This is a genomic window from Cupriavidus sp. IDO (genome assembly GCF_000812465.1).
In the GTDB taxonomy this organism is placed as follows: domain Bacteria; phylum Pseudomonadota; class Gammaproteobacteria; order Burkholderiales; family Burkholderiaceae; genus Cupriavidus.
Window position 1 is genome coordinate 1 of the sequence record NZ_JWMA01000069.1, and the last position, 55,123, is coordinate 55,123.

The 55,123-nt window shown below is 67.1% G+C and carries 57 protein-coding genes; 37 read left to right on the plus strand and 20 right to left on the minus strand.

Annotated features, from left to right (window positions below; genetic code table 11):
- Positions 1-95: 95 nt before the first annotated feature.
- The 3 genes from RM96_RS20380 to gatC form a co-directional block, all read right to left on the minus strand.
- The gene (locus RM96_RS20380; protein ID WP_039013226.1) at positions 96-566 is read right to left on the minus strand and encodes a hypothetical protein; all 471 of its coding nucleotides are present in this window, start codon (positions 564-566) and stop codon (positions 96-98) included.
- Complete coding sequence (gatA, locus tag RM96_RS20385) at positions 563-2,074, minus strand: Asp-tRNA(Asn)/Glu-tRNA(Gln) amidotransferase subunit GatA (RefSeq protein ID WP_039013227.1); 1,512 nt, start codon at positions 2,072-2,074, stop codon at positions 563-565. The genes RM96_RS20380 and gatA overlap by 4 nt, the downstream gene beginning before the upstream one ends.
- A 78-nt stretch (positions 2,075-2,152) precedes the next feature.
- The gene (gene gatC / locus RM96_RS20390) at positions 2,153-2,452 is read right to left on the minus strand and encodes an Asp-tRNA(Asn)/Glu-tRNA(Gln) amidotransferase subunit GatC (RefSeq protein WP_039013228.1); all 300 of its coding nucleotides are present in this window, start codon (positions 2,450-2,452) and stop codon (positions 2,153-2,155) included.
- 639 nt (positions 2,453-3,091) lie between these two features.
- Here gatC and RM96_RS20395 point away from each other — a divergent pair.
- The 7 genes from RM96_RS20395 to RM96_RS20425 all read left to right on the plus strand — a co-directional run bounded on the left by RM96_RS20395 (position 3,092) and on the right by RM96_RS20425 (position 11,151).
- Positions 3,092-4,135 carry a rod shape-determining protein gene (locus RM96_RS20395; protein WP_039013229.1) on the plus strand — a complete coding sequence of 348 codons (1,044 nt, stop codon included), beginning with the start codon at positions 3,092-3,094 and terminating at the stop codon, positions 4,133-4,135.
- Between the two features lie 175 nt (positions 4,136-4,310).
- The gene (gene mreC, locus RM96_RS20400) at positions 4,311-5,276 is read left to right on the plus strand and encodes a rod shape-determining protein MreC (RefSeq protein ID WP_039013230.1); all 966 of its coding nucleotides are present in this window, start codon (positions 4,311-4,313) and stop codon (positions 5,274-5,276) included.
- Positions 5,273-5,785 (plus strand): rod shape-determining protein MreD, encoded by a 513-nt coding sequence (mreD, locus tag RM96_RS20405; RefSeq protein WP_039013231.1) that lies wholly within the window; start codon positions 5,273-5,275, stop codon positions 5,783-5,785. Before mreC ends, mreD begins: the two co-directional genes overlap by 4 nt.
- Before the next feature lie 60 nt (positions 5,786-5,845).
- On the plus strand, positions 5,846-8,185 hold the full coding sequence (mrdA, locus tag RM96_RS20410; protein WP_039013232.1) for a penicillin-binding protein 2: 2,340 nt from the start codon (positions 5,846-5,848) through the stop codon (positions 8,183-8,185).
- Between the two features lie 11 nt (positions 8,186-8,196).
- Positions 8,197-9,339 (plus strand): rod shape-determining protein RodA, encoded by a 1,143-nt coding sequence (rodA, locus tag RM96_RS20415; RefSeq protein WP_039013233.1) that lies wholly within the window; start codon positions 8,197-8,199, stop codon positions 9,337-9,339.
- A 65-nt stretch (positions 9,340-9,404) separates the two neighbouring features.
- Positions 9,405-10,076 carry a DUF484 family protein gene (locus RM96_RS20420; protein ID WP_039013235.1) on the plus strand — a complete coding sequence of 224 codons (672 nt, stop codon included), beginning with the start codon at positions 9,405-9,407 and terminating at the stop codon, positions 10,074-10,076.
- A gap of 28 nt (positions 10,077-10,104) precedes the next feature.
- Positions 10,105-11,151 (plus strand): tyrosine recombinase XerC, encoded by a 1,047-nt coding sequence (locus tag RM96_RS20425; RefSeq protein WP_052279612.1) that lies wholly within the window; start codon positions 10,105-10,107, stop codon positions 11,149-11,151.
- On the opposite strand, the gene RM96_RS20430 is transcribed toward RM96_RS20425, so the two are convergent.
- Complete coding sequence (locus tag RM96_RS20430; RefSeq protein ID WP_052279613.1) at positions 11,148-12,107, minus strand: transcriptional regulator GcvA; 960 nt, start codon at positions 12,105-12,107, stop codon at positions 11,148-11,150. The genes RM96_RS20425 and RM96_RS20430 overlap by 4 nt on opposite strands.
- A gap of 202 nt (positions 12,108-12,309) precedes the next feature.
- On the opposite strand from RM96_RS20430, the gene RM96_RS20435 reads away from it, so the two are divergent.
- From RM96_RS20435 to pcp, 9 genes are all read left to right on the plus strand, one after another.
- Entirely contained in the window at positions 12,310-12,678 is a 369-nt protein-coding gene (locus tag RM96_RS20435; RefSeq protein ID WP_039013237.1) for a DUF2917 domain-containing protein, read from the plus strand.
- 153 nt (positions 12,679-12,831) lie between these two features.
- A complete protein-coding gene (lipB, locus tag RM96_RS20440; RefSeq protein WP_039013239.1) occupies positions 12,832-13,587 on the plus strand; it encodes a lipoyl(octanoyl) transferase LipB in 756 nt (251 codons plus the stop codon).
- Between the two features lie 40 nt (positions 13,588-13,627).
- On the plus strand, positions 13,628-14,623 hold the full coding sequence (gene lipA / locus RM96_RS20445; RefSeq protein WP_039013240.1) for a lipoyl synthase: 996 nt from the start codon (positions 13,628-13,630) through the stop codon (positions 14,621-14,623).
- A 354-nt stretch (positions 14,624-14,977) separates the two neighbouring features.
- Positions 14,978-15,628, plus strand: a complete 651-nt coding sequence (pxpB, locus tag RM96_RS20450) for a 5-oxoprolinase subunit PxpB (RefSeq protein ID WP_039013313.1) — start codon at positions 14,978-14,980, stop codon at positions 15,626-15,628.
- Positions 15,625-16,644 (plus strand): biotin-dependent carboxyltransferase family protein, encoded by a 1,020-nt coding sequence (locus tag RM96_RS20455; RefSeq protein ID WP_039013242.1) that lies wholly within the window; start codon positions 15,625-15,627, stop codon positions 16,642-16,644. Before pxpB ends, RM96_RS20455 begins: the two co-directional genes overlap by 4 nt.
- A 57-nt stretch (positions 16,645-16,701) precedes the next feature.
- Positions 16,702-17,442, plus strand: a complete 741-nt coding sequence (pxpA, locus tag RM96_RS20460) for a 5-oxoprolinase subunit PxpA (protein WP_039013243.1) — start codon at positions 16,702-16,704, stop codon at positions 17,440-17,442.
- Positions 17,443-17,537: 95 nt separating this feature from the next.
- The gene (locus tag RM96_RS20465; RefSeq protein ID WP_039013244.1) at positions 17,538-18,266 is read left to right on the plus strand and encodes a DUF969 domain-containing protein; all 729 of its coding nucleotides are present in this window, start codon (positions 17,538-17,540) and stop codon (positions 18,264-18,266) included.
- Positions 18,267-18,276: 10 nt separating this feature from the next.
- Complete coding sequence (locus tag RM96_RS20470) at positions 18,277-19,227, plus strand: DUF979 domain-containing protein (protein ID WP_039013245.1); 951 nt, start codon at positions 18,277-18,279, stop codon at positions 19,225-19,227.
- 15 nt (positions 19,228-19,242) lie between these two features.
- On the plus strand, positions 19,243-19,893 hold the full coding sequence (gene pcp / locus RM96_RS20475) for a pyroglutamyl-peptidase I (protein WP_039013246.1): 651 nt from the start codon (positions 19,243-19,245) through the stop codon (positions 19,891-19,893).
- Positions 19,894-19,904: 11 nt separating this feature from the next.
- Here the strand turns inward: pcp and RM96_RS20480 are convergent, their stop codons facing one another.
- From RM96_RS20480 to RM96_RS20500, 5 genes are read right to left on the minus strand one after another with little or no spacing between them, the layout of a single operon-like run.
- Positions 19,905-21,170: a VanZ family protein gene (locus RM96_RS20480; RefSeq protein ID WP_039013248.1), complete on the minus strand. Its 1,266-nt coding sequence runs from the start codon at positions 21,168-21,170 to the stop codon at positions 19,905-19,907.
- Between the two features lie 18 nt (positions 21,171-21,188).
- A complete protein-coding gene (locus RM96_RS20485; RefSeq protein WP_193752492.1) occupies positions 21,189-21,833 on the minus strand; it encodes an ABC-type transport auxiliary lipoprotein family protein in 645 nt (214 codons plus the stop codon).
- 56 nt (positions 21,834-21,889) lie between these two features.
- A complete protein-coding gene (locus RM96_RS20490) occupies positions 21,890-22,831 on the minus strand; it encodes an MlaD family protein (RefSeq protein ID WP_039013250.1) in 942 nt (313 codons plus the stop codon).
- The gene (locus RM96_RS20495; RefSeq protein WP_039013251.1) at positions 22,828-23,658 is read right to left on the minus strand and encodes an ABC transporter ATP-binding protein; all 831 of its coding nucleotides are present in this window, start codon (positions 23,656-23,658) and stop codon (positions 22,828-22,830) included. The genes RM96_RS20490 and RM96_RS20495 overlap by 4 nt, the downstream gene beginning before the upstream one ends.
- Positions 23,655-24,674, minus strand: coding sequence for an MlaE family ABC transporter permease (locus RM96_RS20500; RefSeq protein ID WP_238587342.1), 1,020 nt, complete (start codon positions 24,672-24,674; stop codon positions 23,655-23,657). The genes RM96_RS20495 and RM96_RS20500 overlap by 4 nt, the downstream gene beginning before the upstream one ends.
- A 268-nt stretch (positions 24,675-24,942) precedes the next feature.
- Between RM96_RS20500 and RM96_RS20505 the strand changes: the two genes are divergently transcribed.
- The 3 genes from RM96_RS20505 to RM96_RS20515 all read left to right on the plus strand — a co-directional run bounded on the left by RM96_RS20505 (position 24,943) and on the right by RM96_RS20515 (position 27,464).
- A complete protein-coding gene (locus RM96_RS20505; protein WP_039013252.1) occupies positions 24,943-25,815 on the plus strand; it encodes a biotin--[acetyl-CoA-carboxylase] ligase in 873 nt (290 codons plus the stop codon).
- The gene (locus tag RM96_RS20510; protein ID WP_039013254.1) at positions 25,812-26,642 is read left to right on the plus strand and encodes a type III pantothenate kinase; all 831 of its coding nucleotides are present in this window, start codon (positions 25,812-25,814) and stop codon (positions 26,640-26,642) included. The genes RM96_RS20505 and RM96_RS20510 overlap by 4 nt, the downstream gene beginning before the upstream one ends.
- A gap of 111 nt (positions 26,643-26,753) precedes the next feature.
- Entirely contained in the window at positions 26,754-27,464 is a 711-nt protein-coding gene (locus RM96_RS20515) for an SPOR domain-containing protein (RefSeq protein WP_338011425.1), read from the plus strand.
- Between the two features lie 26 nt (positions 27,465-27,490).
- On the opposite strand, the gene rfaE2 is transcribed toward RM96_RS20515, so the two are convergent.
- The 7 genes from rfaE2 to RM96_RS20550 all read right to left on the minus strand — a co-directional run bounded on the left by rfaE2 (position 27,491) and on the right by RM96_RS20550 (position 34,636).
- Positions 27,491-27,985 carry a D-glycero-beta-D-manno-heptose 1-phosphate adenylyltransferase gene (rfaE2, locus tag RM96_RS20520; protein WP_039013256.1) on the minus strand — a complete coding sequence of 165 codons (495 nt, stop codon included), beginning with the start codon at positions 27,983-27,985 and terminating at the stop codon, positions 27,491-27,493.
- Positions 27,986-28,447: 462 nt separating this feature from the next.
- A complete protein-coding gene (locus tag RM96_RS20525; RefSeq protein ID WP_039013257.1) occupies positions 28,448-29,308 on the minus strand; it encodes a ferritin in 861 nt (286 codons plus the stop codon).
- Positions 29,309-29,482: 174 nt separating this feature from the next.
- A complete protein-coding gene (locus RM96_RS20530) occupies positions 29,483-30,670 on the minus strand; it encodes a patatin-like phospholipase family protein (RefSeq protein ID WP_039013319.1) in 1,188 nt (395 codons plus the stop codon).
- A gap of 92 nt (positions 30,671-30,762) precedes the next feature.
- The gene (locus tag RM96_RS20535) at positions 30,763-31,557 is read right to left on the minus strand and encodes a PhaM family polyhydroxyalkanoate granule multifunctional regulatory protein (protein WP_039013258.1); all 795 of its coding nucleotides are present in this window, start codon (positions 31,555-31,557) and stop codon (positions 30,763-30,765) included.
- Between the two features lie 63 nt (positions 31,558-31,620).
- On the minus strand, positions 31,621-32,451 hold the full coding sequence (locus RM96_RS20540) for an enoyl-CoA hydratase/isomerase family protein (RefSeq protein WP_039013259.1): 831 nt from the start codon (positions 32,449-32,451) through the stop codon (positions 31,621-31,623).
- A gap of 128 nt (positions 32,452-32,579) precedes the next feature.
- The gene (locus RM96_RS20545) at positions 32,580-33,560 is read right to left on the minus strand and encodes a fumarylacetoacetate hydrolase family protein (RefSeq protein ID WP_039013260.1); all 981 of its coding nucleotides are present in this window, start codon (positions 33,558-33,560) and stop codon (positions 32,580-32,582) included.
- A gap of 59 nt (positions 33,561-33,619) precedes the next feature.
- Positions 33,620-34,636, minus strand: a complete 1,017-nt coding sequence (locus RM96_RS20550) for a Bug family tripartite tricarboxylate transporter substrate binding protein (RefSeq protein WP_052279616.1) — start codon at positions 34,634-34,636, stop codon at positions 33,620-33,622.
- Between the two features lie 219 nt (positions 34,637-34,855).
- Here RM96_RS20550 and RM96_RS20555 point away from each other — a divergent pair, with 219 nt between their 5' ends.
- The 4 genes from RM96_RS20555 to RM96_RS20570 all read left to right on the plus strand — a co-directional run bounded on the left by RM96_RS20555 (position 34,856) and on the right by RM96_RS20570 (position 38,135).
- Positions 34,856-35,689, plus strand: coding sequence for an IclR family transcriptional regulator (locus RM96_RS20555; protein ID WP_039013263.1), 834 nt, complete (start codon positions 34,856-34,858; stop codon positions 35,687-35,689).
- Between the two features lie 112 nt (positions 35,690-35,801).
- Positions 35,802-36,755 (plus strand): DUF3108 domain-containing protein, encoded by a 954-nt coding sequence (locus RM96_RS20560; RefSeq protein ID WP_052279618.1) that lies wholly within the window; start codon positions 35,802-35,804, stop codon positions 36,753-36,755.
- A gap of 91 nt (positions 36,756-36,846) precedes the next feature.
- Positions 36,847-37,662 (plus strand): 3-oxoadipate enol-lactonase, encoded by an 816-nt coding sequence (gene pcaD, locus RM96_RS20565; RefSeq protein ID WP_039013264.1) that lies wholly within the window; start codon positions 36,847-36,849, stop codon positions 37,660-37,662.
- Between the two features lie 215 nt (positions 37,663-37,877).
- Complete coding sequence (locus tag RM96_RS20570; protein ID WP_039013266.1) at positions 37,878-38,135, plus strand: BTH_I0359 family protein; 258 nt, start codon at positions 37,878-37,880, stop codon at positions 38,133-38,135.
- 63 nt (positions 38,136-38,198) lie between these two features.
- On the opposite strand, the gene RM96_RS20575 is transcribed toward RM96_RS20570, so the two are convergent.
- Complete coding sequence (locus RM96_RS20575) at positions 38,199-38,591, minus strand: rhodanese-like domain-containing protein (protein WP_039013268.1); 393 nt, start codon at positions 38,589-38,591, stop codon at positions 38,199-38,201.
- A 165-nt stretch (positions 38,592-38,756) separates the two neighbouring features.
- On the opposite strand from RM96_RS20575, the gene RM96_RS38760 reads away from it, so the two are divergent.
- The 5 genes from RM96_RS38760 to RM96_RS20600 all read left to right on the plus strand — a co-directional run bounded on the left by RM96_RS38760 (position 38,757) and on the right by RM96_RS20600 (position 44,612).
- Positions 38,757-39,824, plus strand: coding sequence for a homocysteine S-methyltransferase family protein (locus RM96_RS38760; RefSeq protein ID WP_039013270.1), 1,068 nt, complete (start codon positions 38,757-38,759; stop codon positions 39,822-39,824).
- 17 nt (positions 39,825-39,841) lie between these two features.
- Positions 39,842-42,589: a methionine synthase gene (metH, locus tag RM96_RS20585; protein ID WP_039013272.1), complete on the plus strand. Its 2,748-nt coding sequence runs from the start codon at positions 39,842-39,844 to the stop codon at positions 42,587-42,589.
- A 264-nt stretch (positions 42,590-42,853) separates the two neighbouring features.
- Positions 42,854-43,225 carry a hypothetical protein gene (locus tag RM96_RS20590; protein ID WP_039013274.1) on the plus strand — a complete coding sequence of 124 codons (372 nt, stop codon included), beginning with the start codon at positions 42,854-42,856 and terminating at the stop codon, positions 43,223-43,225.
- A gap of 277 nt (positions 43,226-43,502) precedes the next feature.
- Positions 43,503-44,135 (plus strand): response regulator, encoded by a 633-nt coding sequence (locus RM96_RS20595; RefSeq protein WP_039013276.1) that lies wholly within the window; start codon positions 43,503-43,505, stop codon positions 44,133-44,135.
- Positions 44,136-44,207: 72 nt separating this feature from the next.
- Positions 44,208-44,612, plus strand: coding sequence for a response regulator (locus RM96_RS20600; RefSeq protein ID WP_039013278.1), 405 nt, complete (start codon positions 44,208-44,210; stop codon positions 44,610-44,612).
- A gap of 10 nt (positions 44,613-44,622) precedes the next feature.
- On the opposite strand, the gene RM96_RS20605 is transcribed toward RM96_RS20600, so the two are convergent.
- On the minus strand, positions 44,623-46,014 hold the full coding sequence (locus RM96_RS20605) for a sensor histidine kinase (protein ID WP_039013280.1): 1,392 nt from the start codon (positions 46,012-46,014) through the stop codon (positions 44,623-44,625).
- Positions 46,015-46,289: 275 nt separating this feature from the next.
- On the opposite strand from RM96_RS20605, the gene RM96_RS37340 reads away from it, so the two are divergent.
- Both RM96_RS37340 and RM96_RS20615 read left to right on the plus strand, forming a co-directional pair.
- Entirely contained in the window at positions 46,290-46,454 is a 165-nt protein-coding gene (locus tag RM96_RS37340) for a DUF1328 domain-containing protein (RefSeq protein WP_039013281.1), read from the plus strand.
- Between the two features lie 69 nt (positions 46,455-46,523).
- Complete coding sequence (locus RM96_RS20615; RefSeq protein ID WP_039013282.1) at positions 46,524-46,946, plus strand: glycine zipper domain-containing protein; 423 nt, start codon at positions 46,524-46,526, stop codon at positions 46,944-46,946.
- Positions 46,947-47,093: 147 nt separating this feature from the next.
- Here the strand turns inward: RM96_RS20615 and RM96_RS20620 are convergent, their stop codons facing one another.
- Positions 47,094-47,417: a DUF1840 domain-containing protein gene (locus RM96_RS20620; protein WP_039013284.1), complete on the minus strand. Its 324-nt coding sequence runs from the start codon at positions 47,415-47,417 to the stop codon at positions 47,094-47,096.
- A 226-nt stretch (positions 47,418-47,643) separates the two neighbouring features.
- Between RM96_RS20620 and argS the strand changes: the two genes are divergently transcribed.
- The 5 genes from argS to RM96_RS20645 all read left to right on the plus strand — a co-directional run bounded on the left by argS (position 47,644) and on the right by RM96_RS20645 (position 52,744).
- A complete protein-coding gene (gene argS, locus RM96_RS20625; protein ID WP_039013285.1) occupies positions 47,644-49,431 on the plus strand; it encodes an arginine--tRNA ligase in 1,788 nt (595 codons plus the stop codon).
- Between the two features lie 104 nt (positions 49,432-49,535).
- The gene (locus tag RM96_RS20630; protein ID WP_039013286.1) at positions 49,536-50,291 is read left to right on the plus strand and encodes an SPOR domain-containing protein; all 756 of its coding nucleotides are present in this window, start codon (positions 49,536-49,538) and stop codon (positions 50,289-50,291) included.
- Between the two features lie 111 nt (positions 50,292-50,402).
- A complete protein-coding gene (locus tag RM96_RS20635) occupies positions 50,403-51,038 on the plus strand; it encodes a thiol:disulfide interchange protein DsbA/DsbL (protein WP_039013288.1) in 636 nt (211 codons plus the stop codon).
- 69 nt (positions 51,039-51,107) lie between these two features.
- Positions 51,108-51,908: an SDR family oxidoreductase gene (locus RM96_RS20640; protein WP_039013289.1), complete on the plus strand. Its 801-nt coding sequence runs from the start codon at positions 51,108-51,110 to the stop codon at positions 51,906-51,908.
- Positions 51,909-51,910: 2 nt separating this feature from the next.
- Positions 51,911-52,744, plus strand: a complete 834-nt coding sequence (locus tag RM96_RS20645) for a helical backbone metal receptor (RefSeq protein WP_039013291.1) — start codon at positions 51,911-51,913, stop codon at positions 52,742-52,744.
- 5 nt (positions 52,745-52,749) lie between these two features.
- Here RM96_RS20645 and RM96_RS20650 read toward each other — a convergent pair whose 3' ends face one another.
- Complete coding sequence (locus RM96_RS20650) at positions 52,750-53,826, minus strand: MBL fold metallo-hydrolase (RefSeq protein WP_039013292.1); 1,077 nt, start codon at positions 53,824-53,826, stop codon at positions 52,750-52,752.
- Positions 53,827-54,032: 206 nt separating this feature from the next.
- Between RM96_RS20650 and RM96_RS20655 the strand changes: the two genes are divergently transcribed.
- Both RM96_RS20655 and RM96_RS20660 read left to right on the plus strand, forming a co-directional pair.
- Entirely contained in the window at positions 54,033-54,476 is a 444-nt protein-coding gene (locus RM96_RS20655; protein ID WP_039013294.1) for a MerR family transcriptional regulator, read from the plus strand.
- 122 nt (positions 54,477-54,598) lie between these two features.
- Complete coding sequence (locus RM96_RS20660; RefSeq protein ID WP_082016626.1) at positions 54,599-55,078, plus strand: PaaI family thioesterase; 480 nt, start codon at positions 54,599-54,601, stop codon at positions 55,076-55,078.
- The last annotated feature ends 45 nt before the right edge of the window (positions 55,079-55,123 follow it).

The following is a 55,123-nucleotide window of genomic DNA, read 5'->3' on the forward strand; positions in this document are numbered from 1 at the left end:
GCCCGCCACGGCGTCGCGCAGCAGCCGGCCAGCCGCGCGGGCGCGGCGGGTGGCGGTGCGGGACGAGGCTTGCGCGGGCGTCATCATCCAATCCCTCAGCGGGTCTGGGCGCAGGCACCGCTGCCCGGTTCGAACATCACCGGCCAGGCTTGCTCGTAGATGCCCGGCGTGCAGCGCTGCTGGCAGTTGGCGTGCGCCAGCGTGATGCGGCGCGGGTCCTGCCAGACCATCAGCTTGCAGCCGCTGCCGTCATTGGCGCGCAGCTCGATACTCGGCTTTTTCTGGACCTGCCGGAAGTCCGCCAGGTTGAAGCTGCACGAGCCGCGCTTGCCGACCCACAGCTTCCACGACAGCTGCTGCACGCTGTTGTCCGACACGCGCAGCTGGGCATCTTCGCGGAAGCCGTCTTCCTCGGTGCGGCGGCAGTCGCCGACCAGGTCGATGTCGCGGCTGGCGATCGGCGTGGGGCGGCCGCCAAGGCCACCGGGCAGCGGGATGCAGCCGGCCAGCGCCGCAGCGAGCGCGGCTGCAGCCACCAGGCGGAAGGTGAGCGGGAGGCGGTTCATTTTGCCGGGCGGCGCAGGTGCCAGTCGGTCGCCTGCTGGAACGCGTGGGCGGTCTGCAGCAGGCGCGCTTCGTCGAAGTAGTTGCCGATCAGCTGCAGGCCCACCGGCATGTTGCCCTCGCCAAAGCCGCAGGGCACGCTCATGCCGGGCAGTCCGGCGAGGCTGGTCGACAGCGTGAAGATATCGGCCAGGTACATCTGCAGCGGGTCGGAGGTCTTCTCGCCCAGTTTCCACGCGACCGTCGGCGCCACTGGGCCCATGATCACGTCGCATTGCGCGAAGGCGCGCTGGAAGTCGTCGGCGATGATGCGGCGGATCTTCTGCGCCTGCAGGTAGTAGGCGTCGTAATAGCCGTGCGACAGCACGTACGTGCCCACCAGGATGCGGCGCTTGACCTCGGGGCCGAAGCCTTCGGCGCGGCTCTTCTTGTACATGTCGAGCAGGTCGCGGTACTCGGCCGCGCGGTGGCCGTAGCGCACGCCGTCAAAGCGCGACAGGTTGGACGAGGCCTCGGCGGGGGCGATCACGTAGTACACCGGGATCGACAGCTCGGTCTTGGGCAGCGACACCTCGACCAGCCTGGCGCCGAGCTTTTCATATTCGCCCAGCGCGGTGCGCACGGCCTGCTCGACGTCCGTCGACAGCCCGGCGCCGAAGTACTCGCGCGGCAGGCCGATGCGCAGGCCGGCCAGCGGCCTTTGTGCGCTGGCGCCACTGGTGCCGGCAAGCGGCTGGCCCAGGTAGCGGGTGAAATCCTCGTCCACCCCGCCTTGCGCGGGCGTGATGCTGGTGGAATCGCGCTCGTCGAAGCCGGCCATGGCGTTGAGCAGCAGTGCGCAGTCTTCGGCGGTGTGGGCCATCGGGCCGGCCTGGTCCAGCGACGAGGCGAAGGCGATCATGCCGTAGCGCGACACGCGGCCGTAGGTCGGCTTGATGCCGGTGATGCCCGAGAACGACGACGGCTGGCGGATCGAGCCGCCGGTGTCGGTGCCGGTGGCGGCCGGCGCCAGGCCGGCGGCCACGGCCGCGGCCGAGCCGCCCGACGAGCCGCCGGGCACGCGCGTGGTGTCCCACGGGTTCTGCACCGGGCCGAAGTGCGAGTTCTCGTTGGACGAGCCCATCGCGAATTCGTCCATATTGGTCTTGCCCAGCGTGACCATGCCGGCCGCGCCCATGCGCTCGACCACGGTGGCGTCGAACGGGCTTTCATAGTTGGCGAGCATCTTCGAGCCGGCCGTGGAGCGCCAGCCGCGCGTGACGAAAACGTCCTTGTGTGCGATGGGCACGCCGGTCAGCAGCGTGGCTTCGCCGCGGGCGCGGCGCTCGTCGGCGGCGCGGGCCTGAGCGAGCGAGCGGTCGGCGTCGACGTGGACGAAGGCGTTCAGGGCACCGGCCCGCCCGATGCGGGCGAGATACTCGCGCGCGAGTTCCTCGGCGGAAACGGAGCGCGCCGCCAGGGCATCGGCGAGCTGGCGCAGGGAAGTCACGGAATCAGCGGAAAAGGGCATGACAGTCGGAAGGCATCAGGGTGGCGTGCGTCGGTGCGGACCCGGCGGCAGTGGCGGCAGCGGGGGCGATGGCGGTCATTACTCGATGACCTTGGGCACGAGGTAGAGGCCGTTCTCGGTGGACGGGGCGGGGCGCTGGTAGTCCTCGCGCCGGTCGGATTCGGTCACGACGTCGTCGCGCAGGCGCTGGGCCATGTCGCGCACGGCCGACAGCGGGTGCGCCAGCGGCGTGATGCCGGTGGTGTCTACCGCTTGCATCTGCTCGACCAGCGAGAAGAAATTGTTGAGCTGCGCGAGCGTCTGCGCGGCCTCGGCATCGCTGGTTTCGATGCGGGCCAGGTGCGCGATGCGCTTGACGTCGGAAAGGTCGAGGGCCATGGCTTGGGTTCGGGTGCGTTCTGGTGCGAAAAGTGCGCGCTTGCGGCAGCCGCCGCCGGCTCATGCGGCGGGTGCGTCGCGCGTGCCGGGCGGGCGCCGGAGGAGCGCCCCGGGGTCATCGGAATTGCAGGTTTTTTCAGGCTCAATACGCCGGAATCAGCGGGAATTATAAGGTATCATTGCGTGCTCCCGACCGTTGGCAACGTCTTCGCCACATGGGCGCCTGACCACTTTGTCCAGGCGTCCGCTCGGTGAAGTTGTCGTCACTACGGCGGTTGCCGTCCCAGTTTGCCCGGCAGGGCAGCGGGATGTGTGCAAGCAGGAATCGCCTGGGTCCTCTGATTAGACCTCCCGCGGCATTGCCGGACATGTCCCGTCATGTCCCGTACATGTCCGATAAGCAACTTTCTCGCGAACTTTTCCGCGAGGTCTAATCAAAGGTTCCCGTAGGGCCGGTGCGCACGTCGCGCCGGTTGCGGCTGGCCGACCCCCATCCCCGGGCCAGGGCGATGGGCGGAGGGCCGCCGAGCGCCCCGGGAAACCGTGAACCATTACCCACACAAACGCATTTCGTGGCCGGGCCGCCCGCGGCGCCGGCCGCTTCGCATACTCGCGAACCAACAGAAAACAGGATTCCTGATGTTCGGATTTCTCCGCAGCTACTTCTCCAACGACCTCGCGATCGACCTGGGCACCGCCAACACCCTGATCTATATGCGCGACAAGGGCATCGTCCTGGACGAGCCTTCGGTGGTGGCGATTCGCCAGGAAGGCGGTCCCAACGCCAAGAAGACCATCCAGGCGGTGGGCAAGGAAGCCAAGCAGATGCTGGGCAAGGTGCCCGGGAATATAGAAGCCATTCGTCCGATGAAGGACGGCGTGATCGCCGACTTCACCGTGACCGAGCAGATGCTCAAGCAATTCATCAAGATGGTGCACGACACGAAGCTGCTGCGTCCGAGCCCGCGCATCATCATCTGCGTGCCGTGCGGCTCGACCCAGGTCGAGCGCCGCGCCATCCGCGAATCGGCGCTGGGCGCCGGCGCCAGCCAGGTGTACCTGATCGAGGAGCCGATGTCGGCCGCGATCGGCGCCGGCCTGCCGGTCTCGGAGCCGTCGGGCTCGATGGTGGTGGACATCGGCGGCGGCACCACCGAGGTGGGCATCATCTCGCTGGGCGGCATGGTCTACAAGGGGTCGGTGCGCGTCGGCGGCGACAAGTTCGACGAAGCCATCGTCAACTACATCCGCCGCAACTACGGCATGCTGATCGGCGAGCAGACCGCCGAAGCCATCAAGAAGGAAATCGGCTCGGCCTTCCCGGGTTCCGAAGTCCGTGAAATGGAAGTCAAGGGCCGCAACCTGTCCGAGGGCATTCCGCGTGCCTTCACGGTGTCGTCCAACGAAATCCTCGAAGCCCTGACCGATCCGCTCAACCAGATCGTGTCGGCGGTGAAGATCGCGCTGGAACAGACCCCGCCGGAACTGGGCGCGGACATCGCCGAGCGCGGCATGATGCTGACCGGCGGCGGTGCGCTGCTGCGCGACCTGGACCGCCTGCTGGCCGAGGAAACCGGCCTGCCGGTGCTGGTCGCCGAAGACCCGCTGACCTGCGTGGTGCGCGGCTCCGGCATGGCGCTGGAACGCATGGACAAGCTCGGCAGCATCTTCTCTTACGAGTAAAGCAGAAGGACTGCACGTGGCAATGCGCGGCCAGCCGGATCGAGCGATCAGGGCGGGGGCGCATCGCTCCAACCGTGGGGGGCTTCCCCCCATCCCACTCGCCGCCCTGACGTGTCGCACGCCCCGCGCATGCATCACACGGGGCGGCGGGCTGTTTCCGCCTGCGCCCGGGTAAATGGATTACTCCCCACCGCCGCTCTTCAAGCAAGGGACTTCGGCTGTCGCTCGCCTGGTCATGTATGTGGCCGTTGCGCTGGCGCTGCTGATCGTCGACGCCCGTTTCGATGCGCTGCGCACGGTGCGGCAGGTTGCCGCCACGGTGCTGATGCCGGTCGAACGCGTCGTGCTGGTGCCGCGCGACGCCGTGCGCACCCTGTTCGACTACGCGCAGTCGTCGGCCATGCTCGCCACCGAGAACCGCGACCTGCGCCGCGGCGCGGTGCAGCAGGCCGAAGCCTCGGTGCGCCAGGCGCAGCTCGAGGCCGAGAACAACCAGCTGCGCAAGCTGCTGGGCCTGGTGCAGCAATCGGCCACGCCGGTGACGACCGCCGAGATCCTGTATGACGCCCGCGACCCGTACAGCCAGCGCATCGTGATCGACAAGGGCAGCCAGCAAGGGCTGCGCGCCGGCTATCCGGTGATCGACGAGCGTGGCGTGGTGGGCCAGGTGACGCGCGTGTCGCCGTTCCAGTCCGAAGTGACGCTGCTGACCGACAAGGACCAGGCGATTCCCGTGCAGGTGGTGCGCAACGGCCTGCGCAGCGTGGCCTTCGGCGGCGCGCGCGCCGGCCAGCTCGACCTGCGCTTCATGGCCGCCGCGGCCGACCTGCAGCAGGGTGACCTGCTGGTGACGTCGGGCCTCGACGGCACCTATCCGCCGGGCCTGCCGGTGGCAAAGATCGTGCAGATCGACCGCAAGGCCGATACGGCGTTCTCGCGCGTCTACTGCGAGCCCGTGGCGGGCGTGCGCTCGCACCGGCAGTTGCTGGTGGTGCGCTATGACGCCGCTATGCCGGCCCGCATGCCGGTCGACGAGAAGGCCGAGGCGCCGGTCAGGGGTGCCAGGTCGGCCGCTGCCCGGGCCGCCGCGGCGAGTGCGGCCGCGGCCAAGGCCCCTGCCGCCAAGGAGGCGCAAGAGTGACCAATCCCCAATACCTGCTGCGGCCGGTCAATCCTGCCTTTATCGCGCTCAGCTTCGTGCTGGCCTTCCTGTTCAACCTGATGCCCTGGGGCACCACGCTGTGGGTGCCCGACATGGTGGCACTGGTGCTGGTGTTCTGGAACATCCACCAGCCGCGCAAGGTGGGCATGGGCGTGGCGTTTGCGCTGGGCCTGCTGATGGACGTGCACGATGCGCGCCTGCTGGGCGAGCATGCCATGGCCTACACGCTGCTGGCCTACTTTGCCATCACCATCCATCGCCGCGTGCTGTGGTTCACGGTCTACACGCAGGCGCTGCACGTGCTGCCGCTGCTGTTCGTGGCGCACGCGGTGCCGGTGGTGATCCGCCTGGCCATGGGCGCGCCGCTGCCAGGCTGGCCGCTGCTGCTGGCGCCGGGCATCGAAGCGCTGCTGTGGCCGATGGCGACCAGCCTGCTGCTGGCGCCGCAACGCCGTTCGGTCGATGTGGACGAGACCCGTCCCATCTGACGCCGCCGAGCGCCTCCCTTTGCTTCCCTTGTTGCATACCTGTCCGGGCCCCGCAGTACCATGACCGAAATCCGCAACGTCGAACTGGAAATCGGCCGCTTCCGCATCCGCGTGGCGGCTGCGGCGCTGTTTACGGTGATCTGCTTCGGCCTGCTGTTCTCGCGCTTCCTGTGGCTGCAGTGGTACAAGCATGACCAGTACTCGGCCAAGGCCGAGGACAACCGCATCTCGGTGGCGCCGATCGAGCCCAACCGCGGCATCATCATGGACCGCAACGGGATCGTGCTGGCGCGCAACTATTCGGCCTACACGCTGGAAATCACGCCGTCCAAGCTGACCGATACGCTCGACAACACCATCGAGGGCCTGGCCGCGCTGGTGGATATCCAGCCGCGCGACCGCCGCCGCTTCAAGCGCCTGCTGGAGGAGTCGCGCAGCTTCGAGAGCCTGCCGATACGCAGCCAGCTCACCGACGAAGAGGTGGCGCGGTTCTCTGCGCAGCGGTTCCGCTTCCCCGGCGTGGACGTGCGTGCGCGCCTGTTCCGGCAATACCCGATGGGCGAGTCGGCCTCGCACGTGATCGGCTACCTGGGCCGCATCTCGCAGCGCGACCAGGAGCGCATCGAGGCCATGGACGAGGCCAACGATGCCGAAGGCGTCAAGTACGATCCGCGCAAGGACGCCGACAACTACAAGGGCACCAACTACATCGGCAAGATCGGCCTGGAGCAGAGCTACGAGGCCGAGCTGCACGGCCTGACCGGCTTCGAGGAAGTGGAGGTGAGCGCGGGCGGGCGGCCCATCCGCACGCTGTCGACCTCGCCCGCCACGCCCGGCAACAACCTGATCCTGTCGCTCGACATCCGCCTGCAGCAGCTGGCCGAGGAACTGTTCGGCGACCGCCGCGGCGCGCTGGTGGCGATCGAGCCGGCCACGGGCGACATCCTGGCCTTCGTCTCCAAGCCGACCTTCGACCCGAACCTGTTCGTCGAAGGCATCGACTCCAACACCTGGGGCGAGCTCAACAACTCGCCCGACAAGCCGCTGCTGAACCGTCCGCTGCGCGGCACCTACCCGCCGGGGTCGACCTACAAGCCGTTCATGGCGCTGGCGGCGCTCACCACCGGCAAGCGCACCGCGGCCTGGGGCATGCACGATCCGGGCTTCTTCACGCTCGGCAACCACACCTTCCGCGACGACAAGCCGGGTGGCCACGGATGGGTCGACATGCAGGCGTCGATCGTGCAGTCGTGCGACACGTACTACTACTCGCTGGCGCGCGACATGGGCGTCAACGCCATTCACGACTTCATGAAGCCGCTGGGCTTCGGCCAGATCACCGGTATCGATATCGAGGGCGAAAGCCGCGGCATCCTGCCGTCGACCGAATGGAAGCGCAAGACCTACCGCAAGCCCGAGCAGCAGAAGTGGTATGACGGCGAAACCATCTCGCTGGGCATCGGCCAGGGCTACAACAGCTTCACCATCCTGCAGCTCGCCAACGCCATCTCGATCATTGTCAACAACGGCGCGGCGATGAAGCCTCACCTGGTGAAGGCCGTCGAGGACTCGGTCAGCCGCAAGCGCGCGCTGACCGTGCCCAAGGAAAGCTATCGCATCCCGCTCAAGCAGGCCGATATCGACGTGATCAAGCGTGCCATGGTGGCAGTGACGCACTCCGGCACCGCCGCGCGCGCGTTCGCCGGCGCCGCCTACGAGTCGGCCGGCAAGACCGGTACGGCGCAGACCTACACGATGGGCAAGAACGAGAAGTACAACCACCATGCGCTGGACGAGCGCAAGCGCGACCACTCGCTCTACACCGCATTCGCGCCGGCGGACAATCCCAAGATCGCGCTGGCGCTGATCGTCGAGAACGCCGGCTTTGGCGCCGCAGTGGCGGCGCCGATCGCGCGCAAGGTGATGGATTACTACCTGCTGGGCAAGTGGCCGGCGGAGCTGGAGGCATCGGCACCGCCCGAGTCCGAGCGCGTTGCCGGCCGCGCGCCGGTGGATACGCCGAGCGTCTTCACCACCGGCCAGACCGCGAGCATCGCCAGTGCAACGGTGATGTCGAGCGGCGGAGCGCCGGCCGGTGCCAGCGCCGTGGCCGCCAGCGCCGTTGCCGCCAGCGCGGCGGCGGTGAGCGCCGTGCCTGCGTCGGCGGCTCATGCGGCAGCCTCCGATGCGAAGGCGCCCGCGCTTGATCCCGCCGCCATCGCGCCGGCATCCGCCGTGCAGACGCTGGACGAGCGCATGCTGCAGGCGCTGGGCCACAGCAAGCCGCTGGCGCCCGCACCTGCGCCGGCCTCCGCACCGGCGGCCAAGGCGCCCGCGCCCAAACCACGCGTCAAGCCCGTCGCCGCCAGTCCGGCGGCCGGTGCCGACGTCACACGCTGAAGGAGACGCGCATGGATCGACGTCGCGTCCTGTCACTGATCAAGATGGCGTTCACCGGTTTCGACAAGCCGCTGGCCCTGATTGTCTTCCTGCTGTTCGCCACCGGCATCGTGGCACTGTACTCGGCCGCCATCGACATGCCCGGCCGGGTCGAAGACCAGTTGCGCAACATCCTGCTCTCGTACGTGGTGATGCTGGTGATCGCCTACCTGCCCTCGCAGACGCTGATGCGGGTGGCGGTGCCAATGTATACGGTGGGCGTCGCGCTGCTGATTGCGGTGGCGATGTTCGGCCTGATCCGCAAGGGCGCGCGGCGCTGGCTCTACGTGGGCATGGTGATCCAGCCGTCGGAGATCATGAAGATCTCGATGCCGCTGATGCTGGCCTGGTACTTCCAGAAGCGCGAAGGCGTGGTCAAGTGGTTCGACTTTGTCGTCGCGCTGGCGCTGCTGCTGGTGCCGATCGGCCTGATTGCCAAGCAGCCTGACCTGGGTACCGCGCTGCTGGTGATGGCGGCGGGCGTCTATGTGATCTATTTCGCCGGGCTGTCGTGGAAGATCATCCTGCCGCTGCTGGGCATGCTGGTGGTGGCGGTCACGCTGCTGGTGACATTCCAGAACGATATCTGCGCGCCGGGCGTGAGCTGGCCGGTCCTGCACGACTACCAGCAGCACCGCGTGTGCACGCTGCTCGACCCGACCACCGATCCGCTCGGCAAGGGTTTCCACACCATCCAGTCGATCATCGCGATCGGCTCGGGCGGGGTGGAAGGCAAGGGCTGGCTCAAGGGCACGCAGACGCACCTGGAATTCATCCCGGAAAAGCACACCGACTTCATCTTTGCGGTGTTTTCGGAGGAGTTCGGCCTGATCGGCAACGCCGTGCTGCTGGTGCTGTACCTGCTGCTGATCTTCCGGGGGCTGTTCATCGCCGCCAATGCGCCGACGCTGTTCTCGCGCTTGCTGGCAGGGTCCATTACGCTGATCTTCTTTACCTATGCCTTCGTCAACATGGGCATGGTGAGCGGCATCCTGCCGGTGGTGGGGGTGCCGCTGCCGCTGATGAGCTACGGCGGGACGGCGCTGGTGACGCTGGGGGCGGGGATCGGGATCCTGATGAGTATTTCCCGACAGAAGCGCTTGATCCAGACGTAATAGGGTAGAGGGGCGGCGACGCCCCTTTTGCTAAACTGCCATCCAAATTTCTCCGGTTGAAGCCAATGAACGCCCAAGAAGTCGCCGCCTACCTGCAGAGCAATCCAGAGTTCTTCGAAGACCACGCTGAATTGCTGGCCACCGTGCAGCTGACCAGCCCGCACAGCCACCGCGCGGTCTCGCTGCAGGAGCGCCAGATGGAAATCCTGCGCGAGAAGAACAAGGGGCTCGAATTGCGGCTGGCCGACCTGGTGCGCCACGGGCACGACAACGACCGCACCCAGCAGCGCATGCATGCCTGGCAGCTGCGCCTGCTGGCTGAAGCCGATTCGCACGCGCTGCCCTACGCCGTGCAGGACGGCCTGCAGCAGGTGTTCGACGTGCCCGCCGTGGCGCTGAAGCTGTGGGATGTGGCGGAGCAGTATGCACACATGGAAGTGGCCCAGGGCGCCAGCGAAGACCTACGCCTGTTTGCCGAAGGCCTGCGCGCGCCATACTGCGGCACCAACAGCGGCTTCGAGGCCGCCGGCCTGCTGGAGCACGACGATATTGCCTCGCTGGCGATGGTGACGCTGCGCGTGCCCGTGCGTGACGGCTCGGATGCGCTTGGCGCGGCCTTCGGCCTGCTGGTGCTGGGTTCGCCCGACGCCCGCCGCTTCCACGACGGCATGGGCACCGCCTACCTGGCGCAGATTGGCGAAGTTGCTGGCGCAGCGCTCAACCGCCTGCGCGACTGAGCGCAGACCTCCACCCGCCGGCCGCGCCATGACAACCCGCCAGCCGGATGCCACCGCGGACGAAGCTCCGCCGCCACGCGACCCGCTGGTCGCGTGCTACCTCGACTGGCTGGCCGGCAGCCGCAAGCTGGCCGACCATACCCTCACCAGCTACGGCCGGGACCTCACCGTGCTGCAGGCCCAGGCGGCACGCCACGCCCCGGGCATCGGCCTGCTGGCCTTGCAGACCCACCATATCCGCGCCTTTGCCGCGCGCCTGCACGGCGCGGGGCTGGCCGGCACCAGCATTGCACGCACGCTGTCGGCATGGCGGGGCTTCTACCTGTGGGCTGCACGGCACGGGCACGGCGTGACCGCCAATCCGGTCGATGGCGTGCGCGCGCCGAAGTCGGGCAAGCCGCTGCCCAAGGCGTTGTCGGTCGAACATGCGGTCGCGCTGGTATCGCGCCCTGCCGGCAGCGATGCCGCCGGCCTGTGCGACCAGGCTGTCTACGAGCTGTTCTATTCCTGCGGGCTGCGGCTGTCGGAGCTGGTGCAGCTCGACCTGCGCTATGTCGAAGAAGGCGGCTACCGCTCCATCGGCTGGCTCGATATCGCGGGCGCAGAGGTCACGGTGACCGGCAAGGGCTCGCGCCGGCGCACGGTGCCGGTGGGCAGCAAGGCTGTCGAAGCATTGCGGGCGTGGATCGCGGTGCGCGACACGCTCCTGAAACCGGGCGCCGCGCCCGAAGACGCCAACGCCCTGTTCCTTGGCCCGCGCGGGCGCCGCCTTGCCATGCGCACGGTCCAGTTGCGCCTGAAGGCGCAGGCGCTGCGCGCGGGGGTGCCGGCCGACGTGCATCCGCACATGCTGCGGCATTCCTTCGCCACCCATGTGCTGCAATCTTCCGGCGACCTGCGGGCGGTGCAGGAGATGCTTGGACACGCCAGCGTGTCGACCACGCAGATCTATACGGCGTTGGATTTCCAGCATCTTGCAAAGGTCTACGACAAGGCGCATCCGCGCGCCGGGCGGGCCAGGCCGGCGCCCAAGCCAACGGAAGCCGACCCGGCTGACGAAAGCGAAAGCGACTAATCAGCCCACTGCGCCAGCACGTCGCGGAAGCGCTCCATCTCCGGCAGCAGCCACGCGCGGAAGGCCTGCACCTTAGGCAGCTGCAGCGTGCCCGGCGCACACACGAAATACAGCAGCCACGGACACGGGATGCTGACATCGAACAGCCGCACCACGCGGCCTGACAGCAGGTCGTTATAGGCCAGCGACGAGCGGATCAGCGCAATGCCCTGGCCTTCTGCCGCGGCCTGCAGCAGCAGCGACGAATCCTCCAGCAACAGGCCCTTGCGCGGCTCCGGCCAGTCCAGTCCGGCCGCTTCGAACCACGGTTTCCACGGATCGCCCTCGCCGCGCAGCATCGACAGGCTGGCCATGTCCCGCGGACGCTCGGGCAGGCGCCCGCCGTTGTAGTTCGGGCTGCACACCGGGAAGAACACGTCGTCGAGCAGCTTCTCCACGTACAGGCCCGGATAGTCGCCGGTGCCCATGCGCAGGGCGATGTCGACTTCTTCATGGCTGAAGTTGACCAGCGTATTCGAAGAGAGCAACTCGACGTCCAGCTCCGGATGCCGTTCGATGAAGCTGCCAATGCGCGGCGTCAGCCAGCGTGCGGCGAACGACGGCATGGTGCTGATGGTGAGCCGCTTGTCGCGGTTGCCGGCCTGCAGCACGCGCGTGGCATCGGCAATCTGCAGCAGCGCGTCGCGCACGCGTTCCGCGTAGACGCGCCCCGCAGGCGTGAGGGCAACACGCTTTCCATGGCGCTCGAACAGCGGCTGGCCCAACTCCTCCTCGAGCGCACGGACCTGGTGGCTCACCGCCCCATGCGTGACGAACAACTCGGTCGCAGCCCGGGAGAAGCTCTCGTGCCGGGCCGCGGCTTCAAAGGCGCGCAGTGCGGTCAGCGCCGGCAGGCGGGGCAACTCGCGATGCCAGCCGCGCGGCATGTCCTTTTCCCATGCCCCTTTCCAAGCCATGATGGCCTCCGCTTTGTGAGTTTCTCTAACAAGAACAAGGAAAATATATCGTTTTGATAGTGCGTGGGCAATCACTAGAATTGATTTCACCGGCGCCCCACCGTCGCTGTCCTCAACTGGCCTGGTAAGCGAACCGGGCCAGTTTCGGGAAAACAGGATGGTTCGGCGAAGCCCGCCGAGGCCGGCAAAAGGAGATCCCACCATGAAAACTCTGCTCACAACGACAGTGTTCACCCTGAATCCTGGCGAAGTCACCGCGCTGTCTGTACACGCGGCCCAGCGCCTGCACGTGGAAGACGCCGCAGGCTCCGACCTGTGGATCACCCGCGAAAACGATTCCGAGGACTACTGGATGCGCTGTGGCGGGAGCCTCCTGCTGCGCCGCGGAGACGAGGTGGTCCTGAGCATCGATCCGCGCGCCAGGCGTGCGGTCAGGCTGGCACTGATTGCCGAGGCACGCCGTCCGGCATTCACGGCCGCCGATGTGCCGCACCTGGTGTATCGCATCGTGCGCCGTCTGGTTCGAGGCACGGAATGGACGCCCAACCAAGACCAGGTCACCGCCTCCTGACGAGGGCGGGGCATCGTCCGCATCACACCGGGCACGCGCGCACCTGCGCCTGGTGTGGTCACGTGACGCACCGGGCGATTCCCACGATCCAACCACCTGAGTAGCACAGGCAGGGGGCCGGCGAAAGCCGGCCCTTTTCGTTACACTCTCGCCATGCATCCGATTCAAATCATCGAGCGGGGCCGGGAGGACTACCAGCCCTGCTTCGACGCGATGCGCGCCTTCACCGCCGCGCGCACGCCCGAGACGCCCGACCAGGTCTGGCTGGTCGAGCATCCGCCGGTCTACACGCTGGGCCAGGCGGGCGATCCCGCGCACCTGCTGGCGCCGGACGACAGCATTCCCGTGGTGCAGATCGACCGTGGCGGCCAGATCACTTATCACGGTCCCGGCCAGGTCGTGGCCTACCTGCTGCTCGATTTGCGCCGCCGGCACCTGATGGTGCGCGAGCTGGTCCACGCGATCGAGCAGGCGGTGCTCGACACGCTCGCGGCGTATAATCTCGCAGCCGAACGCAAGCCCGGCGCCCCCGGCATCTACCTGTCCGACGGGCCGCACCAGGGCGCCAAGATTGCTGCGCTCGGCCTCAAGATCCGCAACGGCTGCAGCTACCACGGCGTCAGCCTCAACGTGCAGATGGACCTGTCGCCGTTCCTGCGCATCAACCCCTGCGGCTATGCCGGGCTGGAAACAGTCGACATGGCGACCGCGGGCGCCACCTTCGCGGTGGCGGATGCAAGCGACGCGATGCTGCCCGTGACCGCGGCACAACAACCCGAAATCGCACAGCGCCTGGCGGCTGCATTGTGCGAGGTGCTGGCAGCGCACGAAGCACGCGCGCCGGCGGCCAAAGAAGTTGCCGCCCCGGCTGAAACGAAGCAGCCGGGTGAAACGGCCCTGGCCTCCTAGTCAAAAGCGAAATGCACGCTGAGCGCGTGCGGAGAAATGTATGAGCGACGCCCTGATCGCCACTTCCAGCGAAGCCCCGCAATCCCCCGCGGAGCAGTACGACCCGACCCGCAAGCAGAAGTCGGCCGACAAGACCGCACGCATCCCCATCAAGATCGTGCAGGCCGAAAAGCTCAAGAAGCCGGACTGGATCCGCGTGAAGGCCGCCACCGGCAACTCGCGTTTCTATGAGATCAAGGACATCCTGCGCGCCAACAACCTGGTGACGGTGTGCGAGGAAGCGAGTTGCCCGAACATCGGTGAATGCTTCGGCAAGGGCACCGCCACCTTCATGATCATGGGCGACAAGTGCACGCGCCGCTGCCCGTTCTGCGACGTCGGCCACGGCCGCCCCGATCCGCTGGACGTGAACGAGCCGGGCAACCTCGCCCGCACCATCGCCCAGCTCAAGCTGAACTACGTGGTGATCACCAGCGTCGACCGCGACGACCTGCGCGACGGCGGCGCCCAGCACTATGTCGACTGCATCTCGCAGACGCGCGAGCTCTCGCCCGGCACCCGCATCGAAGTGCTGGTGCCCGATTTCCGTGGCCGCCTGGACAAGGCGCTGGACATCCTGCAGGCCTGCCCGCCGGACGTGATGAACCACAACATGGAAACCGTGCCGCGCCTGTACAAGCAGGCCCGCCCTGGCGCGGACTACGCGCACTCGCTCACGCTGCTGCAGGAATTCAAGCGCCGCAACCCCAACGTGCCGACCAAGTCGGGCCTGATGGTGGGCCTGGGCGAGACCGACGAGGAAATCCTCGAAGTCATGCGCGACATGCGCGCCCACGACATCGACATGCTGACCATCGGCCAGTACCTCGCGCCGTCGAACCACCACCTGCCGGTGCTGCGCTACGTGCATCCCGACACCTTCAAGATGTTCGAGGAAGAGGCCTACAAGATGGGCTTCACGCATGCAGCGGTGGGGGCGATGGTGCGGAGTTCGTACCACGCTGACCAGCAGGCGCATCAGGCAGGGTTTGCCTGAGGCATTGCTCTGATGGAAACAAAACCGGCCGGGATCACCCGGCCGGTTTTGTTTTGGGCGATGCGTATTCGCGTCGTCAGCCTCAGGGGTTTGGTCAGCGGAGGGTGACACGTCTATAGCCGATTCCTGATCTCCGGGCTGGGATGCCTTCAGGGCGCAGCGACGGCCCCACGTTCTCAGGGCGCCCATCGCCGGTGCATGCCCCATTTTCGGTCTAAGGTGAATCCCTACTGCCTGGGCCTCCTCAGTGTCGTTATGATGAATTCATCGATAAATTATCGATGAATTGCTAACGAGTCACATCGGGCACATCGTCCGCCTAAACTGTTAGCAGCACGTCTCCCGATGCTGCCCATGAACCCCTGCACCATCCATCGTCTCGCCGAGCAGGCCTTGCTCTACAGCGTGGCGCCGCCGGCGTCGCTCGATGTCCAGCGCCGCATCTGGGCCATGGCCGCGCGTGCGGCGGACTGGCGGGGCGTGGTCGATGTGGTGCCGGGCATGAACAACCTCACCGTGATCTTCGATGGCAGCGCCGATGTCGAGGCGCTGGAGCGCAACCTGAAGCTCGCCTGGGCTTCGGGCGAGACGCGCAATGCCACCGGCAAGGTGGTGGAGATCCCGGTGCGCTACGGCGGCGAGGACGGCCCGGACCTGGCGGACGTGGCGGCGCATACCGGTCTCAGCCCGCAGGAAGTGGTGCGCCGCCACGCGGGCGGGGAGTACGTCGTCTACTTCCTCGGTTTCCAGCCCGGCTTCGCCTACATGGGCGGGCTTGAGCCCGCGCTGGCCACGCCGCGCCGCCGTGAGCCGCGCCTGGCGGTGCCGGCCGGTTCGGTCGGCATCGGCGGCGAGCAGACCGGCATCTATCCGGCTGTCCTGCCGGGCGGCTGGCAGCTGATCGGGCGCACCGACGCCGAGCTCTTCGTGGCGGACCGCGATCCGCCTTCCCTGTTTGCGCCGGGCGACACCGTGCGCTTTGTCGCCGAGGAAATCGTCGCGTGATTGAAATCATCCGCCCCGGTGCACTGGCTTCGGTCCAGGATCTCGGCCGCACCGGCTTTCGCCGCTTCGGCGTCGGCCGTTCCGGCGCGATGGACCCGCTGGCCGTGACGATCGGCAACCGGTTGCTCGGCAACGCGCCGGGCTGCGCGGCCATCGAATTCACCCTTGGCCGCGCGGCGGTGCGATTTCACGTTGACATGCGCGTCGCGCTGGCCGGCGCCGAGTGCGGCGCCAACCTGGACGGCGTGCCGGTGTGGTCCTGGCATGCCTTCGACGTGCATCGCGGCGAGACGCTCACGTTGCCCTCGGCCAGGGGCGGCACGCGCACTTATCTCTGCGTGGCAGGCGGCATCGACGTCGAGCCGGTCATGGGTTCGCGCAGTACCGACCTGAAGTCTGGCTTCGGCGGATTTGCCGGCCGCGCGCTGCAGGAAGGCGACCGGCTGGGCGCGGCGCATCCCGGACTGGCGGCCGAAGGCGACTGGCTTGGCGTGCAGGCGCCGGTGTGGGCGATGCCCGCCGGCGTGCCCGGCAGTGCCTGCCCGATCCGCATGCTGCCGGGTCCGGAGTACGACGATTTCGACGCTGACTCGCAGGCCGCATTCTGGGAAGCCGACTGGACCGTCACCCCCAACAGCAACCGCATGGGGCTGCGCCTGAATGGCCCGGCGCTCAGGCGCGCGCCGGAACGCAGCGCAGACCTGCTCTCGCACGGCGTGGTGCCGGGCGTGATCCAGGTACCGCCGGCCGGCCAGCCGATCGCGCTGATGGCCGACGCGCAGACCACCGGCGGCTATCCGAAGATCGGCGTGGTCATTGCCGCCGACCTGTGGCGGCTGGCGCAGGTACCGCTGGGCGCGCCGGTGCGCTTCGTGAAGGTGACACTGGCGGAGGCGGCCAGCGCGCAGGCGGCGCTCGACCGCTACCTGCGCCAGATCGACCTGGCACTGCAATGGCAGGGCGATGGCATGACCATCGCCGCGCGCCGGCGCACGCGCACACGCGCAGCGGCGTAGGACACATCGCTAACCAGACAGATGGCGGGGCGCGAGGCACCGCACAGGAGAACGGCAATGCAAATCGACCTGAACGCCGACCTCGGCGAAGGCTGCGGCAACGATGAAGCGCTGCTCGCGCTGATCAGCTCCGCCAACGTGGCATGCGGCTGGCACGCGGGCGACGCGGCCACCATGCTGCAGACCGTGAAGTGGGCGATGGCTCACGGCGTAGCGATCGGCGCGCACCCGAGTTTTCCTGACCGCGAGAACTTCGGCCGTACCGAAATGCAGCGCGACCCGGAGGCGGTCTACGCCGACGTGCTGTACCAGATCGGCGCGCTCGCTGCGATCGTACGCGCGCAGGGCGGCCAGCTTCATCACGTGAAGCCGCATGGCGCGCTCTACAACCAGGCTGCGCGGGATTCCGCGCTGGCCGAGGCCATCGTGCGCGCCGTGCGCGACTTCGATTCCGACCTGATCTTCTTCGGTCTCGCCGGCAGCCTGATGATCAGGGTGGCGCGCGACGCCGGCCTGCGCGTCAAGGAGGAAGTCTTCGCCGACCGCGGCTACAAGCCGGACGGCTCGCTGGTCAGGCGCGGCACGCCTGGAGCGCTGCACGAGGACGAGGAAGTTGCCCTGAACCAGACGCTGACCATGGTGCGCGAGCAGCGCGTGCGCGCCATCGACGGCAGCTGGGTCCCCATTCGCGCCGAAACCGTGTGTCTGCACGGCGACGGCGCCCACGCGCTTGCCTTTGCGCGCCGCATCCGGGAACGGCTCGGCGCAGAGGGTATCGCGGTCCGCGCCGGCGCCTAGCCTTACGCGACGCCGGCATTTAACGCGGCCAGCCCCGTCGTGCTGCAAGACGGCTACGGGCCGCACGCCTCCATCACACTTCTCTGGTGTCTCTTATGGAACAGGCAGTCAACCTATGGCCCCTTATCGGGGTCGGCGTCATCATCATCGGCTTCGTGCTGCGCTTCAATCCCATGCTGGTGGTGGTGCTTGCCGCCATCGCCACGGGGCTGGCGGCACCGATGCCGGTCATGCAGATCCTCTCCGCGATCGGCACCGCGTTCGTCAAGGCGCGCAACCTGCCGCTGATTATCCTGCTGCCGCTGGCGGTCATCGGCCTGCTGGAGCGGCACGGCCTGCGCGAACATGCACAGGCGTGGATCGCGCGCATCGCGTCGGCCACGGTCGGCCGCCTGCTGATCGTGTACCTGGGCGTGCGCGAGCTGACCGCCGCGGTTGGCCTGACCAGCCTCGGCGGCCATCCGCAGATGGTGCGTCCGTTGCTGGCCCCGATGGCCGAAGGCGCGGCCGAGAACCGCTTCGGACACCTGCCCGAGCCGATCCGCCAGCGCGTCCTGGCGTTCTGCGCCGCCACCGACAACGTCGGCCTGTTCTTCGGAGAGGACATCTTCGTGGCGTTCGGCGCCATCGCGCTGATGCATACCTTCCTGCTGTCGTCGAATATCGACGTGGAACCGCTGCACATCGCCGTCTGGGGGATTCCCACCGCGATTTGCGCGTTCCTGATCCATGCCGTGCGGCTGAGGCGGCTGGACGGCTGGCTCGAGCGCGAGCTGGGCGGCAAGGCCGCCGCCGCCAACGTGGCCGCCAAGAGCGGGGAATAAGGAGCCAGCCATGATCATTTCCATCGAGTATCTCTACTGGCTGGCCGGTCTGGTGCTGGCGATCACGGCGCTGATGACCTTCGCCGACCGCGAGCATCCGCGCCGCCTGAGCTCCGGCCTGTTCTGGCTGCTGTACGCCATCGTGTTCCTGGCCGGCGACAAGCTGCCGCCGGCGGCGGTGGGCATCGGCGCCGTGGTGATGGCGCTGATTGCTGGCTTCGGCGGCGTCGCCCACGGCAAGCATGAGAGCCTGCCGGAAGAAGAGCGCCGCGCCAGCGCGCGCCGCCTCGGCAACAAGCTGTTCGTGCCGGCCCTGCTGATTCCGCTGGTGACCGTGATCGGCACCGTGCTGTTCAAGGACGTCAAGATCGCCGGCGTGCCGCTGCTCGATCCCAAGAATGTGACCTTCGTCTCGCTCGGCATCGGCTGCCTGATCTCGCTGGGCGTGGTGTGCTGGCTCACGCGCGACACCGTTGCGCAGGGCATTCGCGAATCACGCCGCCTCACCGATTCGCTCGGCTGGGCGCTGGTGCTGCCGCAGATGCTGGCGATGCTGGGCCTGGTGTTCGCCGATGCCGGCGTGGGCAAGGCCGTGGCGCACCTGACCACGGCCTACATCAACATGGACTACAGGCTGGTTGCGGTGGTGGTCTACTGCGTGGGCATGGCACTGTTCACGGTCATCATGGGCAACGGCTTCGCGGCCTTCCCGGTGATGACCGGCGGGGTGGGCGTGCCCATCCTGGTCGGCATGTTCCACGGCAACCCGGCGGTGATGGCGGCGATCGGCATGTTCTCGGGCTATTGCGGTACGCTGATGACGCCGATGGCGGCCAACTTCAACATCGTGCCGGCCGCGCTGCTCGAGCTGGACGACAAGAACGCCGTGATCCGTGCCCAGGTGCCGACGGCGCTGTGCATTCTGGTGGCCAATATTGCGCTGCTTTACTTCCTGATGTAACTGATGAGTCCTGCCATGCGTACCGTCCTGCTCACCGGCTTCGAGCCGTTCGAGAACGAACCGATCAATCCGTCGTGGGAGGCGGTACGCGCGCTGGACGGCGAACGCGTGGGCGATGCCGTCATCGTCGCGCGCCAGCTGCCGTGCGTGTTCGGCGCTGCCATCGAGGCGATGGGCGCGCTGGTCGGCGAACTGAAGCCTGAACTGGTGATCGCGGTGGGGCAGGCCGGCGGACGTGCCGAGATGTCGGTGGAGCGGGTGGCGATCAACGTCGACGACGCCCGCATTGCCGACAACGCGGGCGAGCAGCCCATCGACACGGCCATCGTCAGCGGCGCCCCCGCGGCGTATTTCTCGTCATTGCCGATCAAGGCCATCGTGCGCGACATGCGCGAGGCGGGCGTGCCGGCCTCGGTATCGCAGACGGCCGGCACCTTCGTCTGCAACCACGTGTTCTACGGCCTGATGCACCTGCTCGCCGCGCACGGCAGAAGCGGCGTGCGCGGCGGCTTCATTCATATCCCCTACCTGCCCGAGCAGGCGGCGCGCCATCCGGGCCAGCCGAGCCTGTCGCAGGACACCATGGTGAAGGGCATCCGGCAGGCTGTTGCGACGGCGTTGTCCACCGATGCCGATATACGCGAGCAGGGCGGCCAGCTCCACTGAGTTCCCGCCGGTTACTCCTGCGTTCCTGCCGTCGCGGCAGCCCGTCTCCGTGCGGCCGCAGCCTTCCTTCGCGCCCTGCGCCCCAGGCTGACCTGTTCGAGGCGCCAGATCACGTAGCTGAACGCCATGAACGGCCATAGCCAGCCCAGCCACTGCGCCAGGCTGTTGAAATGCACGAAGCGGCCCATGCGCCAGCCCTGCTCGGAAATCCATGCATACGGGTTGGAGGGCAGCACATTGGTCAGCACCACCAGCACCACCAGCGCCACCATTGCCAGCACCGCACGCAGCCAGCGCGGCACGTACAGCAGCAGTGCCAGCACCAGCGAACTGGTCAGCAGCGCGAAGCGCCCACCCTCCGACAGCCAGTTGAAGGCGACGCCGTCCGGAAACTGGATCTCTGCCACCGCGGCCTTGATCAGCAGGGCCGCCGCCAGCAAGCCCGCCAGGATGCGCAGCATCGGCGCATGGCGGCGCATGGCGATCGACGCGAACAGCCCGGTGCCCAGCCAGCTGCATGCGGTCACCAGCGTCTCCAGCATCTGCTGGCTTTGCATGTCTTCTGGGCGCAGGCCGATATTGTCCTGCCAGGTCTCCAGCGAGGGCAGCAGGGCCTGCAGCACCTGCATCGGCCATGAGTCCGGGTCGGTCAGCCATTCACGCACGATGCCGCCCATGCCGAACAGGTGCTCCTGCGGGAAGATCTGCGCGAACGGCCACAGCAGCAACAGGATGATCGCGAAGCTCGCGTGCGGCTCGAACCAGGCGGTGCGCAGCCGGGTCAGTGTGCCGCGGTCGATTAGTGCGGCCGTGAAGGGCGCCACCACGGCGCCGCCCAGCAGCGCGCCGAGCGCGTTGGTGATCAGGTCGATATTCGACGAGATGCGGCTCGGCAGCCAGGTCTGGAAGGCCTCCATGCAAGCCGACAGCAATGCGCCGGCCACCAGCGCGATCAGCGTGGCGCGCGCGCCTGAAACGCGCGGATGCAGCGCCAGCACCACCAGCGCGCCGAAGGGGCAGTAGCCCAGCACATTGGTCAGCAGGTCGAATTCGGTGATGTAGCGCGGCTTGGGCGCGCTCAGGAAGGCAAACGGCGAAATGCCGTTGTCGGTCCAGCCCGAGAACGGATAGAGGCTGGCATACACGATCAGCAGCGTGAAGCACAGCAGCCCCACACGCGCCAGCGGCGAGTGGCGCGGCTCGGGGGGCTCGTTCAGCTCCGGCAGCTCAGGTGGCGGCCGCGGTGTCTCGGAGGGCGGCGGGGTGGCCGGCTCCATGGCGTTTCTCCTTGGATGTCAGGGCTTCGTGTCAGTCTTGAGGGGCAGGGTTGCGAGCCAGTCGAGCATCGAGCCGATCACCGCATCGCTGCCGTCGGCGAGCGCCTTGACGCCGCCGGCGCCATCCGCGCTCGGGGCGGGCTGGCGGGCCTCGAAGGTTTGCTGGCCGATCATGCCACGCAGGTACACCGTGGCCCGCACGCGCACCACGCCGTGGCTGGTAGTGGCGCTGTCGAAGACCTGCTCGAACTCCAGCATTTCAACCTTCAGCGCCGGCACGCTGGTATCGCCGAACCACGTCAGCGCGCCGCGCGCGGCGACGGCTTCGCGCAGGCGGTCGTCGAAGAGCCGCGTGGGCGACATCACCCAGCGTTGCGTGGCATACGGCTGCAGGCGCTGGGCTTGCGCGTACTGGAGCCGGTAATAGAGCGAATTGCCGTCCATCCACGTCGGGCCGTCGGTCTGCGCGATGCGTATGCTCGGCAGCTTCTGCTGTGCCTGTGAGGATGGCGCACCGGCGTTCGGGGCCGGCAGGGCGGCCGCTGGTCCCAGATCATAGGTGACCGTCTGCGGTGCGGACCGGGTCAGCGCGCAGCCGGAGAGAGCGGCCGCCGTGACGATGGCGGCCAGCGAGGCCAGTACAGGACTGCGGGAGGATTCCATGGCGGGGTTCTCGGCTCGATCTCTGCGTGTCATGGCGGAAGGCTTCCCGGCTCGGCTCAGGGCGCGCTGAAACCCGGCTCGCCCGGGCCCGGCGTGGGCGGGGGCGGGCCGAACAGCACGCTGCTGGGGCTGTCGTTGAACTGCCCGGCGGCGCGCTCGAAGGTGCGCGCGGTCTGCCGTGCATCGCGGGCAAGGCCGTTGAGCTGCGGCAGTGTCTCCTCGCTGAAATTGCCGGCTGCGGACTGGACCGAGGCGGCAGCGCCCTGCAGGTTATGGCCGACGTTGTCCACGGTGCGCATGACCGTGCCGTTGGGGTTCGCCAGCTCCTGCGTCATGCGGCGCGTCGACTCCAGCGTGGCGTTCATGTTCTCCGTGACCCTGGGCAGCTTCGCGGCGGCGGGCGCCAGCGAGGCGGACAGATGCGAATAGTCCTCGGCAGTCTTGTGGATCGAGCCGATCGCCGCCATCAGCGCGGCGCGGTTGCCGGTCTGGAACATGTCGTTGATCGAAGTGAACAGCGTCTCGACCTGTGTCAGCAGCGAGTCGCCGCGCTTTTCCAGTTCCTCGAAAAAGCCCGGGCGCATCGCGATGCGCGCGACGGCCTTGGGCGACGAGTGCAGCGGCGGCGAGCCACCGGTGCCTTCCTCCGCCGCGGTATCGTCAAGCTGCACATAGGCGATGCCGGTCACGCCCTGGAAGCCCAGCGTGGCATACGTCGTGCGCGTGATCGGCGTGTCCTGGTTGACGTTGACGCGCACGATGATCTGGCCCGGCACCTGCGGATCGAAGCGGATCGACACCACCTTGCCGACGTCCAGCCCGCGGTACTTCACGTCGGCCTGCGGGCCGAGGCCGTTGACGGTGGAACGGGTGACGAGGTCGTAGGGCACGCGCACCGCATGGTCGCTGCTGAACCAGAAGAGCGCGAACAGCACCAGCACGGCAAGGCCGATGGTGAACACGCCCGCGAGGAATGCGTGTGACTTGTTTTCCATCATGCTTCTCCAGGTTGCGTGGCGGGCCTGCCCACCTGCTGGTCCTGCTGCAGGGCCTGCAACGCACGCTGGGCCCGCTCGCCCAGGAAATATTCGCGGATGAACGGATGGTCGACCTTCACCAGTTCGGGAAGCGGCAGGGCCGCCACCAGCTTGTGGTCGGCCAGCACCGCCACGCGGTCGGACAGCGCCACCAGCGTATCCAGGTCGTGCGTGATCATCACCACCGTCAGCCCCAGTTCGCGGCGCAGCTCGCGGATGAGCGCCACGTAGTCGTCGGACGCCATCGGATCGAGGCCGGCGGTGGGTTCGTCCAGGAACACCAGCTCCGGTTCCAGCGACAGCGCGCGTGCCAGCGCCACCCGCTTGACCATGCCGCCAGACAGGTCCGACGGCATCTTGTCGGCATCGCGGGCCGACAGCCCCACCATCTGTAGCTTGAGCAGGGCCGCCTGACAGATCAGATTGTCCGGCAGCGCCCGAAGTTCGCGCAGCGGCAGCGCGATGTTGTCGATCACCGACAGCGCCGAGAACAGCGCGCCTTGCTGGAACTGCAGGCCCCAGCGGTTGCGCAGCGCCTGCAGCTGCGCTGGCTTCAGGCGCCTGGGCTCTTCGCCGAAGATGCGGATGGTGCCCGAGGTCGGCCGGTCCAGCCCGACAATCTGCCGCAGCAGCACGGTCTTGCCGCTGCCCGAACCGCCCACGATGGATAGCACCTCGCCGCGGTAGACGTCCAGGTTCACGCCGTCGTGCACCACGGCTTTGCCGAAGCGCTTGACCAGGTCGCGCACTTCGATGATCGGCGTGGGGGAGGAGCGGGCCTCGTTCATACTCGCAGGCCTACGTCCTTGAACAGGATGGCGAAGATGGCGTCGGCCAGGATCACGATGGTGATGGAAGTCACCACCGAAGCGGTCGTGCCTTCGCCAAGGCTTTGCGTGTTGGGTTTGATGCGCAGGCCGAAATGACATGCGGTCAGCGCGATCAGGATGCCGAACACTACGCCCTTGCCGAGCCCCAGCCACAGGTTGGCGACCGGTACCGCATCGGGCAGCGCACGCAGGAAATAGGCTGCGCTGATGCCCAGTTGCATGCGCGCGGCCAGCATGCCGCCGCCGAGTGCCATCACGTCGGTCCACGCCACCAGCAGCGGCATGGAGATCGCCAGCGCGATGACGCGCGGCATGATCAGCCGGAAGCCGTGCGAAATGCCCATCACGCGCATCGCATCGAGTTCCTCGGTGACGCGCATCACACCGATCTGCGCGGTGATGGCCGAGCCCGAGCGCCCGGCGATCAGGATCGCGGCCAGCACGGGACCCAGTTCGCGGATCACCGCCATGCCCAGAATGTTCACGATGAAGGTGCTGGCGCCGAAGGTGCGCAACTGGTTGGCCGACAGGTAGGACAGCACGATGCCGATCAGGAAGCCGACCAGCGCCGTGATGCCAAGCGCCTTGTACCCCACGTTGTAGATATTGGCCGAGATCTCCCGCCACGGGCCGCGCTGCGGCACGCGCGCAAAGCGCAGCAGGTCGAAGGCGAGCTGGCCCAGCATGGTGACGCCGGTGCCCAGCTGGGCGCCGAAGGACAAGACGCCGGCGCCGAACAGCGTGACCGGATTGAAGCGGTCGACGATATGCTTCTTCCAGCCCTCGGCATGCAGATCCGCAATGCGATCGAATACGCGTTGCTGGCCTTCGCTGGCGTCGAGATGGGCGGGCAGCTTGCCGTTCCACGCCTGCCACAGCAGTTGTCCGCCAATGTGATCCAGGCGTTCCACGTCTGCCAGCGACCAGTGCGCGTCTTCGGGGGCCTGCGCGAGTTCGTGCAGCCGGCTGCGCATGCTGCGCGCCTGATGGCAGCCGGCCAGGCCGAGCGCCGTCCAGTCGCCAACCAGCTGAACGCTGACGGTTCCGTCCTGGCGCGTGATATTGAAGGCTGGCGTCGTCTGGCGTTCCAAGGGCGCGGCAATGTGATGGCTTAGTCCCGATTCTAAGCTACGCGCGGGGCTGGCGCGACCCGGGTGTGTGCGCGGCTACAATGCGGGCTGAATCCGCCGCCCGCGGCGCCCGTGTATCGCACGTTTCCTGCCCAAGCTCCTGCTGCCTCGCATGTCCGACGCCCCCGCCTCGCCATCCCCGTCCGCCCGATCCTGGCGCATCGATGCTGCCGGCCTGCGCGCAGCGCTGTCCGACACCATGCAGGACTGGACCCTCGATCTGGTAGAGGAGACCGGCTCCACCAACGCCGACCTGACCCGAACCTGCCGGCAGGCACCGTGGTCGGATGCCGGCACGCTGCGCCTGGCCTATCGCCAGACTGCGGGGCGCGGCCGGCAGGGCCGCGCGTGGCAGGGCCAGGCGGGGCTGACCTTCTCGGTGGCATTGCCGCTGGCGCTGGCGCCGGCGCAACTGAGCGGCCTGAGCCTGGCGGTGGGCCTGGCGCTGGCCGAGGCGCTGGGCGATGTCGATTCGCGCCTGGGCGCGCGGGTCGGGCTGAAGTGGCCCAACGACCTGCAGATCGACGGGCGCAAGCTGTCCGGGATCCTGATCGAATCGGTGCCGGCGGGGCCGCAGCGCGTATGGGCCGTGGTCGGCATCGGCCTGAACCTGTTCCGCGACGCGCAGATGGAAGCAGCACTCGGGCGCGAACTTGCCGGCGTGGCCGAGGCGCTGCCGGGGTTTGATGCGCAGCGCGACGCCACCCGCCTGCTGGCCGCGGTGCTCAACCGGCTGGCCGCGATGCGCGAGCGTTTCCTTGCGCATGGATTCGCGCCGATGGCGGCCCGCTGGTCCGCGCGCGACGCCTACCGCGACCAGCCCGTGCGCCTGCTGCATGACGGCCAGGTGCTGGCCGAGGGCATGGCCCGCGGCGTGGACGAGGAAGGCCACCTGCTGCTCGAAACGCCAGCTGGCCTCGAGCGCATTGCCAGCGGCGAGCTGTCGCTGCGCCCGGCCGACGGTTCGCATGGAGCGACCGCATGAGCGCAGCCGCCACACCGCTGCTGCTGATCGATATCGGCAATACGCGCCTGAAATGGGCGTGGTGCGATGCCGCTGCGGACGCCCCGGCAGTCGGCAAGCTGCCGACGCCGTGGCGGGAAAGCGGCGCCGTGGCACACGCCGCGGAGGGCGCGCTGAAGTCGCTGGCCGGCACGCTGCGCAACTTGCGTGGCTCGGGCCCGATGCCGGCGGTGTGGGTCACCAATGTGGCGGGGCCGGTGATTGCCGCCGCGGTGGACGGCACGCTGGCCGATGCCTTCGGCGCCTGCCCCCCAGTGCAATGGGTACGCGCGGCGGCGTCGCATGGCGATCTCGCCAACGGTTATCGGGAACCCACGCAACTGGGCGTGGACCGCTGGGTCGGCAGCATCGGCGCGCACCACTACCTGCCGCATGACACGCTGCTGATCGTGACCGCGGGCACGGCCACGACGCTCGATATCGTCACGGTGGCATCCGATGGCCGCGCGCGCTTCGAGGGCGGGCTGATCCTGCCGGGCCTGGCCCTGATGCTGGGCACGCTCGCGCGCAACACCGCGCAGCTCCCGGCGGTGGAAGTCGAAGACACCGGCCACGCCACGCCCCGGCCCTGGGCCGACAACACCCATGACGCCATCGCCGCCGGCTGCCTGGCGGCGCAGGCGGGCGCGGTCGAGCGGACCTGGCGCGCGCTGGGCGAGCGCGGGCCGACGCGCTGCCTGCTGTCCGGCGGGGCCCGGCACGCGCTGGCCGGTGCGCTCGCCGTGCCATTCGAGATGCACGATAATCTTGTGCTGCTGGGGCTGCACGCGATGGCCGCCGCGGCCTGAGCGCCCGCCTGCCGGCATTTGCCCACCACAACGACCCTGGTCTATTTCCATCCGCGCGCCTGACCCATGCTCCGCACCGGCCTGCCCGACCCGACGCGACCGCAGCTGTATTTGCTACTTGCGCTCCTGCTTGTGAACGCCGTGCTGCTGGCCGCGGTGCTCGGGCTGTTCGGCGCGGATCCGCTGTCAGGCTGGTTTGAAACGCCGCGCGAGCCGCAGCGCCTGCAGCAACAGGTGCGTGCTGAACGCATGCAGCTTCAGGCACCGGGCTCGGCCCCGCGCAGCGCATTGCCGGCCAGCGCGGTCGTGGTGGCCTCCCTGCATTCCGCGCGTGCGGGCAGCGCCGACGAGAGCCCTTGCGTCGAGATTGGCGGCTTCAGCGCGCAGGCCGCCCGCCGCGCCGCCGACGAGCTTGCCGGCGGCACGCTGCGTGTGGAGCAGTTCGAGCGTCAGGAGCAGGTACGCTGGTGGATTCACCTGCCGGCGCAACCTACGCGCGAGAACGTCGAGCGCAAGCTGTCCGAGCTGCGCCGGCGCAATGTGACCGACTATTCGGTGGTGACCACGGGTGCGGCGGAGTCGGAAGCGTTCATCGTATCGCTTGGCCGGTTCCGCGATCGTGAGCGTGCCGAGCGCTATCTGGAAACACTGCGCGGCCATGGCGTGCGCACGGCCGTGCTGGCCGATGCGCCGCGCCTGCTGGCGCGCCCGTGGCTGCGCGTGCGTGGCGTCGACGATGCGGTACGCACGCGTCTGGAGGAAATGCGCGAGCACTACGGCGCCGAAGACCTTCAGAGCTGCAGCAACGCCCAGGCAGGTTAAGAACCCATTTCGCTATGAAACGGATTCTATCGCTGCTCGCGCACCTTGGTCAGCAGCTTGGTGGTGGAGCGGTCGTGCAGGAAGGGGATCGCATAGGCGTGGCCGCCCCAGCTGCGCACCAGGCGGGTTTCTTCCAGCGTGTCGATATCGTAGTCGCCGCCTTTCACGTAGATGTCCGGGCGCACCTGGCGGATCAGCTCCACCGGGGTCTGCTCGCGGAACATCGCGACCAGGTCCACGCAGGCCAGCGCGGCGAGCAGCGCCATGCGGTCGGTTTCGTGGTTCAGCGGGCGGTCGTCTCCCTTGCCGAGCATCTTCACCGAGGTATCGCTGTTGACGCCGACGACGAGGCTTGCGCCCATCTCCCTGGCTTGCGCCAGGTACGTGGCGTGGCCACGGTGGAGGATGTCGAAGACCCCGTTGGTGAAGACCAGCGGGCGCGGCAGGGCGGCAATCCGCTCGGCCAGCGCGGCGCGGTTGTCGGGAGGGATCAGCTTGGACTCGAAAGCGGGTGCGGACATGGTTGGCGGTGAGTGTTTGGCTGCCAAGCTTACTGCAAAGACTGGCGGAGCGGTCCGGAATCGGGGTCTCCGCAGTATGTCCGTAGCCGGCCAGGTTTTCTCGTAGGCTTCAGCCGATTTTGAAGCAATATGAGTGAATATTCTCACGCATGAAAAAGAGGTTCTTCTGCCGGATTGCGGGTCTGGGTTCTTGGAGGCGGTGCTGTTTCGCCGGCGTAGCCGGCGACTTCCTTTTTGACGGCGCCTTTTGCCTACTTTTGGGCGCCGGCCAAAAGTAGGTCGCCCCTTCAGGGGCGAAACCTGAGGCCGTCGACCCTCGACCGCGGCCAGCCGCAGCCACTAACCTCAGGCGCACCAGCAGCGGCCCCTTCAAAGACCCCAGCCCCACAATTCGGCGAAGATCCAATAAAAAGCCCCATCATACGGATGGGGCTTTTTGCTGGCCGCGCCGAGGTGTGAACTTTAGGCCTGCGCCGGCTGCGCACCGCCCCCTTGCAGGCTGGCATTCAGCTCCTTGCGATAGCGGTTCAGGTCCTGCACGGTATCGAAGGTGCGCTCGAACAGCAGCGACATATTGTGCAGGATCCGTTCGATGACCTTCTTCTCCCAGCCTTCGTCGAAGCGGATCTGCTCGTCCAGCCAGTGCTCGAGCCAGTCCGGGTCGGGCAGGCGCGACTGCACGGTGTCGTTCGGGAACAGGGCCTTGTTCACGTGCAGGTTGGTCGGGTGCAGCGGCTTTTCCGTGCGGCGGGCCGATGCCATCAGCACGCCGATCTTGGCGAACGCGGCGCGGGCGGAGTCGCCGAACTGGGCCAGGTACTTCTTCATGTAGCGCAGGTAGGCGCCGCCGTGGCGGGCTTCGTCCTGCGACAGCGTGCGGTAGATATGCTTGATCACCGGTTCGGTGTGCCATTCGGCGGCACGGCGGTACCAGTGGTTCAGGCGGATCTCGCCGCAGAAATGCAGCATCAGCGTTTCCAGCGGCGGGGCCGGATCGAACTCGAAGCGCACGGCGTGCAGCTCTTCCTCGGTCGGCACCAGGTCTGGGCGGAAGCGGCGCAGGTACTCCATCAGCACCAGCGAGTGCTTCTGTTCCTCGAAGAACCAGATGCTCATGAACGCCGAAAAGTCAGAATCGTGGCGGTTGTCGCGCAGGAACATCTCGGTCGCCGGCAGCGCCGACCATTCCGTGATGGCGTTCATGCGGATGGTCTTGGCCTGGTCGTCCGTCAGCATGCCGGCATCAAAGGTATCCCAGGGGATGTCCTTGTCCATGTGCCAGCGGACGGCTTCCAACGATTTGAACAGTTCGGGGTAGAGCATGGTAAGCCTTTGAAATTACGGGCAGATTCTATCAGATGCGAATTATTCTCTATTCCCTTTTTTAGGGCGGATCGGGGCAAATGCAACGCCTTTTACATGATATTTGGCGAAGTCAGCGGCATTTTCCGGGCGATAGCCGGAGCCGGGGCGGCCAGAAGTGCCAGTGGCGGCGCTTCAGGGTGTCAAAAGCGTCTGGGCGGCTGCAAGTGCCGGCGCGGTGCCGGGAATGACGCCATAGAGGAAGGCGGCGAGCTCGTCGGCCTGTGCCGCGGCGTCGCGCTCGCCCAGGGCGATCAGCGCCTGCGTGAACTCCGGTTCGAACAGCAGATAGCTGGCAAAGGCCGCGCCGCGCGCCTCGGTGCCGCCCAGCGGTGCCAGCAGGGCGCGCACGGTGCGCGGCAGCTGTTGCAGGTGGTCAGCGGCAATTGCCTCGATCGGCTCGCTGGGGGAAATCGTCATGACCTGCACCGGCCGCCAGCCCTCGGCATCGCCGGCCAGTTCCGGCATGCGCGCGAGCAGCCGGTTGATATGGAGCAGCCGTTCCAGGTCGGCGGAAAGGCCGTCGAGGAAGATGCTGGCCAGCGCCTGCCCGCCCACCTGCGCCAGCGACGGGTAGCCGCCTGCCGGCACGGTGTCGAACCAGCCGGGACGCTGGCGTGAAGCCGCGCCGATCGCCAGGATGCGCGATGCGCCCAGGTGGATCGCCGGCGACAGCGGTGACATCTGCCGCATGGTGCCGTCGCCGAACCACTCGTGGTGGCCTTCGATCTCCAGCGGCATGGCGGGAAACAGGAACGGGATCGAGGCCGAGGCGAGCAAGTGGTCGACCGTGATATGCGTGGGCACCGCCACACGCTGGCTGCGGCTCCAGGGATGGATGCGCCGGTGCGACTGGTAGAAGGTCACATGCCGGCCGGTGCTGTAGGACAGCGCCGTCACCGCGAACGCCTGCAGCGCGCCGCTGTTGAGGCTGGCCTGCACGCGCTCCGGATCGAACAGTTCGCCCAGCATGCTGCCTAGCGGGGCGCTGTCGAGCAGTGCGCGCGGCGCGCGGCGCTGCGTGGCCCAGCCGAATGCCAGCGCCGACAGCCAGCGTGCGCCCGAAACGCCCATGCGCAGCACGTCGGTGCGGTAGACGTCGTCGGCGTGGATGCTGTGCCATAGCGCGGCCAGGATGTCCGCGCCGGTCTGGAAATCGGCCGCGTGGATGGCCAGCCCGGCGCCATTGATGGCGCCAGCCGAGGTGCCGGCGACGATGCCGAACGGAATCTCGCGGTGGCCCTTGCCGTAGCGCGCGGCGATGCGCGCCAGCCCGCTCAGCACGCCCGCCTGGTACGCGGCGCGCGCGCCGCCGCCCATCATGATCAGAGCCGTGGAATGCGTGTTCAAGCCGACGTTCCGTCCGGAAAATGAGATCTCGTTGCCGTCAGGGTTGCCGCGATACATCGGCCAGCCTATTGCGCGTCGTCGTCAGGCTTGGCCGGCGTCGGGGCGGCAGGTGGCGCCTTCGGGGCACTGGCCGGCTTCTTGCGCGGTGCGCTCTTGCGCTTGGGCGCTGCCTTGGCGCCGGCCTTGGCCGCGGCGCCGCCGGCCGCCTTGCGTGCCGGCTTCCCAGCGGACTTGGCGGCGGGCTTGGCAGCGGGTTTGGCAGCGGTCTTGGCTGCTGCGGCGGACGATGCCGCGGCCGTACCGCCGTTGCCGAAGCCGCCCACGCCGAACGGCGCCATGCTGGCCGCCGCGGCGCTGCTGGCGATCTGGTTGAACTGCTGCTGCAGCAGGTCCCACCACAGCCCGGCGTTTGGCGGCACGGCGGTGGACGGATCCGCGCCGGCCGCGGCGTGGCCCTCGGGCAGTGGCGGCGGCTCCGGGGTTTCAGCGGCAGTAGCGGCCTGCGCGGCCGGTTCGGCGCGATGCGGCGGCGCTGCACTAGGGGTGTTGGCGGCGCGCGCCACGTTCTCCATCGCGCTTTGCATCGCATCGGGCGACAGCGCATTGCCGAAAGTCTGCAGCGCAACCAGCGTGGCGCGCTGCACTTCCAGGCCCTGGATGGTGGTGCGCAGCAGGTTGGTGTTGAGCTGCAGCCAGCCTTCCACGGCTTTCAGGTCGTGAATGCGCTTGTCGAGGTCTTCGAGGTCCATCGGCGGCGTCATCGCCTGCAAGCCCGGCATCAGGCCGCCGCCCGCGCCGCTGCCCCACAGCTTGCGCATGAACTCGAAGCCGTTGGTGAAATCGGGAATCTGTCCGAACATGGTCGCGTGCTCCGTGTGGGGGCAGCCGGGCAGCAAGTCCGCGCCGTCGGCTGTCTCCGTTCCTTACTTGAACTCAGGCGGCCGCTTCTGGCGCAGGCTCGCCATGCCTTCGTGCACGTCGGGGCCGGCAAAGCCCATAAATTCGAGCGCCAGCGAAGTATCGAAAGCGGGCCCGGCCATGCGCAGCCAGTTGTTGAGGGCGTACTTGGTCCAGCGGATCGCCGTCTGCGACCCGGCCGCCAGCCTGTTGGCGACCTCGAAGGCGCGCGCCACCAGTTCATCCTCATCCACCGCCAGCGAGACCAGGCCGATCCGCTCGGCTTCTTCGCCGCTGACCGACTCGCACAGCATCAGATAGTACTTGGCCTTGGCCATTCCGCACAGCAGCGGCCACACGATCGCGGCATGGTCGCCCGCCGCCACGCCCAGGCGGGTATGCCCGTCGACGATGCGCGCGGTCTTTGCCGCGATGGAGATATCGGCCAGCAGCCCGGCCACCAGCCCGGCACCGACCGCGGGGCCGTGCATCGCGGACACCACCGGCTTGTCGCAGTTGATGACGTTGTAGACCAGGTCGCGCGCCTCGTGCCACACGCGGGTGCGGGTGGCGAAGTCATTGGCCATGTCTTCCACCAGCGCCAGGTCGCCACCGGCCGAGAAGCCCTTGCCCTCGCCACGGATCAGCGCCACGCGCACGTCGGGATCGGCGGACACGTCGCGCCAGATCTCGGCCAGCTCGCGGTGCATGTTGGCATCGGCCGTGGCCAGCTTCTGGTTGGCCGACTGGGCGGCGCCCATGATGATTTCCAGGATGGGGCCGTGCTGGCGCAGGGTGAGCGCCTGATAGCGTTCGTAGCGGGGAGAAAGCGGCGTGGAGGAGGCGGGGGCGGTCATGGGTGGCCTGTGGGGTAGGAGTTAGCGGGGCGCGCCGGGTGCATTGCACATTTACCAACCGGTCGGTCGGTTAATTATATGCAAATCCGGCGCGGCGCCGTGCTACTCCTTCAGGCCGGTGGCGGCGCTCAGGCGGCGACCACCAGCTGGTCGATCGCGCCGAAGACCGAATGGCCCTGCGCATCGAACATCTCGATCTTCACCGCGTCGCCGAACTTCATGAATTCGGTGACCGGCTTGCCTTCGTCGATGGTTTCCAGCATGCGCTTTTCGGCGATGCAGCAGTAGCCCTTCTTGCGGTCGACATTGGAGATCGTGCCCGAACCGACGATGCTGCCGGCGCGCACATTGCGCGTCTTGCAGATATGGGCGATCAGCTGGCCGAAGTCGAACACCATGTCGGTGCCGCAATCCGGCGCGCCGACCTTCTTGCTGTTCCAGTGCACCGTCATCGGCAGGTGTACCTTGCGCTCGCGCCAGGCCTCGCCGAGCTCGTCGGGTGTTAGGGCGACCGGCGAAAACGCCGTGGCCGGCTTGCTCTGGAAGAAGCCGAAGCCCTTGCCGAGCTCGGCCGGGATCAGGTTGCGCAGCGAGATATCGTTGACAAGCGCCAGCAGGCGGATGGCGTCGCCGGCCTGCTCGGGCGTGGCGCCCATCTTCACGTCGCTGGTGATGACGGCGACTTCGGCCTCGAAGTCGATGCCGAAGGCTTCGCTGGCGCAGACGATGTCGTCCTGCGGGCCGAGGAAATCGTCGGAGCCGCCCTGGTACATCAGCGGATCGGTCCAGAACTCGGGCGGCATCTCGGCGCCGCGCGCCTTGCGCACCAGCTCGACGTGGTTGACATAGGCGGAGCCGTCGGCCCACTGGTAGGCGCGCGGCAGCGGCGCCATGCAGTCCTTGGGATCGAACGGGAACGGGTGGCGAGCGCGGCCGGCGTTGAGCGAGTCGTACAGGTCCTGCAGTTGCGGCGCGTAGAAGTGCCAGTCGTCCAGCACGGTCTGCAGCTTGCCGGCAATGTCGGTGGCGAAGTGGGCGGTCTTCAGGTCGCGCGACACGACTACGAGCTGGCCGTCGCGCGATCCGTCCTTCAGGGTTGCGAGTTTCATGAATGCGGTGCGGTAGTGAACGAAGGCGTCCGCCGGCTCACCGTGCGCGGCGGACGCAGCTAGTCTACCGTGATGCCCTTGGCTTTGATCAGCTTGCCCCAGCGCTCGGCTTCCGCATGGGCATAGCTGGCGAACTCCTCGGGCGAGCTGGAAACGGCTTCCACGCCCACGCCTTCGAGGCGCTTCTGCACGTCAGGGCTCTTTAGTGCCTTGACCAGTTCCGCATTCAGGCGCGTCACGATCGGCTTCGGTGTGCCGGCGGGCGCGACCACGCCCTGCCAGGCATAGGCCTCGAACCCGGGCACCCCCGCCTCGGACACGGTTGGCACGTTTGGCAGCGCAGTCAGCCGCCTGGGCGTAGCCACGCCAAGCGCGCGCAGCTTGCCGGCGGCGACGTTCTGCTGGCCGGCCGCCAAGTCCAGGAACATCAGCTCGACCTGGCCGGCCAGCAGGTCCTGCACCGCTGGCGCGGCGCCCTTGTAGGGCACGTGGGTCATCTTGATCCTGGTCTGGTCCATGAACAGCTCCATGGCCAGGTGGTGCGGGCTGCCAGCGCCGGGGGAGGCAAAGTTGACCTTGCCCGGATTCTTCTGCGCGTATTCGATCGCCTCCTTGAGCGTGCGCGCCGGGAAGTTCGGCGTCGCTACCAGGATCAGCGGAAAGCGCGCCACCATGCCGACGTGAACGAAGTCCTTGTCGGCGTTGTAGGGCAGCTTCTTGTACAGCGACGGGTTGGCGGCCAGCGTAGCGGTGTCGGCCGTCAGTACGGTGTAGCCGTCAGGCTTGGCATGTGCCACCGCATCCGCGCCGACGATGGTGGCGGCGCCCGGGCGGTTGTCGATCACGATCTGCTGGCCCAGCGCGGGCGAAATGGCCTGGCCGAGCGTGCGCGCGACCACGTCGGTGCCGCCGCCGGCGGGATAGGGCACCACCCAGCGGATCGGCTGCGCGGGCCAGTCGGCGGCGCTGGCCGGGGTGGATGCTGCAATCATGGCGGTGAACAGCGTACCGGCCGCTGCGAGTGCGGCAAGCGCGCGAGGCAGGGCAGAACGCGAGACGGGGCGAAGGCGGCGCATTGAGTTGTCTCCGTGAAGAAGGGGCCGGCTCGTGCGGCGCTTGGAAGAAGCGCCGCGGCGGGTCTGTTAGCGAACAAAGTCTACCGACGGTTTAAAAATTGGTAAATCGATTTCGCTATAGTAAATTTGCATGAGAAGTTGCCCCTGCCGAGTGACGAACGGGCGCTTTCCCCCTCTGTTCCCTGTCGATTTAATCACTTTTTCCGTCAACCATCGCGCATGACCGAACCCGAAGACGACGACGCCAAGCTGCGTTCCGGAATCCAATCCATCGAGGTGGGATTCAAGCTGTTGCAGGCACTGGCGGCGTCGCCGCGCGCGATGATGTTGCGCGATCTGGCTGCTGCCGCCGAGATGAACCCGGCCAAGGCGCACCGCTACCTGGTGAGCTTCCTGCGCCTCGGCGTGGTGGTGCAGGATCCGGTGGGCGGGCGCTATGACCTCGGCCCCTTCGCGCTGCAACTGGGGCTGGCGGGCCTCAACCGGCTCGATCCGGTGAAGAAGGCGCGCCCGATCCTGTCGCAACTGCGCGACGAGATCGAGCAGACGGCGGGCATTGCCGTGTGGGGCAACCATGGCCCGACCATCGTGCACTGGGAAGAATCCAGCCATCCGGTCACGGTGAGCCTGCGCCTGGGCGATGTCATGCCGATGCTCAACTCAGCCACCGGCAGGCTCTATGGCGCGTATCTGTCGCGCAAGCAGACGCTGCCGCTGATCGAACGTGAACTGGCCGCGCGCGGCAACGACGCCTTGCCGGACATGCCGCGTTCGTTGCAGGAATACGACGCCATCTGCGCCGATGTGCATGCCCATGGCGCGGCCCGCACGCGCGGCGGCGTGCTGCCGGGCATCAATGCATTCTCGATGCCGGTGTTCGACGCCAACGGCCATCTGGCCATGGCGCTGATCGTGCTGGGCGCGCAGAGCGTATTCGATGCAGAATGGGGCGGTACGGTGGATCGCCGCGTGCGGGACATCGCCCAACAGCTCTCTTCGGAACTCGGCTACCTTGGCGCCGCCCAACCGACCGCACAAAACGGCCAACCCTGATTCCCGCGCCAGACGAACCGCCGATCCCAGCGTCTGGCGGCGGCGGCGCTGGATCATCGTCATCGCCCTGGTATTGCTGGTCCACGTGCTGGCCGTTGTCGGCTTCGTGCGCATGCCGGGCCCGCTGATTCCGCTCGACGTCTCCCATACCCCTTCGCTGGAAGCGGTGCTGCTGCCGCCGCCCAAGCCGCCCAAACCGCCGGCGCCGCCGGTCGAGCGGCCCCGTCCGCAGCCGAGGCCCCGGCCGGCGCCGCCGCAGCCTGAACCGCAGGAAACGCCCGAGCCGCCGGCGCCGCCGCTGGCCACCTCGCCGGGCGGCACGACCGAGGCCGTCACGGGTCCGGGCGGTGAAGGCACCGCGGCGGCGTCCGCTGCCCCCGCCTCCGCGCCCGGCACCGGCGCGCCTGCCGCGGGCGCCGAAGGAGCGCGCTACGTGGCGCCCCCGTCAGCCACCATGCACTACGCCAGCTTCGTCAACGGCGTGCAGAACCCCGATGGCCTGATCCGCTGGGAGCAGGACGGCAAGCGCTACCGGCTGTCGGTTGAAACCCGCGTACTGTGGTTCCGCTTTGCCTTCCAGAGCAGCGGCGCGATGGCAGAGCAAGGGCTGGTGCCGGAGCGCTACGAGGAAAGGCGGCGCAGCAAGTCGGAGGCTTCGCGTTTCGACCAGGCGGCGGGCACGGTGGCCTTTGCGTCGGGCAACCAGGCGCCGCTCACGCCGGGCGCGCAGGACCGGTTCAGCGTGTTCCTGCAGCTGGTTGGGCTGGTGCGGGGCAATCCCCAGCGCTACGCGACGCCCGGCGTGACCGAAACCTTTAATGTGGCCGACACGCGCGACCTCGAACCGATGCTGGTGCAGTACGTGGGCGAGGATCAGGTCGATACCGGCAGCGGCCTTGTGCGCGCCAAGCACTTCGTGCGCCTGCAGCGGCGCGCCAACGACCGCCGGCGCGTCGAGGTGTGGCTGGCGCAGTCCCTGGGCTGGATGCCGGTCAGGCTGCGCCAGACCGAACCGGACGGCACGCAGATCGATCTGGTCTATCGCGGCAGCGAAGGCGGCAAATAATGCCTACCCTAGAGGAGTACGCACCGCTCGCCCAAGGAGTCTGCCAATGACTGCCAGTACGAGTACGCCACCAGACGCCCCGCCCGGCGCAATGCATCGCATCCATGCCGATGGCGCCGACCTGCAGGTCCGCGTGGATGGCACGGACGGGCCGTGGGTGGTCCTGGCGCATGCACTCGGCGCCAACCACACGCTCTGGGATGTGACGGCGCGCCACCTGGCCGCGCGCTATCGTGTGCTGCGCTACGACCTGCGCGGACACGGCGCGAGCGATGCGCCGCTTGGCCCCTACACGATGACAAGGCTGGCCGACGACGTGATCGCCATCATGGACGCGCTAGAGATCCCCCAGGCGCATTTCTGCGGCATATCGGTCGGCGGCATGATCGGCCAGACGCTGGGCCTGCGCCACGCCGAACGGCTGCTGTCGCTCACGCTTGTCGCCACCGTCAACCACACGCCGCTGGACGCACACCCGATGTGGCACAACCGCATCGGCCAGGCAGAAGCGCACGGCATGAGCGGCCTGGCCGATGCCACGCTGGAACGCTGGCTGACCGCGCCCTTCCGCTCTGCACACCCCGACGAGGTGGCACGCATCCGCGCCATGCTGCTCGCGACGCCCGTGCGCGGCTACGTGGGCGTAAGCCAGGCCATCATGGCCTTCGACCTGGCTGGCGCCCTTTCACGCATCCACTGCCCGACGCTGGTGATGGCTGGCGAGGAAGACCAGGGCGCGCCGGTTTCGATGGCAGAGGCGATCGCGGGCGCGATCCCGGGGGCGAAGCTGGAAATTCTGCCCCAGGCGGCGCATCTGGCCACAGTCGAGCAGCCGGAGCGGTTTCATGCCGCATTCGATGCATTTCTCGGTAACGCTGCCTGCGGCGGGCAGTGCGACGTGCCGTGAGCCGAAACACACTGCTGCAAAACCCTCAAGAAACTTGTTGCAGTTGCCGTTGCCCAATGTGTAGATGGAACGTTTCAGGTCGTAAGGTGGCCTGCCAGCCCAGAACTTGATATTCCGGCAACCACCCTCAGCTTGGAGGTAACGCCGCGGCGCCCGCTCAATCGAAACAATGAAAGAAGAGGCAGCCGCAAACCATGACGCCAAGGAGGTGTGCCATGCAAATGATCTACAACAGCGACAATTACTGCATTGTCGAGTTTGGGGCAGATGTCGAGCAAGCGCCTCTCGAATTCGGTGGCTACGAAATCGTCGACAAGAACCTCAAGCGCGAGATTTTCCTGGGCGGCCACCTGGCCGAGAGCTTCCGCGCGGACGTGAAACGCCTGATCGAAAGCGAGCCATCGGTGGAAGAAGTCGATGATTTTCTCGCCAAGTTCGATACCGTGATGACGCATCCGCTGGTGATGCACTGAGCGGACCTCAAGATGTAGAAACGCCCGCGAAAAGCGGGCGTTTTTGTTTCGGAGGCAGCGCGGCTAGTACTGTTCCCACGGCAGGCCTTCGTGGCGCCAGCCGTTGAGCGTGTTCCGGTGGCGCTGGGCATCGAGATCGCCTTCAAAGCCGTGCAGCACGTTGTAGACGTCGGAGAATCCCGCGCCTTCCAGCGCCCTGGCCGCGGCGGTCGAGCGGTTGCCGCTGCGGCAGATCAGCAGCACCGGCCGCGCGGAAACGTGCCCGGCCAGCTTCTTCACCGCCTGCACGAAGTGCGGGTTGACCTCCCAGTCCGGGCCATCGTTCCAGGGCACGTTGTGTGCGCCCTTGGGGTGGCCGACGAACAGGTATTCCATCTCGCTGCGGCAATCGATGAAGAGCGCTTCCGGCGATTGCTGCAGCAGGTTCTGGGCGTCGGCGGGGCTGAGGTGTTGCATGGGGCGGACGAGCGGGTCGTCATTTGGTGATGGTTACGCCTCTCAGTGTAGGCGCGCGGGGCCCATGGAGGCAACCGCCGGCCCCCGCACCAGCCCGCAAGGCCTTGATGCACCTGATAAAATCGCTGTCTAACCTTATCCGCCTGCCTTTCCGGAATTCCCGCCATGAGTGCCCCTGACCAACCCACCGCACGTCCCGCACTGCGTCCGTACACCCGGGCTGCCAACCTGCCCCGGCTGCTGCAAGAACGCATCCTGATCCTGGACGGCGCCATGGGCACCATGATCCAGCGCTACAAGCTGTCCGAGGCCGACTACCGCGGCGAACGCTTCGCCGGGCACAAGGTGGACGTGAAGGGCAACAACGAACTGCTGCTGCTCACGCGCCCGCAGGTCATCAGCGAGATCCACGAGCAATACCTGGCCGCCGGCGCCGACCTGATCGAGACCAACACCTTCGGCGCCACGCGCGTGGCACAGGAGGACTACAAGATGGCCGATCTGGCGTACGAGATGAACGTCGAGGCCGCCCGCCTGGCGCGCGCCGCCTGCGACAAGTACAGCACGCCTGACAAGCCGCGCTTCGTGGCCGGCGCCTTCGGCCCCACGCCCAAGACGGCCAGCATCTCGCCGGACGTGAACGATCCCGGCGCGCGCAACGTCACCTTCGAGGAACTGCGTGCCTCGTACTACGAGCAAGGCAAGGGCCTGCTCGAAGGCGGTGCGGACGTGTTCCTGGTCGAGACCATCTTCGACACGCTCAACGCCAAGGCAGCACTGTTCGCCATCGACCAGTTGTTCGAAGACACCGGCGAGCGTGTGCCGGTGATGATCTCCGGCACGGTCACCGATGCGTCCGGACGCATCCTGTCCGGCCAGACCGTCGAAGCGTTCTGGAACAGCCTGCGCCACGCGCGCCCGATCACCTTCGGCCTGAACTGCGCGCTCGGCGCGACGCTGATGCGCCCCTATATCGCCGAGCTGGCGAAGGTGTGCGACGCCGCGGTGTCGTGCTATCCGAACGCCGGCCTGCCCAATCCGATGAGCGACACCGGCTTTGACGAAACGCCCGAGGTCACCTCGTCGCTGGTGGAGGAATTTGCCGCGTCGGGGCTGGTGAACCTGGTGGGCGGCTGCTGCGGCACCACGCCCGAGCATATCGCCGCCATTGCCCAGCGCGTGGCCAACAAGACCCCCCGCACCTGGCCCGGCCAGTACCGCGTCGCCGCCTGAGCCCGGAGCCCAAGAATATGAGCAACAACAACCTTCCCCCGCGCCCGATGCGCCTCTCTGGCCTCGAGCCCTTCACCATCGACGACGACACGCTGTTCGTCAACGTCGGCGAGCGCACCAACGTCACCGGCTCCAAGGCCTTTGCGCGGATGATCCTGAACGGCCAGTTCGACGAAGCGCTGGCGGTGGCACGCCAGCAGGTCGAGAACGGCGCGCAGATCATCGACATCAACATGGACGAGGCCATGCTGGATTCGAAGGCCGCCATGGTCCGCTTCCTGAACCTGATCGCCTCCGAGCCGGACATCGCGCGCGTGCCGATCATGATCGACTCGTCCAAGTGGGAAGTGATCGAGGCCGGCCTGCAGTGCGTGCAGGGCAAGCCGGTGGTGAACTCGATCTCGCTGAAAGAGGGCGAAGAGCAGTTCCGCCACCACGCCGAGCTGATCCGCCGCTATGGCGCCGCTTCGGTGGTGATGGCGTTCGACGAGAAGGGCCAGGCCGACACCTTCGCGCGCAAGACCGAGATCTGCAAGCGCAGCTACGACCTGCTGGTCAACGAAATCGGCTTCCCGCCCGAGGACATCATCTTCGACCCGAACATCTTCGCGGTTGCCACCGGCATTGAAGAGCACAACAACTACGCGGTCGACTTCATCGAGGCCACGCGCTGGATCAAGAAGAACCTGCCATATGCGAAGGTGAGCGGCGGCGTGTCCAACGTGTCGTTCTCGTTCCGCGGCAACGACACGGTGCGCGAGGCGATCCACACCGTGTTCCTGTACCACGCCATCGGCGCGGGCATGGATATGGGCATCGTCAACGCGGGTCAGCTCGGCGTGTATGACCAGCTTGACCCCGAGTTGCGCGAGCGCGTGGAAGACGTGGTGCTCAACCGCCGCGAGGATTCTACCGACCGCCTGCTGGAAATTGCGGACCGCTTCAAGGGCGGCGGCGCCAGGAAGGAAGAAAACCTCGCCTGGCGCGGTACGCCCGAGCAGCCGGTGCCGGTGGGCGAGCGCCTGGCGCACGCGCTGGTGCATGGCATCACCACCTTCATCGTCGAAGATACCGAGGAGGTCCGCCAGCAGGTCGAGGCGCGCGGCGGCCGCCCGATCGAGGTGATCGAAGGCCCGCTGATGGACGGCATGAATATCGTCGGCGACCTGTTTGGCGCCGGCAAGATGTTCCTGCCGCAGGTGGTCAAGAGCGCGCGCGTGATGAAGCAGGCCGTGGCGCACCTGCTGCCCTACATCGAGGAAGAAAAGCGCCTGCTGGCGGAGGCCGGCGGCGATGTGAAGGCGCGCGGCAAGATCGTCATCGCCACGGTAAAGGGCGATGTGCACGATATCGGCAAGAACATCGTGTCGGTGGTGCTCCAGTGCAATAACTTCGAAGTGGTCAACATGGGCGTGATGGTCCCGTGCAACGAGATCCTGGCCAAGGCCAAGGTCGAGGGCGCGGATATCGTCGGCCTGTCGGGCCTGATCACGCCGTCGCTGGAAGAAATGGCCTATGTCGCGTCGGAAATGCAGCGCGACGACTACTTCCGCGTGAAGAAGATTCCGCTGCTGATCGGCGGCGCCACCACCTCGCGCGTGCACACCGCGGTGAAGATTGCGCCCAATTACGAAGGCCCGGTGGTCTATGTGCCGGACGCCTCGCGCTCGGTCAGCGTGGCTTCGAGCCTGCTGTCCGACGATGGCGCGGCAAAGTATCTCGACGACCTGAAGTCCGACTACGAGCGCATCCGCACCCAGCACGCCAACCGGAAGGCCACGCCGATGGTGACGCTGGCGCAGGCGCGCGCCAACAAGACGCCGATCGACTGGAGCGGCTACGTGCCGCCGAAACCCAAGTTCATCGGCCGGCGCGTGTTCCGCAACTACGACCTGTCGGAGCTGGCCAACTACATCGACTGGGGTCCGTTCTTCCAGACCTGGGACCTGGCCGGCAAATTCCCCGACATCCTCAACGACGAGATCGTCGGCGAGTCGGCGCGCCGCGTGTTCTCGGACGGCAAGGCAATGCTGTCGCGCCTGATCCAGGGCCGCTGGCTGACCGCCAACGGCGTGATGGCGCTGCTGCCGGCCAACACGGTGAACGACGACGATATCGAGATCTACACGGACGAGACCCGCAGCAAGGTTGCGCTGACCTGGCACAACCTGCGCCAGCAGAGCGAGCGCCCGGTGGTGGACGGCGTGCGCCGGCCCAACCGCTGCCTGGCCGATTTTGTCGCGCCGAAGGACAGCGGCATTGCCGACTATGTGGGCCTGTTTGCCGTCACCGCGGGTATCGGCGTGGACAAGAAGGAAGCGCAGTTCGAAGCCGACCACGACGATTACAGCGCGATCATGCTCAAGGCCCTGGCCGACCGCCTGGCCGAAGCGTTTGCCGAATGCCTGCATGAGCGCGTGCGCAAGGACCTGTGGGGCTACGACGCCGGCGAGCAGCTCAGCAACGAGCAGCTGATCGCCGAGTCCTATCGCGGCATCCGTCCGGCGCCCGGCTATCCGGCCTGCCCGGAGCACACCGTGAAGGGCCCGATGTTCAGCTTCATCGATGCGGCAGATATCGGCATGGGCATCACGGAATCGCTGGCCATGACGCCGGCGGCGTCGGTCAGCGGCTTCTACCTGGCCCATCCCGAGTCGACGTACTTCAGCATCGGCAAGATCGGCCAGGACCAGCTGGACGACATGGCGGCGCGCCGCCACGAAGACCGGAGTGCGCTCGAGCGCGCACTGGCGCCCAACCTGTAACTGCATGCGTCGCCCGGCCGCCACATGACAGCGGCGGCCGCTGCGGTGCAGGTCGTTGATGCGACAGGGAAAATGCCTGCGCAGCGCAGCATTTCCCCCGCCCGGGCGCCGTTCCAGGCGCCTCACAACTCCTTACACTGCATTGCAACTGCTCACAGACCGGCAGCGGCAGCGTCCCTAGACTGAGGGCTCAGTTCACGCAAACACCAGCGCGAACACCGCGGCGAATGTTTCTCCGCGGAGCTTCCTGAAAGGAGTCTCTCCATGAAAAAACTGCTGATCTCCCTGTCCGCTCTGTCGATCGCCGCCGCTTCCTCGCTCGCCATGGCACAAGGCACTGGCGTTGCCGTGGGTACGAAAGCCGATGTCGGCGCATCGGTGACGACTCCCTCGCCTGGCGCCGCCGTGCAGGGCGCCACGGGTGCAGTAGGCGGTGTTGCCGACAAGGGCTCCGCAGCTCTGGGCGCAGCGAGCGACAAGGGTTCCGCGGCGATGGGCGCCGAGACCTCCGGTTCCGCCAAGGCTGACGCCGGCGCCAAGGCCAAGCACAGCAGCAAGCACAGCACCAAGAAGGGCAAGGGCGACGCCAGCCTGGGAGCCGGCGCGGATGCCGATGCCAGCGTGAAGACTCAGTAAGCCCGCGACGCGGGGAAGTCTTGGAAGGGTCGCCGCCCAGGCGATCCTGACGCAACGCAGCAAAAGGGGACGGAGGCCATCCGTCCCTTTTTGCGTTGCAGGGCGGCGCTGGCGCAACTTCGCCCTGGCCGGAGCCGGCATCGCCGGGACGCTCCATGTCAGCCTGACACCGACAGCCTGCGTGCTCACGCGGGCCTACAATGCATCCAAGGCAAGCGGGTTCGCCCGCTCCTCCCGGCACGCCTGGCGCGCCGAACCTAACATCCCGGAGCCCCTGATGATCCGCGTCCTGATCGCTGACGATCACGAGATTGTGCGTGCGGGTCTGCGCCAGTTCATATCCGAAGAACCCGACATCCAGGTGACGGGAGAGGCCGGCAGCGGTGATGAAGTCATGGCGCGCATGCGCGACGGCGAATTCGATGTGCTGGTGCTGGATATCTCGATGCCCGACCGCAACGGCATCGATGTACTCAAGCTGATCCGCCAGCGCAAGCCAGACCTGCCCGTGCTGATCCTGTCGACGTATCCCGAGGACCAGTACGCCATCAACCTGATCCGCGCTGGCGCCTCGGGTTACCTGACGAAAGAAAGCGCGCCTGACGACCTGGTCAAGGCGATCCGTACCGTGGCCCAGGGCCGGCGCTACGTGAGCGCCACGGTGGCCGACCTGCTGATCGGCGGGCTGGGCAAGCCGACCGAGCAGCCGGTGCACCAGATGCTGTCCGAGCGCGAATTCCAGATATTCTGCAAGCTGTCGCGCGGCCAGTCAGTGTCGGTGATTGCCGACGAATTATTCCTGAGCGTCAAGACCGTGAGCACCTATCGCTCCCGCATTCTCGAGAAGATGGGCATGAAGACAAACGCCGATCTGACCTACTACGCCATCAAGAACGGGCTGGTCGAATAGCCGGCAGGGGGCAGGCGGCACCGAGCCGCCTTTTCCATGCCGTGCAGACGACCGCACCAGAACTATTGAATTATGTCGGAGCAGGCTTCGCTTCCTTCCTACCGGGCATTGCGTGTCCTCCTGATCGAGGACTCGGACGTCCTGCGGAGCATGCTGCTCGAATACCTGAAGGATTTCCCGTTCATCGAATCGGTCGACTGGGCAGATACCGAGGCGATGGCGCTGCGCTTGGTGGCCGGCCAGAACTATGACGTGGTGATCGTCGACCTGCAGTTGCGGCAGGGAAACGGCGTCAATGTACTGCGCGCGATGCAGAAGGCGGGGACCAGGAGCATGCGCATCGTCTACACTAACCACGCGCAGGTTTCCATGTACCGGCGCCAGTGCACCGAGGCGGGTGCCGACTACTTCTTCGACAAATCGCTCGAGCTGGAGCAGGTCTTCCGCGTGATCGAGGAGCACGCGGCCCAGCCCTGAGCTTTCTTTCCTAGGTTTCGCTCTCCGGCACTTCCGCGGGTGCCAGCACCGACGCGGTGAGCGGCACTTCGACGCGGATGCTCACACCCGATGACGGCGACGAATCGATCCGCATGCTTCCGCCCAGTGCCGTCACGCGCTGCTCCATGCCCAGCAGGCCGTGATGGCCGGACGTGCTGCCGGCATCGAAATCGGGCGGCATGCCCTTGCCATCGTCGCGCACCGTCAGCGTCAGCTGCGTTGTCGTGAAGTCCAGCCAGACCCTGACATGCCTCGCCTCCGAGTATTTGCTGGCGTTGGTCAGCGATTCCTGCACGATACGGTAGAGCGCAATGGCCGCGTCGTCGCGCAGGGGAGGCAGGTCCTCGGGCACGCGTACCTCGGTTTCCCAGTTGTTGCGCGTGCCGACGTCCTCCACCAGCTGGCACAGGGCCGCGCGCAGGCCCAGGTTGAGCAGCACGGTGGGGCGCAGGTCTTCGATCAGGCGCCGCTTGATCTGGATGCCCTGGTCCACGTGCAGCATCACGCGCGAGAGCTTTTCCGCCGCTTCCGGCTGCGTGTCCTGCACGCGGCGGCGCACCCAGTGCAGGTCGAGCTTGATGGCGGTGAGAATGGCGCCCAGTTCATCATGCAGCTCGCGCGCAAGCCGGGTCTTCTCGTCCTCGGTCACGCGCTGCAGATGGCCGGCCAGTGCCGACAGCTGGCGCGTGCGGGCGCGCACCTTGCGGTCCAGCCGCACGCCTTCCTCTTCAAGTTGCGAGCGTTCGGCTTCCGCCTGCGACAGCCGGCGGGCGTGGCCGAGTCCGATCGCGACCAGCAGCATGATGTTGATGGCGGTCAGCAGGGCAATGCCGTAGCGCGACAGCTGGACGTTGCGATCGGCGCCTTCCAGCCGGTGCGATACCGAGCCGGCCTCGCGCGCCAGCAGGTTCTCCAGGTCGCGGCGCGCGTTGTCCATGGTCTGCTTGCCATAGTCGGTGCGGACCAGGTCAAGCGCCACTTCGAGGTCGCGCTTGCCGTAGACCAGTGTCAGCGCCATTTCATTGAGCTTGCTGCTGATGAGCCTGGAGGTATCGCCAAACATCCGCAGCCCATCGCGATCCTGAGCGTAGTCCGCGCGGATCTGCGCCATCAGCTCGTTGATGCGCGGCAGTGCCTTGTAGTAGGGCTCCAGGTAGCTTTCCTTGCCGGTGATGAGGAAGCCGCGCTGGCCGGCTTCCGCATTGACCAGCTCGCTGTTCAGTGCGGCCAGCTCCGTCTGCACGCGCTGCGAGCGGATCACATCCGTATAGCTTTCGCGCAGCCTGATATTCCCGGTCTCGGAGGCAACCAGCACTGCCACTGTCAACACGATGCCCCCCGCCAGCAACAAGGTATGGGGCACGAGCGATGGCTTGAACATGGGCAATTCCTGTAGAACGGCGCGCCGCGCGCGAACACAACGCGCCCTGGGGCGGACATGGGATCACATCGCAGGGGGCGGGTCAACCTTGACCGCAGCGGCGTTTCGTCTCCCTGTAGGACTCGACTGACAAAGGAATCGGCTCGCTGTGGGTGCCCGCCCGCGCCTGCGATTCCTACGATGAGGCTATGAGCTTGCGCGTCCTGGCGCAAGCTGCAAAGGCGGGTGAACCGCTCCGTACAGGACGGCTCGCTACCTTTTTCGGGAGCTTAGCCATGCTGCAGTACGCACTCGTATTTTTTGTTATCGCCCTGATCGCGGCGATCTTCGGCTTTGGCGGCATCGCTGCCGGCGCCGTTGAAATTGCCAAGATCCTGTTCTTCATTTTCCTGATCGTGGCCCTCGTTGCGGCTGTGATGGGGCTGGTCCGCAGACGCTGACGCCGGTGCGGCCCGTCGACTGAACGCCTCGCACGCCGTGCGCCGCGATCCGAATCCTTAGGAGACCACATGCTGACGCACAACCCCAAAGTCCGGAAGGAAATCAACCATCTTGCCGACAGCGCTGACAGCACCATCCGCCAGCTCCGGCACGCCGCGCGCGATACCCGCGATGCGGCTGGCCCGGTGTCCGAGGAGGTGAAGGCCCTGATCGGCCAGCTGGAACACACCATCGAAGTGCTGGCGCGCGAAGGATCGGCCGAAAGCCTGCGTGCGGGCCGGCGCATGCGCGAGCGCGCCGCCGACATGGCAGAACGGTTACGCGCCCAGACCAGCGAAGGCATGATGCGGGCCCGCGAGCGTATGGATGGCGCCGTGGAACAAGCACAGCAGCGCGTGGCCGAATCCCCGCTGAAGGCCATCGGCCTGGCGGCTGCGATCGGTGCGCTGATCGGCCTGATGCTGGCAAGCCGCCATCGCGACGACGAATAGGAGATCCGCGGGCCGGGCCCACGCTTGCCCCGCGGACCACCAACCGAGCAATTCCCCCTTTCCGGACACAATCCTGATCCGGGAGCCCGGCAACGCTACGGCGCTGCCGGGCGTTTTTTTGGGCAGCGCTGCGTTATGCGCGGGGACTCACACCCCCCACAACACGTCCACGCCCTCGCGCTGCGAGGCGCGCAGCATATCCAGGAAGGGGTAGGCGCGCTGGCCCAGGTGCAGGGGCTCTTCTTCCAGCTCCTCGTCGGACTTGTCGGGCGATACCGCGGCATTCGCTGGGTGGGTGCGCTTGGCATCGGTCACAGCGGCTTCCAGCTTCTGGATCGCGCGAGGCATTTCTTCCGTGGTGATCACCCCCCGCTCGCCCAGATGCTTGCCGATGATGCCCAGAAGCGTCATGGCCAGGTCTTTCATCATGATCAGGTCCTGCGACGCGTGGGATTTGAAGGTGATCAGCATGATGTAGTTCCTTTCACGGACATGCGGGACGCGCGCTTCCCGGGGGCGGGAACGCCGCGCGGATTGTGGCTCCGGAGAGCCGCGCGCATGATGTCAGCATAGCACCTGATAAAATTCCGCGTTCCGAATTCCATTGCTTCCCACGCGGCGCGGCGTTCACATCCCGCTTGCGTGCCGGCGCCGCCCGTGCGGCGTCCGGAATACTGCCCCCAGGGCTCCGACATCCATGCTGCCTGTTCAGACCTCCATTCTTGCCGCTGCGTTCACTGACGCCGTGCGCGCGCTCGCCCCGGCCGATGCGGCCCTGCCCGCCGTCACCTTCGAGCGCCCCAAGGTCGCCGCCCATGGCGACCTGGCGTGCAACGTCGCCATGCAGGTCGCGCGTGCGCTCAAGAGCAACCCGCGCGAGCTGGCACAGCGGATCGTCGCGGCGGTGCAGGCCGACCCCCGCGCCGCCGGGCTGGTCGAGGCCATGGAAATTGCCGGGCCGGGCTTTATCAACCTGCGCCTGAACGCCGCTGCCAAGGCCGACGTCCTGCGCGCGGTGCTCGGCGAGGGCGACCACTACGGCGCGCGCGAGCGCGGCGTGCACGGCCAGGTGCTGGTCGAGTTCGTCTCGGCCAACCCGACCGGCCCGCTGCACGTCGGCCACGGCCGCCAGGCGGCACTGGGCGACGCGCTCGCCAACCTGCTGTCGTGGCAGGGCTTCCACGTGCACCGCGAGTTCTATTACAACGACGCCGGCGTGCAGATCCAGACCCTGGCGCTGTCGGTGCAGGCCCGTGCGCGCGGCCTCAAGCCGGGCGACGCCGCCTGGCCCGAATCCGCCTATAACGGCGACTACATCGCCGATATCGCCGCCGACTTCCTGGCCGGCAAGACAGTCAGCGCCTCCGACGGCGAGCCGGTCACGGCCTCGGGCAAGGTCGACGACATCGACTCGATCCGCAAGTTTGCCGTGACCTACCTGCGCAACGAGCAGGACATCGACCTGCAGGCGTTCGGCGTCAAGTTCGACCGCTACTACCTGGAATCGTCGCTGTACAGCGACGGCCGCGTGGAAGCCGCCGTGCAGTCGCTGATCGGCAAGGGCAAGACCTACGAGCACGAAGGCGCGCTATGGCTGCGCACCACCGACGACGGCGACGACAAGGACCGCGTCATGAAGAAGACCGACGGCACCTACACGTACTTCGTGCCGGACGTGGCCTACCACACCACCAAGTGGGAGCGCGGCTTCACCAAGGTCATCAACGTGCAGGGCAGCGACCACCACGGCACCATCGCCCGCGTGCGCGCCGGCCTGCAGGGGCTGGACATCGGCATTCCGCAGGGCTACCCCGACTACGTGCTGCACAAGATGGTCACGGTGATGAAGAACGGCGAGGAGGTGAAGATCTCCAAGCGCGCCGGCTCCTACGTCACCGTGCGCGACCTGATCGAGTGGAGCAACGGCGGCGACGAAACCATCCGCGGCTGCCTGGACGCCGGCGTGGCCGACTGGCCCGAGCACTTCACACGCGGCCGCGACGCCGTGCGCTTCTTCCTGCTGTCGCGCAAGGCCGATACCGAGTTCGTCTTCGACGTCGACCTGGCGCTCAAGCAGAACGACGAAAACCCGGTGTACTACGTGCAGTACGCCCACGCCCGCATCTGCTCGATCTTTGAGTCGTGGGCCGGCGCGGAGTGGGAAAGCCGCCTGGGCGAGCTGGCCGGCACCGACCTGGCCGCCGTCACCGGCTCCGAAGCCAGCCCGCAGGCGCTCGCGCTGGGCCGCCGCCTGGCCGAGTTCCCGGACATGCTGGCCGCTGCCGCCAGCGAGCTGGCGCCGCACGCGGTTGCCTTCTACCTGCGTGACCTCGCGGGCGATTTTCACGCTTTCTACAACGCCGACCGCGTGCTGGTGGACGACGAAACCGTCAAGCGCGCCCGCCTGGCGCTGCTGGCCGCCACGCGCCAGGTACTGCGCAACGGCCTGGCCGTGATCGGTGTCTCCGCGCCGCGCCGTATGTAAGACGGCCAGCGGACGCGCGCCCGGCGGCTCCGGCCCCGGCGCGATGCCAGTGCTGCCCGCGGCGGCACTGGCTCTATAATCCCGGCATCACCGAAGAGGACTTCATGCAACAGCAACGCAAGCGCGATTCGCGCAACGCCCGCCGCGGCCAGCAACGCGGCGGTACGTTCCTGGGCCTGGTGCTCGGGCTGATCATCGGGCTGGCCATCGCCGTGGTGGTCGCCCTGTACATCACCAAGTCGCCGGCACCGTTCCAGCAGAAGAACGCGCCACCCCGCCCGAGCGAACCCGGCAATGTGGCCAGCACGCTGCCGAGCCCGGCCAGCCCGGCGCAGGAAGGCCCGTCCGACCCCAACAAGCCGCTGTGGAGCAAGACGCCCGCCAAGCCGGTCGGCCAGCCGCCCGCTGAAGCGGAGAAGCCGCAGGCCAGCAATGGAAATGGCAGTGGGAATGGCAACGGCACGGCCGAGAAGCAGTCGCCCGTGGCGGTAGCCAAGCCGGCTGAAAAGCCGGCGGAGAAGCCCGCCGAGAAGCCGGCTGACAAGACCGTGGCGATGAACAAGCCGGCCGAGAAGCCGGTGGTGGACCCGATCGCCGAGATCGCCCAGGCCGATGCCGCCAAGGTAGGCTACCTGCTGCAGGTCGGCGCGTTCCGTTCGTCCGACGATGCCGACCGCCAGAAGGCCAACCTCGCCATGCAGGGCTTCGAGGCCAAGATCACCGACCGCGACGTCAACGGCGTGAAGATGTATCGCGTCCGCCTCGGGCCGTTCAATCGGATCGAAGACATGAACAAGGCCCGCGACCGCCTGCAGTCGGCCGGCTTCGATGCCTCGGTCATTCGTTTTTCCAAGCAGTAATGCGCAGTTGCGCGCACTAACGCGCTGTAACCTTGTGGCCGGCTGCACGCTGAACCGTGTGCCGCCGGCGCTGTCATACGCTCATCGCCCAACCCGGAAGGCTGCACCAAGATGAAGAAACTCGCCGCTCTGATTGCCACGTTTGCCGCCGTCGGCGGCCTGCTGATGACCGCTCCCGCCCAGGCGGCGCCCACCGAGGGCAAAGAGTACACGGTCCTGAAGGCGCCGCAGCCGGTCCCGGCCGGCAAGATCGAGGTCACCGAATTCTTCTGGTACGGCTGCCCGCACTGCTTCGATTTCGAGCCGGAGCTGGAAGCCTGGGTCAAGAAGCAGGGCAAGGATGTCGTCTTCAAGCGCGTGCCGGTCGCGTTCCGCGATGACCTGCTGCCGCACACGAAGATCTTCTATGCGCTCGAATCCATCGGCAAGCTGGAAGCCATGCATGGCAAGGTGTTCAATGCCATCCATGTCGACCGCAAGCGCATGCTGGACCCGAACGAGATTGCCGACTTCATGGCCAAGAACGGCATCGACCGCAAGGCCTTCCTTGATGCCTACAACTCGTTCTCGGTGACGACCAACGCGCAGCGCGCCAACAAGATTGCCGACGCCTACAAGGTCGACGGCGTGCCGACCGTGGTGGTGCAGGGCAAGTACGAGACCTCGCCGTCCATCGCCGGCAACAAGGGAGCCGCGATCCAGGCCATGGATTACCTGGTCACGCAGGTCCGCGACAAGAAGCTCTGAGTCGCTGACAGCAAGGCCGGTACCGAGTACCGGCTTTTTTCATTCCACCCTTCCTTTTCCGGTACGCCGATGCGCCCACAGAAAGTCTTCCTCACCGGCGCCTCCAGCGGACTGGGCCAGGCGCTGGCCCGCGAATATGCCACCCAGGGCGCCATCCTCGGTCTCGTGGCCCGGCGCGAGGACGCGCTGCGTGATTTTGTCGCAACGCTGCCCAATCCCGGCGCGGTACGGATCTATGCAGCCGATGTCCGCGATGCCGATGCCATGACTGGCGCGGCGCAGGATTTCCTGGCGCATTTTGGCTGCCCTGACGTGGTGATCGCCAACGCCGGCGTTTCAGTCGGCACCGTGGCCAGCGAGCGCGAGGATCTCGCAGTCTTCCGCATGGTCATGGATACCAACTGGTTCGGCATGCTGACCACCTTCCAGCCCTTCCTGCACCCGATGCGCGAGCGCGACCCGGGCGCCGGCGGCTGGCGCGGCACGCTGGTGGGCATTGCCAGCGTGGCTGGCGTGCGCGGGCTGCCTGGCGGCGGTGCCTACAGTGCGTCCAAGTCGGCGGTGATCAAGCTGCTGGAGAGCCTGCGGCTGGAGCAGCGGCGCCATGGCATCCGCGTGGTGACCATCGCGCCGGGCTATATCCGTACGCCGATGACCGCGCACAACCCCTATCGCATGCCATTCCTGATGGACGCCGACGTCTTTGCGCGCAAGGCGGTGCGGGCGATTGCGGCGGGCAGCCGCTTCCGGGTCATTCCCTGGCAGATGGGCTGGGTGGCATCGCTGATGCACCTGATGCCGCGCTGGCTGTACGACATGCTCGCGGCACGCGCGCCCCGCAAGCCGCGCCAGCCGGGCGGGAAGGACTGACCATGTGGCGCGACGCCATCGGCCAGCAGCACGCCGCGGCCACTGGCGAGGTGCGCATTGCCTCGCTGGTGCCTTCGGTGACGGAACTGCTGTTCGCGCTCGATCTCGGCCCGCTACTGGTTGCTCGCACCGGCTTTTGCGTCCATCCGGAGCCGGCGGTGCGCGCGGTGGCGAAGGTTGGGGGCACCAAGGACGTAAGGCTGGAAAAGCTGCGAGCGCTGGCGCCGACGCATGTCATCGTCAACGTCGACGAGAACCGGCGCGAGACCGTCGAGGAGATCCGCAGCTTTGTGCCGAACGTGATCGTCACCCACCCCTGCGGGCCGGAAGACAACTTCGATCTCTATCGCCTGCTGGCCGGCATCTTCGGGCGCCATGCGCAGGCCGAAGCGCTGTGCGCGGCGCTGCAGGCGGAGCTGGATGCCATCCGTGCCCGCGCCTGGCCGGCGCGCCGCGTGCTTTATGCGATCTGGCAGGACCCGTGGATGACGGTGTCGCGCGACACCTATATCAGCCGCATGCTGGCGCTGGTGAACTGGCAGACCTGGCCGGAAGACAGCGGCAAAGCGCCGCGGGCCTGTGTCGATGGGGATTGCTCCCGGCCCAACGCGCCCGGCGAGCGCTATCCGAGCTTCCGCTGGAACGATGCGCTGGTGCACAGCCTCGATGAAGTCCTGCTGTCGACCGAGCCCTACCGGTTCACGGAGGAACACGCCGACGCGCTGGAGCGTCAGCTCGGCAAGCCGGTGATGCTGGTCGATGGCGAGATGGTGTCGTGGTACGGCAGTCGCGCCATCGAAGGCGTGCGCTATCTGGCGGAACTGGCCGCCAGGTAACGCAATCAGGCGGCCCGGAAGCGGATCACGCCGTCATCGCCGGTCTCCCGCAGCAACTCGCCGCGATGCCACAGCGCATGCAGGTGCGCCAGCGATTCGCCCATGGCAAACGTCATCTGGTGGATGTCGAACTGGCGCTTGAAGATCACGCTGACGATGTCATGCGCGCTGCAGGCCTTCTTGCGGCACGCTTCCAGCGTTTCGGCCAGCCGGTCGGCATGGTGTTCGCGCAGCTGCATGATGCGGGTGTGCAGGTTGCGGAACGGACGGCCGTGCGACGGCAGGATCAGCACGTCTTGCGGCAGGCCCTCGTACTTGGTCAGCGAATCGAGGTAGAGCTGCAGCGAATTGCCTTCCGGCTCCATGTCGAACACGCTGACATTGGTGGAAATCCGCGGCAGCACCATGTCGCCGGAGATCAGCACGTTGGTGGCGGCGTTGTACAGCGCCACGTGCTCCGGCGAATGGCCAAAGCCGGTGATCACGCGCCAGCCGGAGGTGGCCGGGTCGGTGCCGATCGAAACGATGTCGCCCTCCATCAGCCGGCGGTACTGGCTCGGCAGGTCGGGCACCAGCGACGGGTAATAGGTCTTGCGGGCGCGCAGCTTTTCCTGGCTGTCCGCATCGGTCAGACCATGCAGCGCGAAGTGCGCGGCGGCCGCGTCGCCGCCCGCGCTGGAGCCGGCGCCGGTGCCGCTGCCCATCACGCGTGCGCTCATATAGTCGCCCAGGCTCATCCACAGCCGCACGTCGAAGCGCTTGCACAGCCAGTGCGCCAGCCCGACGTGGTCGGGGTGGCTGTGCGTGACCAGCACGCGCAGCACCGGCAGGCCTTCCAGTTCGTTGGCGAAGATGGTTTCCCAGTGGCCCTTGATGGTGTCGTTGGTGATGCCGCAGTCGATGATCGTCCAGCCCTCCTTGCCATCGATGCGGTCGCGCAGCAGCCACAGGTTGATATGGTCGAGCGCGAAGGGCAGCGGCATGCGCAGCCAGTAGACGCCGGGCGCCACTTCCTGTTTGGTGCCGGGCTCGGGCAAGGTGTCCGCGAACGGATACTGGAGCTGGTGTTCGAGTGCGTTCATGAGGAGTCTCGGTAGTGGAAGCCTTGCCATGACGGGCGGGCGGCTTTCTCGTCGTTGCCTTCGCGCCCGCAGCGGGGGCGTGAAAGCGCCAGTTGCCAGCCGTCGCACTTGACGCTAACGTAAACGTCAATTGGTACGGCTTGTCTCAATCTTAAGCGAAAACTTCATTTCGCAACGAACGACCGTTCACTTTCTTTGGGCGCATCATGGCTGTCACGCAATCTCCCGCTTCCGCCACCTTTACGATCACCGAACTCGCGCGCGAGTTCGATGTCACCCCGCGCGCTATCCGTTTCTACGAGGACCAGGGCCTGCTGTCCCCGGAGCGCGCCGGGCCGGGTGGCCGCAAGCGAGTCTACAACGGCCGCGAGCGCACGCGCCTGAAGCTGACGCTACGCGGCAAGCGGTTAGGGCTCACTCTCAACGAGATCCGCGAAATTCTGGATCTGTACGAGTCGCCTCGCGACACCGCGCCTCAGCTGGAGCGCTTCCTGCACTCGCTGGCGCTGCATCGCGGTACGCTGGAGCGCCAGATGGAAGACCTGCAGGCCCAACTGGCCGAGATCGACCAGCATGAGCGGCAGTGCAGGGCGCTCCTGGCGGCACAGAAGACGGGCGCCGGGGTGTCCGATGAGGCCAAAACCGCCTGATTCGGCACTTCATCAAACCAGCGCTTCCGGATTTAGTTGACGTTTACGTAAACGTAAATAAAATACCCCGACGGTCGCCATCCATCGCCGCAACTTAACCGCTTACACATCGGATCTCCGCCATGTCGTCAGCCAATGCCTCCGCCGTTCCCACTGCTGAATCCGGGCTGCTGTCCGCCGCACGGGCCGATGCCATCGCCACCAGCTTTTCGCGCCAGGGCTTGATGACTTCCTTCGGTGCGAGCCTGAGCCGGGTCGAGCACGGCGAAGTCGAGATCGCCATGCCGTGGTCCGAAGGCGTGACCCAGCAGCATGGCTTCTTCCATGGCGGTGCGGTGGGCGCGCTGGCCGACAGCGCCTGCGGCTACGCCGCGCTGTCGATGGTGGGCGAAGGCGAGGCGGGCCTGACCGCCGAATACAAGATCAACCTGCTGTCCCCAGCCAAGGGCGAACGCCTGGTTGCTGTGGGCCGCGTCCTCAAGCCCGGCCGCACGCTGATCGTGGCGCAGGGCGATGTCTACGTCGAGCAGGACGGCCGCCGCAAACAGGTGGCCACCATGCTGATGACGTTATGCGTGGTCCGTACCCTGGACCACGTCTGAGCTTGCTGATCCGGCGATCTGCCGGACATACGAACCGATTCCAAC

Bases quoted from the DNA above. Each gene is read 5' to 3' on its own strand.
- RM96_RS20470 (WP_039013245.1), top strand. From the start codon at position 18,277: ATGATCATTTCCATCGAGTATCTCTACTGGCTGGCCGGTCTGGTGCTG.
- RM96_RS20600 (WP_039013278.1), top strand. From the start codon at position 44,208: ATGTCGGAGCAGGCTTCGCTTCCTTCCTACCGGGCATTGCGTGTCCTC.
- RM96_RS20650 (WP_039013292.1), bottom strand. From the start codon at position 53,826: ATGAACGCACTCGAACACCAGCTCCAGTATCCGTTCGCGGACACCTTG.
- RM96_RS20530 (WP_039013319.1), bottom strand. From the start codon at position 30,670: ATGATGGGCGGCGGCGCGCGCGCCGCGTACCAGGCGGGCGTGCTGAGC.
- argS (WP_039013285.1), top strand. From the start codon at position 47,644: ATGCTGCCTGTTCAGACCTCCATTCTTGCCGCTGCGTTCACTGACGCC.
- RM96_RS37340 (WP_039013281.1), top strand. From the start codon at position 46,290: ATGCTGCAGTACGCACTCGTATTTTTTGTTATCGCCCTGATCGCGGCG.
- RM96_RS20495 (WP_039013251.1), bottom strand. From the start codon at position 23,658: ATGAACGAGGCCCGCTCCTCCCCCACGCCGATCATCGAAGTGCGCGAC.
- gatC (WP_039013228.1), bottom strand. From the start codon at position 2,452: ATGGCCCTCGACCTTTCCGACGTCAAGCGCATCGCGCACCTGGCCCGC.
- RM96_RS20570 (WP_039013266.1), top strand. From the start codon at position 37,878: ATGCAAATGATCTACAACAGCGACAATTACTGCATTGTCGAGTTTGGG.
- RM96_RS38760 (WP_039013270.1), top strand. From the start codon at position 38,757: ATGAGTGCCCCTGACCAACCCACCGCACGTCCCGCACTGCGTCCGTAC.
- RM96_RS20505 (WP_039013252.1), top strand. From the start codon at position 24,943: ATGTCCGACGCCCCCGCCTCGCCATCCCCGTCCGCCCGATCCTGGCGC.
- RM96_RS20655 (WP_039013294.1), top strand. From the start codon at position 54,033: ATGGCTGTCACGCAATCTCCCGCTTCCGCCACCTTTACGATCACCGAA.
- RM96_RS20510 (WP_039013254.1), top strand. From the start codon at position 25,812: ATGAGCGCAGCCGCCACACCGCTGCTGCTGATCGATATCGGCAATACG.
- RM96_RS20605 (WP_039013280.1), bottom strand. From the start codon at position 46,014: ATGTTCAAGCCATCGCTCGTGCCCCATACCTTGTTGCTGGCGGGGGGC.
- RM96_RS20560 (WP_052279618.1), top strand. From the start codon at position 35,802: ATGCCGGGCCCGCTGATTCCGCTCGACGTCTCCCATACCCCTTCGCTG.
- RM96_RS20590 (WP_039013274.1), top strand. From the start codon at position 42,854: ATGAAAAAACTGCTGATCTCCCTGTCCGCTCTGTCGATCGCCGCCGCT.
- pxpB (WP_039013313.1), top strand. From the start codon at position 14,978: ATGAACCCCTGCACCATCCATCGTCTCGCCGAGCAGGCCTTGCTCTAC.
- mrdA (WP_039013232.1), top strand. From the start codon at position 5,846: ATGACCGAAATCCGCAACGTCGAACTGGAAATCGGCCGCTTCCGCATC.
- gatA (WP_039013227.1), bottom strand. From the start codon at position 2,074: ATGCCCTTTTCCGCTGATTCCGTGACTTCCCTGCGCCAGCTCGCCGAT.
- metH (WP_039013272.1), top strand. From the start codon at position 39,842: ATGAGCAACAACAACCTTCCCCCGCGCCCGATGCGCCTCTCTGGCCTC.
- lipB (WP_039013239.1), top strand. From the start codon at position 12,832: ATGCATCCGATTCAAATCATCGAGCGGGGCCGGGAGGACTACCAGCCC.
- RM96_RS20535 (WP_039013258.1), bottom strand. From the start codon at position 31,557: ATGTTCGGACAGATTCCCGATTTCACCAACGGCTTCGAGTTCATGCGC.
- RM96_RS20645 (WP_039013291.1), top strand. From the start codon at position 51,911: ATGTGGCGCGACGCCATCGGCCAGCAGCACGCCGCGGCCACTGGCGAG.
- pxpA (WP_039013243.1), top strand. From the start codon at position 16,702: ATGCAAATCGACCTGAACGCCGACCTCGGCGAAGGCTGCGGCAACGAT.
- RM96_RS20545 (WP_039013260.1), bottom strand. From the start codon at position 33,560: ATGAAACTCGCAACCCTGAAGGACGGATCGCGCGACGGCCAGCTCGTA.
- RM96_RS20485 (WP_193752492.1), bottom strand. From the start codon at position 21,833: ATGGAATCCTCCCGCAGTCCTGTACTGGCCTCGCTGGCCGCCATCGTC.
- rfaE2 (WP_039013256.1), bottom strand. From the start codon at position 27,985: ATGTCCGCACCCGCTTTCGAGTCCAAGCTGATCCCTCCCGACAACCGC.
- RM96_RS20500 (WP_238587342.1), bottom strand. From the start codon at position 24,674: ATGCGCAGCCGGCTGCACGAACTCGCGCAGGCCCCCGAAGACGCGCAC.
- RM96_RS20615 (WP_039013282.1), top strand. From the start codon at position 46,524: ATGCTGACGCACAACCCCAAAGTCCGGAAGGAAATCAACCATCTTGCC.
- RM96_RS20630 (WP_039013286.1), top strand. From the start codon at position 49,536: ATGCAACAGCAACGCAAGCGCGATTCGCGCAACGCCCGCCGCGGCCAG.
- mreC (WP_039013230.1), top strand. From the start codon at position 4,311: ATGGATTACTCCCCACCGCCGCTCTTCAAGCAAGGGACTTCGGCTGTC.
- RM96_RS20420 (WP_039013235.1), top strand. From the start codon at position 9,405: ATGAACGCCCAAGAAGTCGCCGCCTACCTGCAGAGCAATCCAGAGTTC.
- RM96_RS20540 (WP_039013259.1), bottom strand. From the start codon at position 32,451: ATGACCGCCCCCGCCTCCTCCACGCCGCTTTCTCCCCGCTACGAACGC.
- RM96_RS20395 (WP_039013229.1), top strand. From the start codon at position 3,092: ATGTTCGGATTTCTCCGCAGCTACTTCTCCAACGACCTCGCGATCGAC.
- RM96_RS20555 (WP_039013263.1), top strand. From the start codon at position 34,856: ATGACCGAACCCGAAGACGACGACGCCAAGCTGCGTTCCGGAATCCAA.
- RM96_RS20550 (WP_052279616.1), bottom strand. From the start codon at position 34,636: ATGCGCCGCCTTCGCCCCGTCTCGCGTTCTGCCCTGCCTCGCGCGCTT.
- RM96_RS20465 (WP_039013244.1), top strand. From the start codon at position 17,538: ATGGAACAGGCAGTCAACCTATGGCCCCTTATCGGGGTCGGCGTCATC.
- RM96_RS20660 (WP_082016626.1), top strand. From the start codon at position 54,599: ATGTCGTCAGCCAATGCCTCCGCCGTTCCCACTGCTGAATCCGGGCTG.
- RM96_RS20425 (WP_052279612.1), top strand. From the start codon at position 10,105: ATGACAACCCGCCAGCCGGATGCCACCGCGGACGAAGCTCCGCCGCCA.
- pcaD (WP_039013264.1), top strand. From the start codon at position 36,847: ATGCATCGCATCCATGCCGATGGCGCCGACCTGCAGGTCCGCGTGGAT.
- rodA (WP_039013233.1), top strand. From the start codon at position 8,197: ATGGATCGACGTCGCGTCCTGTCACTGATCAAGATGGCGTTCACCGGT.
- RM96_RS20480 (WP_039013248.1), bottom strand. From the start codon at position 21,170: ATGGAGCCGGCCACCCCGCCGCCCTCCGAGACACCGCGGCCGCCACCT.
- RM96_RS20435 (WP_039013237.1), top strand. From the start codon at position 12,310: ATGAAAACTCTGCTCACAACGACAGTGTTCACCCTGAATCCTGGCGAA.
- RM96_RS20620 (WP_039013284.1), bottom strand. From the start codon at position 47,417: ATGCTGATCACCTTCAAATCCCACGCGTCGCAGGACCTGATCATGATG.
- RM96_RS20640 (WP_039013289.1), top strand. From the start codon at position 51,108: ATGCGCCCACAGAAAGTCTTCCTCACCGGCGCCTCCAGCGGACTGGGC.
- RM96_RS20635 (WP_039013288.1), top strand. From the start codon at position 50,403: ATGAAGAAACTCGCCGCTCTGATTGCCACGTTTGCCGCCGTCGGCGGC.
- RM96_RS20525 (WP_039013257.1), bottom strand. From the start codon at position 29,308: ATGCTCTACCCCGAACTGTTCAAATCGTTGGAAGCCGTCCGCTGGCAC.
- RM96_RS20430 (WP_052279613.1), bottom strand. From the start codon at position 12,107: ATGGCTTGGAAAGGGGCATGGGAAAAGGACATGCCGCGCGGCTGGCAT.
- RM96_RS20575 (WP_039013268.1), bottom strand. From the start codon at position 38,591: ATGCAACACCTCAGCCCCGCCGACGCCCAGAACCTGCTGCAGCAATCG.
- RM96_RS20595 (WP_039013276.1), top strand. From the start codon at position 43,503: ATGATCCGCGTCCTGATCGCTGACGATCACGAGATTGTGCGTGCGGGT.
- RM96_RS20490 (WP_039013250.1), bottom strand. From the start codon at position 22,831: ATGATGGAAAACAAGTCACACGCATTCCTCGCGGGCGTGTTCACCATC.
- lipA (WP_039013240.1), top strand. From the start codon at position 13,628: ATGAGCGACGCCCTGATCGCCACTTCCAGCGAAGCCCCGCAATCCCCC.
- RM96_RS20380 (WP_039013226.1), bottom strand. From the start codon at position 566: ATGAACCGCCTCCCGCTCACCTTCCGCCTGGTGGCTGCAGCCGCGCTC.
- pcp (WP_039013246.1), top strand. From the start codon at position 19,243: ATGCGTACCGTCCTGCTCACCGGCTTCGAGCCGTTCGAGAACGAACCG.